Origin of the sequence: Pseudomonas moorei (assembly GCF_008801475.1) — a bacterium.
Classification (GTDB): Bacteria; Pseudomonadota; Gammaproteobacteria; order Pseudomonadales; family Pseudomonadaceae; genus Aquipseudomonas; species Aquipseudomonas moorei.
On the sequence record NZ_VZPP01000009.1, the window covers coordinates 167734 to 222579 of the forward strand.

Annotated in this window: 58 protein-coding genes and 1 tRNA gene (1 of these 59 only partly in view); 35 read left to right on the top strand and 24 right to left on the bottom strand. The window is 59.7% G+C overall.

What is annotated here, in order from left to right:
- On the top strand, nt 1-254 hold the final stretch of the coding sequence (gene ung / locus F7R06_RS18715; RefSeq protein ID WP_090317392.1) for a uracil-DNA glycosylase. The gene continues 448 nt to the left of window position 1, outside the view; the window shows 254 of its 702 coding nt (coding positions 449-702); its start codon lies off the left edge, out of view; it ends in the stop codon at nt 252-254.
- 49 nt (nt 255-303) lie between these two features.
- Here ung and F7R06_RS18720 read toward each other — a convergent pair whose 3' ends face one another.
- The 5 genes from F7R06_RS18720 to F7R06_RS18740 all read right to left on the bottom strand — a co-directional run bounded on the left by F7R06_RS18720 (nt 304) and on the right by F7R06_RS18740 (nt 5678).
- Complete coding sequence (locus tag F7R06_RS18720; protein ID WP_090317395.1) at nt 304-1338, bottom strand: AbrB family transcriptional regulator; 1035 nt, start codon at nt 1336-1338, stop codon at nt 304-306.
- Nucleotides 1331-2845, bottom strand: a complete 1515-nt coding sequence (locus F7R06_RS18725) for a tripartite tricarboxylate transporter permease (RefSeq protein WP_090317399.1) — start codon at nt 2843-2845, stop codon at nt 1331-1333. The genes F7R06_RS18720 and F7R06_RS18725 overlap by 8 nt, the downstream gene beginning before the upstream one ends.
- A gap of 1 nt (nt 2846) precedes the next feature.
- Nucleotides 2847-3305, bottom strand: a complete 459-nt coding sequence (locus F7R06_RS18730) for a tripartite tricarboxylate transporter TctB family protein (RefSeq protein ID WP_090317402.1) — start codon at nt 3303-3305, stop codon at nt 2847-2849.
- A 63-nt stretch (nt 3306-3368) separates the two neighbouring features.
- The gene (locus F7R06_RS18735; protein ID WP_090317405.1) at nt 3369-4349 is read right to left on the bottom strand and encodes a Bug family tripartite tricarboxylate transporter substrate binding protein; all 981 of its coding nucleotides are present in this window, start codon (nt 4347-4349) and stop codon (nt 3369-3371) included.
- Nucleotides 4350-4388: 39 nt separating this feature from the next.
- Complete coding sequence (locus F7R06_RS18740) at nt 4389-5678, bottom strand: OprD family porin (protein ID WP_090317408.1); 1290 nt, start codon at nt 5676-5678, stop codon at nt 4389-4391.
- Between the two features lie 238 nt (nt 5679-5916).
- On the opposite strand from F7R06_RS18740, the gene F7R06_RS18745 reads away from it, so the two are divergent.
- Together F7R06_RS18745 and F7R06_RS18750 are read left to right on the top strand one after the other, a co-directional pair.
- Entirely contained in the window at nt 5917-6588 is a 672-nt protein-coding gene (locus F7R06_RS18745) for a response regulator (RefSeq protein WP_007979804.1), read from the top strand.
- Nucleotides 6581-7969, top strand: a complete 1389-nt coding sequence (locus F7R06_RS18750; protein WP_090317414.1) for a sensor histidine kinase — start codon at nt 6581-6583, stop codon at nt 7967-7969. Before F7R06_RS18745 ends, F7R06_RS18750 begins: the two co-directional genes overlap by 8 nt.
- Nucleotides 7970-8025: 56 nt before the next feature.
- Here F7R06_RS18750 and F7R06_RS18755 read toward each other — a convergent pair whose 3' ends face one another.
- Both F7R06_RS18755 and ygfZ read right to left on the bottom strand, forming a co-directional pair.
- Nucleotides 8026-8847, bottom strand: coding sequence for an HDOD domain-containing protein (locus F7R06_RS18755; protein ID WP_090317417.1), 822 nt, complete (start codon nt 8845-8847; stop codon nt 8026-8028).
- Nucleotides 8848-8882: 35 nt separating this feature from the next.
- The gene (gene ygfZ, locus F7R06_RS18760; protein WP_090317419.1) at nt 8883-9824 is read right to left on the bottom strand and encodes a CAF17-like 4Fe-4S cluster assembly/insertion protein YgfZ; all 942 of its coding nucleotides are present in this window, start codon (nt 9822-9824) and stop codon (nt 8883-8885) included.
- Nucleotides 9825-9973: 149 nt separating this feature from the next.
- On the opposite strand from ygfZ, the gene F7R06_RS18765 reads away from it, so the two are divergent.
- Both F7R06_RS18765 and F7R06_RS18770 read left to right on the top strand, forming a co-directional pair.
- Complete coding sequence (locus F7R06_RS18765; RefSeq protein ID WP_007898624.1) at nt 9974-10228, top strand: FAD assembly factor SdhE; 255 nt, start codon at nt 9974-9976, stop codon at nt 10226-10228.
- Nucleotides 10212-10664, top strand: a complete 453-nt coding sequence (locus F7R06_RS18770) for a protein YgfX (RefSeq protein WP_090317424.1) — start codon at nt 10212-10214, stop codon at nt 10662-10664. Before F7R06_RS18765 ends, F7R06_RS18770 begins: the two co-directional genes overlap by 17 nt.
- Here the strand turns inward: F7R06_RS18770 and nadB are convergent.
- The gene (gene nadB / locus F7R06_RS18775) at nt 10633-12249 is read right to left on the bottom strand and encodes an L-aspartate oxidase (RefSeq protein ID WP_090317429.1); all 1617 of its coding nucleotides are present in this window, start codon (nt 12247-12249) and stop codon (nt 10633-10635) included. The two genes, F7R06_RS18770 and nadB, sit on opposite strands and share 32 nt — an antisense overlap.
- Before the next feature lie 558 nt (nt 12250-12807).
- Between nadB and rpoE the strand changes: the two genes are divergently transcribed.
- The 4 genes from rpoE (at nt 12808) to F7R06_RS18795 (ending at nt 16583) form a co-directional block, all read left to right on the top strand.
- Nucleotides 12808-13389 (top strand): RNA polymerase sigma factor RpoE/AlgU, encoded by a 582-nt coding sequence (gene rpoE, locus F7R06_RS18780; RefSeq protein WP_003172477.1) that lies wholly within the window; start codon nt 12808-12810, stop codon nt 13387-13389.
- 31 nt (nt 13390-13420) lie between these two features.
- On the top strand, nt 13421-14008 hold the full coding sequence (locus tag F7R06_RS18785) for a sigma-E factor negative regulatory protein (protein ID WP_090317432.1): 588 nt from the start codon (nt 13421-13423) through the stop codon (nt 14006-14008).
- An 8-nt stretch (nt 14009-14016) separates the two neighbouring features.
- Complete coding sequence (locus F7R06_RS18790) at nt 14017-14976, top strand: MucB/RseB C-terminal domain-containing protein (RefSeq protein ID WP_090317436.1); 960 nt, start codon at nt 14017-14019, stop codon at nt 14974-14976.
- A gap of 176 nt (nt 14977-15152) precedes the next feature.
- The gene (locus F7R06_RS18795) at nt 15153-16583 is read left to right on the top strand and encodes a DegQ family serine endoprotease (RefSeq protein WP_090317439.1); all 1431 of its coding nucleotides are present in this window, start codon (nt 15153-15155) and stop codon (nt 16581-16583) included.
- Between the two features lie 71 nt (nt 16584-16654).
- On the opposite strand, the gene F7R06_RS18800 is transcribed toward F7R06_RS18795, so the two are convergent.
- Complete coding sequence (locus F7R06_RS18800) at nt 16655-18088, bottom strand: M48 family metalloprotease (protein ID WP_090317441.1); 1434 nt, start codon at nt 18086-18088, stop codon at nt 16655-16657.
- Between the two features lie 98 nt (nt 18089-18186).
- Between F7R06_RS18800 and F7R06_RS18805 the strand changes: the two genes are divergently transcribed.
- Nucleotides 18187-18426, top strand: a complete 240-nt coding sequence (locus F7R06_RS18805; protein ID WP_090317445.1) for a sulfurtransferase TusA family protein — start codon at nt 18187-18189, stop codon at nt 18424-18426.
- Nucleotides 18427-18457: 31 nt separating this feature from the next.
- Complete coding sequence (locus F7R06_RS18810) at nt 18458-19528, top strand: AI-2E family transporter (RefSeq protein ID WP_090317448.1); 1071 nt, start codon at nt 18458-18460, stop codon at nt 19526-19528.
- A 137-nt stretch (nt 19529-19665) separates the two neighbouring features.
- Here F7R06_RS18810 and F7R06_RS18815 read toward each other — a convergent pair whose 3' ends face one another.
- Both F7R06_RS18815 and F7R06_RS18820 read right to left on the bottom strand, forming a co-directional pair.
- Nucleotides 19666-20139, bottom strand: a complete 474-nt coding sequence (locus F7R06_RS18815; protein WP_090317451.1) for a peroxiredoxin — start codon at nt 20137-20139, stop codon at nt 19666-19668.
- A 10-nt stretch (nt 20140-20149) separates the two neighbouring features.
- The gene (locus tag F7R06_RS18820) at nt 20150-20710 is read right to left on the bottom strand and encodes a glycine cleavage system transcriptional repressor (protein ID WP_090317454.1); all 561 of its coding nucleotides are present in this window, start codon (nt 20708-20710) and stop codon (nt 20150-20152) included.
- A 327-nt stretch (nt 20711-21037) separates the two neighbouring features.
- Between F7R06_RS18820 and dapA the strand changes: the two genes are divergently transcribed.
- The 9 genes from dapA (at nt 21038) to F7R06_RS18870 (ending at nt 29243) form a co-directional block, all read left to right on the top strand.
- On the top strand, nt 21038-21916 hold the full coding sequence (gene dapA / locus F7R06_RS18830) for a 4-hydroxy-tetrahydrodipicolinate synthase (protein WP_090317459.1): 879 nt from the start codon (nt 21038-21040) through the stop codon (nt 21914-21916).
- Between the two features lie 17 nt (nt 21917-21933).
- Nucleotides 21934-23049, top strand: coding sequence for an NlpB/DapX family lipoprotein (gene bamC, locus F7R06_RS18835; RefSeq protein ID WP_090317461.1), 1116 nt, complete (start codon nt 21934-21936; stop codon nt 23047-23049).
- 4 nt (nt 23050-23053) lie between these two features.
- A complete protein-coding gene (locus F7R06_RS18840) occupies nt 23054-23812 on the top strand; it encodes an MBL fold metallo-hydrolase (protein WP_090317464.1) in 759 nt (252 codons plus the stop codon).
- A gap of 28 nt (nt 23813-23840) precedes the next feature.
- A complete protein-coding gene (gene purC / locus F7R06_RS18845; RefSeq protein WP_007944067.1) occupies nt 23841-24554 on the top strand; it encodes a phosphoribosylaminoimidazolesuccinocarboxamide synthase in 714 nt (237 codons plus the stop codon).
- Between the two features lie 83 nt (nt 24555-24637).
- Nucleotides 24638-24727: transfer RNA gene (locus F7R06_RS18850), tRNA-Ser, on the top strand.
- A gap of 251 nt (nt 24728-24978) precedes the next feature.
- A complete protein-coding gene (locus tag F7R06_RS18855) occupies nt 24979-25989 on the top strand; it encodes an ABC transporter substrate-binding protein (protein WP_245706670.1) in 1011 nt (336 codons plus the stop codon).
- Complete coding sequence (locus tag F7R06_RS18860) at nt 25986-27710, top strand: diguanylate cyclase domain-containing protein (RefSeq protein ID WP_090317470.1); 1725 nt, start codon at nt 25986-25988, stop codon at nt 27708-27710. Before F7R06_RS18855 ends, F7R06_RS18860 begins: the two co-directional genes overlap by 4 nt.
- 183 nt (nt 27711-27893) lie before the next feature.
- Nucleotides 27894-28820 (top strand): LysR substrate-binding domain-containing protein, encoded by a 927-nt coding sequence (locus tag F7R06_RS18865; protein ID WP_090317473.1) that lies wholly within the window; start codon nt 27894-27896, stop codon nt 28818-28820.
- 57 nt (nt 28821-28877) lie between these two features.
- The gene (locus F7R06_RS18870; RefSeq protein WP_090317476.1) at nt 28878-29243 is read left to right on the top strand and encodes a 5-carboxymethyl-2-hydroxymuconate Delta-isomerase; all 366 of its coding nucleotides are present in this window, start codon (nt 28878-28880) and stop codon (nt 29241-29243) included.
- Nucleotides 29244-29246: 3 nt separating this feature from the next.
- On the opposite strand, the gene F7R06_RS18875 is transcribed toward F7R06_RS18870, so the two are convergent.
- Both F7R06_RS18875 and F7R06_RS18880 read right to left on the bottom strand, forming a co-directional pair.
- Nucleotides 29247-30182 carry a LysR family transcriptional regulator gene (locus F7R06_RS18875; RefSeq protein WP_090317479.1) on the bottom strand — a complete coding sequence of 312 codons (936 nt, stop codon included), beginning with the start codon at nt 30180-30182 and terminating at the stop codon, nt 29247-29249.
- A gap of 97 nt (nt 30183-30279) precedes the next feature.
- Entirely contained in the window at nt 30280-31197 is a 918-nt protein-coding gene (locus F7R06_RS18880) for a DMT family transporter (protein ID WP_090317481.1), read from the bottom strand.
- Between the two features lie 528 nt (nt 31198-31725).
- Between F7R06_RS18880 and F7R06_RS18885 the strand changes: the two genes are divergently transcribed.
- The 5 genes from F7R06_RS18885 to F7R06_RS18905 all read left to right on the top strand — a co-directional run bounded on the left by F7R06_RS18885 (nt 31726) and on the right by F7R06_RS18905 (nt 36706).
- A complete protein-coding gene (locus F7R06_RS18885) occupies nt 31726-33375 on the top strand; it encodes a phosphoethanolamine transferase (RefSeq protein ID WP_090317484.1) in 1650 nt (549 codons plus the stop codon).
- A 68-nt stretch (nt 33376-33443) separates the two neighbouring features.
- A complete protein-coding gene (locus F7R06_RS18890; RefSeq protein WP_090317487.1) occupies nt 33444-34106 on the top strand; it encodes a class I SAM-dependent methyltransferase in 663 nt (220 codons plus the stop codon).
- Between the two features lie 123 nt (nt 34107-34229).
- Entirely contained in the window at nt 34230-35363 is a 1134-nt protein-coding gene (rnd, locus tag F7R06_RS18895) for a ribonuclease D (protein WP_090317490.1), read from the top strand.
- On the top strand, nt 35360-35653 hold the full coding sequence (locus tag F7R06_RS18900) for a YcgL domain-containing protein (RefSeq protein ID WP_090317492.1): 294 nt from the start codon (nt 35360-35362) through the stop codon (nt 35651-35653). Before rnd ends, F7R06_RS18900 begins: the two co-directional genes overlap by 4 nt.
- 120 nt (nt 35654-35773) lie before the next feature.
- Nucleotides 35774-36706: a D-2-hydroxyacid dehydrogenase gene (locus F7R06_RS18905; protein ID WP_090317495.1), complete on the top strand. Its 933-nt coding sequence runs from the start codon at nt 35774-35776 to the stop codon at nt 36704-36706.
- 70 nt (nt 36707-36776) lie between these two features.
- Here F7R06_RS18905 and F7R06_RS18910 read toward each other — a convergent pair whose 3' ends face one another.
- Entirely contained in the window at nt 36777-37370 is a 594-nt protein-coding gene (locus F7R06_RS18910; RefSeq protein ID WP_090317499.1) for a nitroreductase family protein, read from the bottom strand.
- A gap of 165 nt (nt 37371-37535) precedes the next feature.
- On the opposite strand from F7R06_RS18910, the gene F7R06_RS18915 reads away from it, so the two are divergent.
- Nucleotides 37536-37985, top strand: a complete 450-nt coding sequence (locus F7R06_RS18915; protein ID WP_090317502.1) for a YcgN family cysteine cluster protein — start codon at nt 37536-37538, stop codon at nt 37983-37985.
- Between the two features lie 125 nt (nt 37986-38110).
- Nucleotides 38111-39343, top strand: coding sequence for a hypothetical protein (locus tag F7R06_RS18920; RefSeq protein ID WP_090317505.1), 1233 nt, complete (start codon nt 38111-38113; stop codon nt 39341-39343).
- 130 nt (nt 39344-39473) lie between these two features.
- Here the strand turns inward: F7R06_RS18920 and F7R06_RS18925 are convergent, their stop codons facing one another.
- The 5 genes from F7R06_RS18925 to F7R06_RS18945 form a co-directional block, all read right to left on the bottom strand.
- Nucleotides 39474-39851 (bottom strand): YgaP family membrane protein, encoded by a 378-nt coding sequence (locus F7R06_RS18925; protein WP_090317507.1) that lies wholly within the window; start codon nt 39849-39851, stop codon nt 39474-39476.
- Nucleotides 39852-39934: 83 nt separating this feature from the next.
- Nucleotides 39935-40405, bottom strand: coding sequence for an RNA methyltransferase (locus F7R06_RS18930; RefSeq protein WP_007911337.1), 471 nt, complete (start codon nt 40403-40405; stop codon nt 39935-39937).
- Between the two features lie 73 nt (nt 40406-40478).
- Nucleotides 40479-41342, bottom strand: coding sequence for a hypothetical protein (locus tag F7R06_RS18935; RefSeq protein ID WP_090317510.1), 864 nt, complete (start codon nt 41340-41342; stop codon nt 40479-40481).
- A gap of 267 nt (nt 41343-41609) precedes the next feature.
- On the bottom strand, nt 41610-41981 hold the full coding sequence (locus F7R06_RS18940; RefSeq protein ID WP_007898702.1) for a YajD family HNH nuclease: 372 nt from the start codon (nt 41979-41981) through the stop codon (nt 41610-41612).
- A 48-nt stretch (nt 41982-42029) separates the two neighbouring features.
- Nucleotides 42030-42716: a spermidine synthase gene (locus F7R06_RS18945; protein WP_090317513.1), complete on the bottom strand. Its 687-nt coding sequence runs from the start codon at nt 42714-42716 to the stop codon at nt 42030-42032.
- A gap of 94 nt (nt 42717-42810) precedes the next feature.
- On the opposite strand from F7R06_RS18945, the gene F7R06_RS18950 reads away from it, so the two are divergent.
- Nucleotides 42811-43101, top strand: coding sequence for a hypothetical protein (locus tag F7R06_RS18950; protein WP_090317516.1), 291 nt, complete (start codon nt 42811-42813; stop codon nt 43099-43101).
- Here F7R06_RS18950 and F7R06_RS18955 read toward each other — a convergent pair.
- Entirely contained in the window at nt 43098-43571 is a 474-nt protein-coding gene (locus F7R06_RS18955) for a cyclic nucleotide-binding domain-containing protein (protein ID WP_090317519.1), read from the bottom strand. The two genes, F7R06_RS18950 and F7R06_RS18955, sit on opposite strands and share 4 nt — an antisense overlap.
- 141 nt (nt 43572-43712) lie before the next feature.
- Complete coding sequence (locus tag F7R06_RS18960) at nt 43713-45767, bottom strand: S9 family peptidase (protein WP_090317522.1); 2055 nt, start codon at nt 45765-45767, stop codon at nt 43713-43715.
- Between the two features lie 226 nt (nt 45768-45993).
- Between F7R06_RS18960 and F7R06_RS18965 the strand changes: the two genes are divergently transcribed.
- From F7R06_RS18965 to F7R06_RS18975, 3 genes are read left to right on the top strand one after another with little or no spacing between them, the layout of a single operon-like run.
- Nucleotides 45994-46491: an MFS transporter gene (locus F7R06_RS18965; protein WP_090317524.1), complete on the top strand. Its 498-nt coding sequence runs from the start codon at nt 45994-45996 to the stop codon at nt 46489-46491.
- Between the two features lie 32 nt (nt 46492-46523).
- Nucleotides 46524-47300 (top strand): class II glutamine amidotransferase, encoded by a 777-nt coding sequence (locus tag F7R06_RS18970; RefSeq protein WP_090317527.1) that lies wholly within the window; start codon nt 46524-46526, stop codon nt 47298-47300.
- A gap of 12 nt (nt 47301-47312) precedes the next feature.
- Entirely contained in the window at nt 47313-47855 is a 543-nt protein-coding gene (locus F7R06_RS18975; RefSeq protein WP_090317530.1) for a DUF2937 family protein, read from the top strand.
- 47 nt (nt 47856-47902) lie between these two features.
- On the opposite strand, the gene F7R06_RS18980 is transcribed toward F7R06_RS18975, so the two are convergent.
- Nucleotides 47903-48817 carry a LysR family transcriptional regulator gene (locus F7R06_RS18980; RefSeq protein WP_090317533.1) on the bottom strand — a complete coding sequence of 305 codons (915 nt, stop codon included), beginning with the start codon at nt 48815-48817 and terminating at the stop codon, nt 47903-47905.
- A gap of 160 nt (nt 48818-48977) precedes the next feature.
- Between F7R06_RS18980 and F7R06_RS18985 the strand changes: the two genes are divergently transcribed.
- The 4 genes from F7R06_RS18985 (at nt 48978) to F7R06_RS19000 (ending at nt 52708) form a co-directional block, all read left to right on the top strand.
- Nucleotides 48978-50264 (top strand): MFS transporter, encoded by a 1287-nt coding sequence (locus F7R06_RS18985; RefSeq protein WP_090317536.1) that lies wholly within the window; start codon nt 48978-48980, stop codon nt 50262-50264.
- A gap of 73 nt (nt 50265-50337) precedes the next feature.
- The gene (locus F7R06_RS18990; RefSeq protein ID WP_090317540.1) at nt 50338-51090 is read left to right on the top strand and encodes a 5-oxoprolinase subunit PxpA; all 753 of its coding nucleotides are present in this window, start codon (nt 50338-50340) and stop codon (nt 51088-51090) included.
- On the top strand, nt 51087-51791 hold the full coding sequence (locus F7R06_RS18995; protein WP_090317543.1) for a 5-oxoprolinase subunit B family protein: 705 nt from the start codon (nt 51087-51089) through the stop codon (nt 51789-51791). Before F7R06_RS18990 ends, F7R06_RS18995 begins: the two co-directional genes overlap by 4 nt.
- Nucleotides 51788-52708, top strand: coding sequence for a 5-oxoprolinase subunit C family protein (locus F7R06_RS19000; protein ID WP_090317546.1), 921 nt, complete (start codon nt 51788-51790; stop codon nt 52706-52708). The genes F7R06_RS18995 and F7R06_RS19000 overlap by 4 nt, the downstream gene beginning before the upstream one ends.
- Before the next feature lie 43 nt (nt 52709-52751).
- On the opposite strand, the gene F7R06_RS19005 is transcribed toward F7R06_RS19000, so the two are convergent.
- Nucleotides 52752-53930 (bottom strand): vWA domain-containing protein, encoded by a 1179-nt coding sequence (locus F7R06_RS19005; protein WP_090317549.1) that lies wholly within the window; start codon nt 53928-53930, stop codon nt 52752-52754.
- An 18-nt stretch (nt 53931-53948) separates the two neighbouring features.
- Nucleotides 53949-54794, bottom strand: coding sequence for an AAA family ATPase (locus F7R06_RS19010; RefSeq protein WP_090317552.1), 846 nt, complete (start codon nt 54792-54794; stop codon nt 53949-53951).
- Nucleotides 54795-54846 lie beyond the last annotated feature (52 nt).

Genomic DNA, 54846 nt, shown 5'->3' on the forward strand with positions numbered 1-54846 from the left:
CCGACCGGATCATTGAAGTCGTCAGCCAGCAGCAACCGCATCTGGTGTTTATGCTGTGGGGCGCCCATGCCCAGAGCAAACAGAAGCTGATCGATGCGACCAAGCATTTGGTCCTGACCTCGGTACACCCTTCGCCGTTGTCGGCTTATCGTGGCTTCCTGGGTTGCGGGCACTTCAGCCGTACCAACAAGTTCCTGGAACAGAATGGCGAGACGCCGATCGAGTGGCGTTTGCCGCCGGTTCAGGCAGGCTGAGGGTTTGCGGTGGCGAGGGAGCAAGTTCCCTCGCCACAGTGACTCGATATCACTCGGGTTTGCGGTTCCAATACTGGAACAACGGCTCCGCCAGAAACAACACAAACAACAGCCGCATCACCTGCATCGCCGTCACCAGCGGCACCGACAGTTGCAGGGTTTCCGCCGTCAGGCTCATCTCGGCAATCCCGCCGGGCATCATGCCCAGGGTCAGCGAACGCAGATCCAGGTGGGTCAGCGCGCTCAAGCCCAATGCCGCCGCCGTGGCGATCAGCATGGTCAGCACGGTCCCGATCAGGGTGCGCCCCATGAACGAGGGCGCGCGTCGGAAAAACTGCCGGTTGAAGTGACAGCCCAGGCCGCTGCCGATCAGCCACTGGCCGATCTGGCTGCCGCCCTGGGGCAAACCGATGTGCAAATCCCAGCCAATGCTCACCGCCGCGCTCACCAGCAACGGGCCGAACAGCCACGGGTTGGGTTGACGCAAACGCTCCCAGATCCAGGCCGCCAGCGCGCCGGCCGGGAACAGCAGGGCCAGCCAGCGCCAGTCCACGGCGGTGGCATGGGAGACCGGCGCCCCGTCGCCCAACAAATACTTGAACGCCGCCGGTACACACAGCACGACGACCAGTACCCGCAGACTTTGCCCGGCGGCAACGCGGCTGAGCACCGCGTCATTGCGGGCGCCGAGGTTGACCATCTCCCCGGAGCCACCGGGCATGCTGGAGAAGAATGCGGTGGCGCGATCCTCGCCGGTGCGCCGCATCAACCAGACCCCGACCACGGCGGACAGGCTGGTGACCAATGCGCCAAAGAAAATCAGACCGAAATGACTCAGCACCTGCTCCATCACCACCGGGGTGAAGTGCAGGCCGATGCCGATACCGACGATCCACTGGCCGCACTTGCGGCCGCCAGGGATTTCCGCCAATTGCCAGGGGGTCAGGCAGCGCACCAGGATGATCGCCAGCAACGAGCCGACCATCCATGGCAGCGGCCAGCCGACCTGGCTGGCGAGGTAGCCGCCCATCAGGCCGACCAGCGGGGTTCCCCACCAGAGTTTGAAGGGTGACCGATCAGACATCGGCGATGGCGCGTTGCGCGGCCGAACGTTTACGCCAGATACGGATGATCGGCATCAGCAGCATGATCGCCGTCAGGATCCAGCAACCGAAGGTGATCGGGCTCGACCAGAGGATCTCCAGCGCTCCGTTGGAAATCGACAGGGCACGACGCAGGTTCTGCTCCATCAAGCCTCCGAGGATGAAGCCCAGCAGCAGGGGCGACAACGGGAAGTCCAGCTTGCGCAGGATGTAGCCGAAGATGCCGATGCCGATCATCAGGAACAGGTCGAACGTTGTCGCGTGCACCGCGTAGACGCCGATCCCGGTAATGATGGCGATCACCGGTACCAGTGCCCAGTTCGGCACGGCGAGGATGCGCGTGAAAATGCGGATCATCGGGATGTTGAGGATGACCAGCATGACGTTGGCGATGAACAACGAGGCAATCAGGCCCCAGACGATGTCGGGTTGCTGCTGGAACAACAGCGGTCCCGGCGTGATGTTGTACAGCGAGAGTGCGCCGATCATCACTGCCGTGGTGCCCGAGCCAGGCACACCCAGGGTCAGCATCGGCACCAGCGCACCGCAGGCCGCGCCGCCAATGGCGGTTTCCGGTGCGGCCAGGCCACGCATGTCACCCTGGCCGAACGTGCCCTTCGCACCGGCGATGCGTTTCTCGGTCATGTAGGCGACGGCACTGGCCAGGGTCGCACCGGCACCCGGCAACACACCCATGATGAAACCGAGTACGCCGCAACGAATGTTCACCACGAACACCGATGCCGCTTCCTTGACGTTGAACATCATCCGCCCGGTGGCTTTCACGGCTTCCTGACCGTGATGGGTTTTTTCCAGCAGCAGGAGGATTTCGCTGATGGAGAACAGGCCCAGCACCAGCACGACGAACTGAATGCCGTCGGTCAGGTGGATGTTATCGCCGGTAAAACGGTACACACCGCTGTTGGCGTCGATGCCGACGGTCGACAGGAACAGGCCGATCAGCGCCGCGATGAAGGTCTTGAGCGGACGATCACCGGCCATGCCGCCGAGACAGACAATGGCGAATACCATCAGCACGAAATATTCCGCCGGTCCGAAGGCAATCGCCCATTTCGCCAGCAGCGGGGCGAACAGCACCATGCCGCAAGTCGCGATGAAGGCGCCGATGAACGAGCTCCACGCCGAGAGCGACAAAGCCACGCCGGCCAGGCCTTTGCGGGCCATCGGATAGCCGTCGAGGGTGGTCATCACGGTGGAGGCTTCGCCAGGGATGTTCAGAAGGATCGAGCTGATCCGGCCGCCGTACTCGCAGCCCAGGTACACCGCCGCCAACAGGATCAGTGCCGACTCCGGTGGCAGGCCGAGGGCGAATGCGATCGGGATCAACAGCGCCACGCCATTGATCGGCCCCAGGCCTGGCAACAGGCCCACGACCGTGCCGATCAGGGTGCCGCAGAGGGCAGTCACCAGGTTGTACGGGCTCAGCGCAACGCCGAAACCCTGACCCAAATAGCCAAGAGTATCCATATCAGTTCTCCAGAACGTCGAGCACGCCAAGCGGCAGCGGCACGTCCATCAACTTGTCGAACAGCAGGTAGAGGCCGACGGCCATCAGGCTGATGATCACGACACTGGGCAACCAGCGGCCGCCATACAGGCGCGCCATCGGCACGCCGGTGAGGATGCTGGCGACGATGAAACCGAGGGGTTCGAAGGCGCCGGCGAACACCAGCAACAGCACCACGCAGAAGCCGATCTTGTTCAGGGTGGCACGGTCCAGTGGCGGTTCGTCAGCGCTGTGCTTGATCGGTGCCGGGCGAAAAACCATGTACAGCAGCGCCGCGCCCATCAGGCCGAGCATTAACAGCGGAAAGGCGCGAGGCCCTACCGGTTCGTAGGAAAAAGCCGCTTGATACGGCCATGCCATCAGCGCCAGGCCAATACAGGCCAGCAACAGCACCGATGCAAAAATGCGTTGTAAGAGCATGGGGAACTCCTGTGCCACGACCCCCGCAAACGGGAGCCGTAGCCGCTAGCTGGACGGAGGCGATCACTGAATCAGGCCGAACTCTCTGGCCAGCACTTTGTAGTCCGCCACCTGCTTCTTCACGTAGGTGTCCAGCTCGGGGCCGGTCATGGCGAACGGGAACAGTTCCCGCTGATCGCGCAACTTGGCGAAGTCTTCGGAAGCCAGCAGTTTGTCAAAGGCCGCTTTCCACCAGGCGTAATCTTCATCGCTGACTTTCGGGCCGAGGTAGAAACCGCGAACCACCGGCCAGACAATGTCGTAGCCTTGTTCCCTGGCGGTCGGGATGTCTTTCATTTCCGGCTCGTCAAGACGCTTGTCGGCGAACACCGCCAGCAAGCGCATGTCGCCGCTGAGGATGTGCGGCATGGAGTCGGAAATGTCAGTGCTGCCGACCTGGATGTGGCCGCCTAGCAGGGCCGTAGCGATTTCACCGCCACCCTCGAGGGCGACGTAACGCAGGTCGCGCGGGTTGATCCCGGCGGCCTTGGCGATCAGCGCGGTTTGCATCCAGTCCTGGCTGCCGACTGTGCCGCCGGAACCGATCACCACTTTGCTCGGATCTTTCTTCAACGCCTGCACCAGGTCGTCCAGGGTCTTGTAGGGCGAATCGCTTTTCACAGCGATGGCGCCGTAGCTGGTGCCAACGGCGGCGAGCCAGCGCACGTTGGTTTCATCGAAACGCCCGAACTTGCCCTGGGCCAGGTTCAATAGCGAACCGCTGGACCAGGCCACCAGGGTGCCGGCATCGGCCGGACGCTGGGCGACGACCGCGTTGTACGCGACCGCGCCGACGCCACCGGGCATGTAGGTCACGCGCATGGGTTTGGTCAGCAGCTTTTCGTTGACCAGCGCGCTTTGCGCCAGTTTGCAGGTCAGGTCGAAACCACCACCTGGCGAGGCCGGGGCGATGCATTCCGGTCGTTTGGGCTCGTCGGCAAGCGCTTGGCCGGTGAACAGCAGGACGCTGGCGGCGAGGGCAATTTTACGCATTGACAGGTTCATTCAAGTCTCCTTGGGAGTTGTTGTTATGGACGTACTGAATTACCAAAGGGCAACGCTATAGCTCACCAGCAGACGCACTTCATCGGCATCGCGAGCAGAGTAATTGGAGCGGTAGGTGGCATTGCGCAGGCGAACGGCGACGTCCTTGAGCGCGCCGCTTTGTACTACATATTTGATCTCGGAGTTGCGCTCCCACTCTTTGCCTTCGTCACCGTTCTTGAGCTTGATGTTGTCACCGCTCACGTAACGGCTCATGAAGCTCAGGCCAGGGATGCCGAGGGTGACAAAGTCGAAGTCATAACGCGCCTGCCAGGAGCGTTCTTCAGCGCCGGCAAAGTCGTTGATCTGCACGAAGTTGACCAGGTACGGATCGCTGCCATCTACATACGGGAACGCGCTGTCGCCGGACATGTGCTGGTAGCCGGCGCTGAACTTGTGCCCGCTCAAGGCGTAGCTCACCAGTCCGTTGAGGGACTTGTTGTCGATCTTGCCGCCACGGGCCTGGCCCTGGTCATCACTGATGGCAAACCGCAGGTCGCTGGCAAAGGTGCCGGGGCCCAGCGGCTGCGAAGCGACCAGCCCGAGAAAGTGCTGGTTGTAGACTTCATCGAGCTGCGCGAAGTGGTAGCTGCCGGTGATCTTGTCGGTGAACTTGTAGTCCAGGCCGCCAAAGTCGAAGTGTTTGCCGGCTACCGTTCCGGCGAAGCGGCCGTTCTTGTTGTTGAGGGCAATGTCCTCGAAGTCGGTGCTGTCGCGATCCTTGGCCTTGTCCAGGCGCCCGCCGGTGAAGGTCAGGTTCTTGATCTCCTTGGAGGTCAGCATGCCGCCTTCGAAGGTCTGCGGCAGGATGCGCCCGTCATTGGGCTTGAGGATCGGCAGTTCCGGAATCAGGGTGCCGACTTTCAGCTCGCTGGCGGAGATTTTCACCTTGCCGGTCAGGCCGAGCTTGGAGTATTCGTCGACGGCTCGCCCATCGTCGGTCGGCAACAGGCCGGTCCCCGTACGGTCCGGGCTTGAGTCGAGCTTGACCCCCATCATGCCCAGCGCATCGACACCGAACCCCACGGTGCCATCGGTGTAACCTGATTTCAGATTGAGCATGAAACCCTGGGCCCACTCGTCACGCTTGGACTGTTGGGCACTGGTACCGTCGCGAAAATCGCGGTTGAAGTACATGTTGCGGGTTTCGAAAGTGGCCGAGCTGTCTTCGATGAAGGCGGCCTGGCTCAACGGTGAAAAACTGGCAAGGGCGGCAGCGCTGGCAAGCGCAGTGTGGCTGAGACGGGAGAAGCGGGCAGGCGCAATAGCCTGGGTCTGCAAGGACTGCATGGATGACTGACTCCGTTTATTGTTCTTATTTGTCGAAAACGCTTCGAGGCGTTTTTCGTATCGCTGTATGGCAGCAGCGACGGCAGCCGAAACTGTCCGTGGCTGGACTGTAACGGGCTAACCTTTCGTTAACCTTTCAGCTGGCTTTCACGTTTTTTCGGGCTTCACAGTGGCGGATGCCGCTGTAAACTCCGCGCCAAAGAATGGCGTCGACCATCCCTGAACGAGGTAAAAATCCATGCGTGTCCTGCTCGTCGAAGACCATCTGCAGCTCGCCGAAAGTGTCGCCCAGGCGCTCAAGAGCACCGGCTTGACCGTGGATGTGCTGCACGACGGCGTGGCGGCCGACCTGGCACTGGGCAGCGAGGAATACGCAATGGCGATTCTCGATGTGGGCCTGCCGCGCATGGATGGTTTCGAGGTGTTGGCGCGTTTGCGCGCACGGGGCAAGAACCTGCCGGTGTTGATGCTGACTGCCCGCAGCGACGTCAAGGATCGGGTCCACGGCCTGAACCTCGGCGCCGATGATTACCTGGCCAAACCTTTCGAACTCACCGAACTCGAAGCCCGGGTCAAAGCCTTGCTGCGCCGCAGCGTGCTGGGCGGTGAACGCATCCAGCGTTGCGGGGTGCTGGCCTATGACCTGGAAACCCGGCGCTTCACCCTCGGCGAAGAATTGCTGACCCTGACCTCCCGTGAACAGGCTGTGCTCGAAGCCCTGATCGCCCGTCCCGGCCGGGTGATGAGCAAGGAGCAATTGGCGTCGCAAGTGTTCGGTCTCGACGAGGAGGCCAGCCCCGACGCCATCGAAATCTACGTGCACCGCCTGCGCAAGAAACTCGATGGCCAGCCGGTCGCCATCGTGACCTTCCGCGGCCTCGGTTACCTGCTGGAAAGTCGCGATGCATAAGCCCAGCAGTCTGCGCTGGCGGTTGCTGTGGAACCTGGCGCTGTTGCTGGTGGTGCTGATGCTGGCCAGTGGCTTGAGTGCTTACTGGAATGGTCGCGAAGCGGCCGACACCGCGTATGACCGCACCTTGCTCGCGTCGGCGCGGACCATTGCCGCCGGTGTTTCCCAGCGCGACGGAACGCTGAGTGCGGATGTGCCTTATGTGGCCCTCGATACGTTCGCCTACGACAGCGCCGGGCGGATTTTCTACCTGGTCAACGACATCAATCAGAAGCTGATCTCCGGCTACGAAAACCTGCCACCGCCACCCCCGGGGACGCCGCGCACCGATGACTATCCGGCGCTGGCACGCTTTTACAACGCGACCTATCGGGGGCAGAACGTGCGGGTGGTGAGCCTGCTCAAACCGGTCAGCGAACCGAACATGAATGGCATGGCGGAAATTCGCGTCGCCGAGACCGATGAGGCACGTGTCAGGATGGCCCGTAGCCTGGCGGCGGATACCCTGCTGCGCCTGGGCATGCTGGCGATCGGCGCGCTGCTGATTGTGTGGTTTGCGGTCAGTGCCGCACTGCGTCCGCTGGAGCGCTTGCGCTCGGCGGTGGAGGAGCGTCAGCCGGATGACCTGCGGCCATTGCCGTTGGTGGAAGTGCAGCATGAGTTGTGGCCACTGGTGCGTGCGCTCAATCACTTTACCGAGCGCCTGCGCGGTCAGTTCGAGCGTCAGGCGCAGTTCATCGCCGATGCCGCCCACGAACTGCGCACCCCCTTGGCGGCGCTGAAGGCACGGCTGGAACTGGGTCTGCGTTCAAGCGAACCGCAAACCTGGCGCAGTACCCTGGAAACCGCTGCCCAGGGCACCGATCGCTTGACCCATCTGGCCAATCAATTGCTCTCCCTGGCACGGGTCGAAAACGGCGCCCGGGCGATTGCCGAGGGTGGCGCGCAGTTGCTCGATCTCAGTCAACTGGCGCGTGACCTGGGCATGGCCATGGCGCCGCTGGCCCACAAGCGCGGTGTGGCGCTGGCGCTGGAAGCGGACGAACCGGTGTGGATGCGGGGTGAGCCGACCTTGCTCAACGAACTGTTGAGCAACCTGGTGGACAACGCGCTGGCTCATACGCCACCGGGCGGCAACGTGATTTTGCGTGTCTCGGCCCCTGCGGTGCTGGAGGTTGAGGATGACGGACCGGGTATTCCTCTGGATGAGCGCGATCGCGTGTTCGAACGTTTTTACCGACGCAACCAGCAGGTGGCCGGATCCGGGTTGGGCCTGGCGATTGTCGGCGAGATCTGCCGCGCGCACCTGGCGCAGATCAGCCTGCATGATGGCGAGCACGCGGGGTTGAAAGTGCGGGTCAGTTTTATTGCGGGGGAGTGAGTAGAGCATTTGTGGCGAGGGAGCTAGCTCCCTCGCCACAGGAATTGCATTCATGCTTAATAAAACATCGTCCGGGTTTCTTCCAGGTCGGCGCACATTGCCTTGTCCTCAGGGTCGATCCCGAGCTTGTTGAAGGCGGGCACGCTGAAGGGGTCGATGCGCGAGATCGGGTGATCTGTATCTTGGTGGCAATACAGACTGGCTACCTGCACCAGATCGACGTAATCGATTTGAGCCGACTGTCGCTTGAAGTTCAGGTACAGCCGCGGTACCTGCACCAGCATGTCCGGAAATTCCCAGACCCTGAGCAATTTATCGCCCAGCAGCGGATGGATATGGTCGATCACGTGGTTGAGGCTGACCGGGTCGGACAGCAGGTCATAGTGATCTTCGGCATAAGTCAGGATGGGCAGTACGCCGATCTGGTGTACCAGCCCGCCAAGGGCCGCCTGATCGGGTTTGAGCTGGGTGTAGTTGCGGCACAGTGCATAGCTGACACCGGCGATTTCCAGGCTTTTGCGCCAGACATCGCGCATTTTCTGTTCCACCACCTCGGAGCGGGCATGGAAAATCTGTTCCATGACCAGGCCGATGGCCAGGTTGCTGCTGTAGTTGATCCCCAGGCGAGTGACGGCCGTGTGCAACTCGGTGACTTCCTGGGTCGCGCGCAGCAGCGGGCTGTTGACCACTTTGATCAGCCGCGCCGACAGCGCCGCGTCGCGGCCGATCACTTTGCTCAGGGCGCTGATACTGACGTCAGGGTCTTCGGCTGCCTTGCGAATCTGCAGCGCCACTTCCGGCAATGTTGGCAGAACCAGGTCATCGTTATCGATGGCCTCAACCAAATCCTGTTGGACCTTTTCCGCCAGCTCACTCATTTCTGTTCTCTAGGTGTCGCCAAAAAGTACTGCTGTTAACGCTGGATTTCGCGGTCGCGGTCCAGTTCATAAGGCAGGTCGAGCAAGTGCAGGGCGGGGCCGTCGAGCGCACCGACGTGAATGTCGCCGGCCTCTGCCGCATCGGCTTGCAGCACCGCCAGCAGTTCAATCTGTTGTTCGCCCTGGGCGGCCAGTACCACTTCGCCGATTGAACTGCCATGGCTTGGGGAAAACAGCTGGGTGCCAGGCTCAGGCAGTTCGCTGGCGTCCAGGCTCAGGCGATACAGGCGGCGCTTGAGCTTGCCCAGATACTGCATCCGCGCAACGATCTCCTGGCCGGTGTAGCAACCTTTCTTGAAGCTCACGCCCCCGACCGCCTGCAGGTTGAGCATCTGCGGGATGAACAGCTCGCGGGTGCCCGGCATCACCTGGCCGATCCCGGCGCGGATCTGGCCCAGCAGCCATTGATTCAGTTCGCCTTCGGCGAGTAGGGCGGACAGCTTGCCCTTGACCGCGTCGGCTTGATCGGCACTGACCCAGAGTTCGGCGCGATCAGGGGACACGCGAAGGGCGATCAGGCCATCATTGCGCACGACCTGGTCGGTTTCAGCGGGCAGTTCGAGGCCGAGACTTTTGAGCGCGGCATCGCCATGATCGACGCCAAAGCGGACCCAGGCAGCGCTTTCGTCCGTCAGTTTGGACTTGGAAAAAACAGCGTATTTTTTCAGGTCTGCCAGTTGCGGTTCGAGCAACTCGCTGGCCATGGCCATGAGCACGCCGTCACCTTCGAGCAGGATGCGGAAGCTCGATTGCATCCGGCCTTTCTGCGTGCAGCGCGCACCGAGACTGGCCTGGGTATCGCTCAGGTAATTGAGGTTGCAGGTCAATTGGCCTTGCAGGAACTTGCCGGCGTCCGCGCCGCGGACCGCCAGAACACCTTCATGAGACAGCGTGCAGAAAAAAGCAGAATCGGCCATGGGTCATCGCAGGGTAAAGAGTCTGGCGGACATGATAAGGGGGCGCTCTTGAAATGGGTAGTTCACAAAGGATCGTCGGTGCCCGACCAAAGCCGACTGTTCGACCGGGCGCGGGGCTGTATACTTGCGGCCTATTTGAGGAGCGCTCCATGGTCGAAGATGTTGAACTGAATCGCCTCTACTGGCACAGCCGCCGCGGCATGCTTGAGCTTGACGTGTTGCTGGTGCCGTTTGTGAAAGAGGTTTATCCGCACCTCAACGAGGTTGATCGCGCCTGTTACGTCAGGTTGCTCGAATGCGAAGATCAGGACATGTTCGGCTGGTTCATGGAACGCGCCGAATCAGAAGACCCTGAGCTTCAGCGCATGGTTCGCATGATTCTGGACCGTGTTCAGCCCAAGTAATGGTTTCGAATGCCGCTGGCATGCCTCACGGCAGTTGCTGGCGGCATATCTGTTGGCCCAGCTGTTCGCGCTGGGTTCGCTATGGCTTCTCGCTATTCCGCTTTGGGCAGGCTTACTCGGCGCCTTTTGCTGTCTGCTGCACGCCGTTTGGGCATTGCCACGCCAGATTCTGCTGACCCACGCCCGGGCCTTCTGCGGCTTGCGTCGCGATGCCGATGGCTGGCAGTTATGGAGTCGGGCGGCGGGATGGCAAGCGGTGCAGCTTCGTCCGGACAGCATCGCGCTGCCGTTGGTGGTGCTGCTGCGGGTTCGTCTGCAGGGCGAGCGGCGTGTCCGCTCCGTTTGCGTGCCTCGGGATTCGCAGGCGGCGGATCTGCACCGACGCCTGCGGGTACGGCTCAAGTTCAGTCGACGTAGGTGGACGGCACCAGAATAGTGTCCAGCGCGACTGGCAGCATCTTCGGATAGTCGAGGGTGTAATGCAGGCCGCGACTTTCCTTGCGCTCCATGGCTGAGCGAATCATCAGTTCGGCCACCTGGGCCAGGTTGCGCAACTCGATCAAATCCCGGCTGACTTTGTAGTTGCTGTAGAACTCGTCGATCTCGTCCAGCAGCAGGCGCACCCGGTGCTGGGCCCGTTGCAGGCGTTTGTTGGTGCGCACGATGCCCACGTAGTCCCACATGAATCGCCGCAGTTCATCCCAGTTGTGCGCAATGATCACGTCTTCATCGGAGTCGGTCACCTGGCTCGCGTCCCAGATGGGCAGGGCGGTGGGCGCCGAAACGTTCGGCAGTTGTTCCAGGATGTCCGCCGCGGCTGAGCGCGCATACACAAAGCACTCCAGCAACGAATTGCTGGCCATTCGGTTGGCGCCATGCAGGCCCGTAAAGCTGGTTTCGCCAATCGCGTAGAGCCCCGGCACATCGGTGCGACCTTGCTGGTCGACCATCACGCCGCCGCAGGTGTAATGCGCCGCCGGAACGACCGGAATCGGTTGCTTGGTGATGTCGATGGAAAATTCGAGGCAGCGCTCGTACACGGTCGGGAAATGCGTTTTGATGAAGTCTTCGGACTTGTGGCTGATGTCCAGATAGACGCAGTCGATACCGAGTCGCTTCATCTCATGGTCGATGGCCCGGGCCACGATGTCCCTTGGGGCCAGTTCGGCACGAGGGTCGAAACGCTGCATGAAGCGTTCGCCGTTGGGCAGTTTCAGGTGTGCACCTTCGCCACGCAGTGCTTCGGTGATCAGGAAACTCTTGGCCTGTGGGTGATAAAGGCAAGTCGGGTGGAACTGATTGAATTCCAGATTCGCCACCCGGCATCCTGAACGCCAGGCCATAGCGATGCCGTCGCCGCAGGCACCATCAGGGTTGCTGGTATAGAGGTAAACCTTGGCCGCTCCGCCGGATGCAAGAATCACGAAGCGCGCGCCGTAGGTGTCGACTTCCCCGGTGGCGCGATTGAGCACATAGGCGCCCAGGCAGCGATCGCCTTCAAGACCCAGGCGTTTTTCCGTGATCAGATCGACGGCTACGCGTTGCTCGAGCAACTCGATGTTCGGTCGTTGCTTGGCCTGGGCGAGCAGCGTCCGGAAAATGGCAGCGCCCGTGGCATCGGCAGCATGGATGATGCGCCGGTGGCTGTGCCCGCCTTCGCGAGTCAGGTGAAATTCAAATCCGCCATCTTCTGTGCCGGACTGTTCATCACGGGTAAATGGCACGCCCTGGTCGATCAGCCATTGAATGGCTTCTTTACTGTGTTCGACGGTAAAGCGCACGGCGTCTTCGTGGCACAGGCCACCGCCAGCGTTCAGGGTGTCATCGACGTGGGATTCGATGGTGTCGGTGTCGTCGAGGACGGCAGCCACGCCGCCCTGCGCCCAGAATGTCGAGCCGTTGGCGAGGTCGCCTTTGCTCAGTACGGCGATGCGCAAATGACCGGGCAAGGTCAGCGCAAGGCTCAAACCGGCAGCACCGCTGCCAATTACCAGAACATCGTGTTGAAACTGTTGGCTCATTTCAGGATTCCGCTCAAAGCGACCCGGGTCGGGGTAGGCGCCAGACATCTGGACAGGTGAGTCAGGCAACCGCACAGCCCACTAGTATATAGAGGGGGGGAGCGGCACAATACCCGAGCCGATATGGCATTGTGAAACTACCGTGACAGAAAAGACCTGTCGCTTCGTCGGATGTTTTTTCTGACGATTCGCCAACATGTGGACTGTATCGTGGATTTAACAGTCTTTTTCTCTTCACGGTTGCACAATGTCGGTTTGGCACGGCTATAAATATTTGGAACTTTTGCCAAAGGCCCAATATCAATAGACGGTTGCCTGAATCAAGGGACAGTGTCGGCGTCCGCGCAGGGTCAGCAGTTGGATCCTTGCCAGCGAATCCGATGACAAGATTATTTGCGCAGCCGGGTCATCTCGCGCTGCGCTTTTCGTGCGTGCCGAATCAGTGCCCGCAGGAAACTTGCCTGGAGGGGGAGAACTTTTGCGAAAAGCCCGAGTCTATGTTTGCAAGTCCGGTCGTTTAGTTTTGCAAGCCTCCTCCAAGCTTATCGAGGAGTGTTCATGCTAACCCAGGAAGAGGATCAGCAGCTGGTCGAACGCGTTCAGCGCGGCGACAAGCGTGCATTCGATCTGTTAGTGCTGAAATACCAGCACAAAATTCTCGGGTTGATCGTGCGTTTTGTGCACGACACCCATGAAGCCCAGGATGTGGCACAGGAAGCCTTTATCAAGGCGTACCGTGCGCTTGGAAATTTTCGCGGAGACAGCGCGTTTTACACGTGGCTTTACCGCATCGCCATCAACACGGCGAAAAACTATCTGGTTTCACGCGGCCGTCGGCCGCCGGATAGCGATGTCAGTTCCGAGGATGCAGAGTTCTACGATGGCGATCATGGCCTCAAGGATCTCGAGTCGCCAGAACGAGCTTTGCTGCGGGATGAGATCGAAGGCACCGTCCATCGAACCATTCAGCAACTGCCAGAAGATTTGCGTACGGCGTTAACTTTACGTGAATTTGATGGTCTGAGTTACGAGGACATTGCGAGCGTCATGCAGTGTCCGGTAGGCACCGTGCGCTCCCGGATTTTCCGCGCTCGGGAGGCCATCGATAAAGCCCTGCAGCCTTTGTTGCAGGAAAACTAAAGACAGCGGCGACAGCCAAGAGAGGAACGCCATGAGTCGTGAAGCCCTGCAGGAATCGCTGTCCGCAGTGATGGATAACGAAGCGGACGAGCTGGAGTTACGTCGGGTATTGAATGCCTGTGACGATGTCGAAACCCGTGAAACCTGGGCTCGTTATCAGATCGCTCGGGCAGTGATGCACAAGGACCTGCTGCTTCCACGTCTGGACATCGCTGCGGCGGTATCTGCTGCTCTGGCTGACGAAGCCGTACCGGTAAAAGTCTCCCGTGGTCCATGGCGCAGCCTGGGTCGTCTGGCAGTAGCCGCTTCGGTGACCCTTGCCGTACTGGCGGGTGTTCGTCTTTACAATCAGGACGAGATCGCCGGGGTAGAACTCGCTCAGCAATCCAGCCAACAAAGCCTGGTTGCTCCGCAAGTAAAAGGCCCGGCTGTTTTGGCAGGCTACAATGAGAGTTCGGATGCCACCGGTCCCATGGCCAATGGCGTACTGCAAGGTCAGCCAGGCTGGCACGATCAACGTCTGCCGGGCTACTTGCGCCAACATGCTCAACAGGCTGCACTGAAAGGTACCGAGAGCGCTCTGCCTTACGCTCGTGCAGCGAGCCTGGAAAACCGTTAAGGAGGATCATGCGCGCCATACCTTTACTTACGCTTCTGCTGGGTGGCTGGTTCGTTGTTCCAGCCCATGCCGATGAAGCCCAGGACTGGTTGACCCGTCTTGGTCAGGCCGAGCAGCAGCAAAGCTTTCAAGGTACTTTTGTCTACGAGCGTAACGGTAGTTTTTCTACCCACAACATCTGGCACCGCGTCCAGGAGGGCAAGGTCCACGAGCGTCTGCTTCAGCTCGATGGCTCCGCGCAGGAGGTTGTGCGCGTTGACGGGCATACGCAATGCGTAAGCGGCACCCTGATCGCAGGGCTTGGGGATACCCCCAACTCCGCCGCCCGCGTAATCGATCCACAAAAGCTCAAGAATTGGTACGACCTTGCCGTTATCGGCAAATCGCGCGTGGCCGGGCGATCGGCCGTGATTGTTTCGCTGACGCCTCGCGATCAGCATCGCTACGGTTTTGAACTGCATCTGGACAAGGAAACCGGGCTGCCGCTCAAATCGTTGCTGCTCAATGACAAAGGGCAGTTGCTCGAGCGATTCCAGTTTACGCGACTCGATACCGCCACTGTCCCGTCAGAGAGTGACCTGCAGCCTGGCGCTGATTGCAAGGCGGTCAACCTCGAGAGTGACAAGTCCTCCGCGGTCAAGGCGGCTCAAACCTGGCATTCGGATTGGTTGCCACCCGGTTTTGAACTGACCAGCAGTTCGGCGCGCAAGGATCCTGAGACCAAGACACAGGTCAGCAGCCTGATGTATGACGATGGTCTGGCTCGCTTTTCGGTGTTTTTGGAGCCTTTGAATGGCGCTGTCGTCACCGACACCCGTATTCAGCTGGGGCCAACCGTTGCTGTGTCCCGACGTCTGACCACTGCACAAGGCGAGATGATGGTCACGGTAGTGGGCGAAATTCCGATAGGCACAGCTGAACGGATTGCGCTTTCCATGCGCGCTGACGCTGCCACAACCAAGCAGTAAGCTGAGATCGAAATGTTTCGTGAACATTTCAATTTGCAAAATCCAGTGAATTTTTCTTAAGTCAGAGCCCTCGGCTCTGGCCTTGTTTGTTGTTCCCGGAACAAAGATACCGGCGTATCTTTCTCGGTGTTCCTTGATCCATATCGCTTAACCATGCTCGTCGTAACGGGAGCCGTATGTCGATACCACGCTTGAAGTCTTACCTCTCCATTATTGCCACCGTGCTGGTGCTCGGTCAGGCGGTCGCCGCTCAAGCGGTCGAATTGCCTGATTTCACGCAACTGGTCGAACAGGCCTCGCCTGCGGTGGTCAACATCAGTACCACGCAAAAACTGCCGGACCGCAAAGTGTCGATCCAGGATATGCCTGACCTGGAAGGCTTGCCGCCGGCGCTTCGCGAGTTTTTCGAGCGAGGTATGCCGCAGCAGCCGCGTTCTCCGCGGGGCGATCGGCAGCGTGAAGCCCAATCCCTGGGTTCGGGTTTCATCATTTCGCCTGATGGCTACATCCTCACCAACAATCATGTGATCGCCGATGCTGACGAAATTGTCGTGCGTCTCGCCGATCGCAGCGAAATGAAGGCCAAACTGATCGGTACCGACCCACGTTCCGACGTGGCGCTGCTGAAAGTTGAAGGCAAGGATCTGCCGGTCTTGAAGCTGGGCAAATCCCAGGACTTGAAAGCCGGGCAGTGGGTCGTGGCAATCGGTTCGCCATTCGGCTTTGACCACACCGTGACCCAAGGCATCGTCAGTGCCGTCGGCCGTAGCCTGCCGAACGAAAATTATGTGCCATTCATTCAGACCGACGTGCCGATCAACCCGGGTAACTCCGGTGGTCCGCTGTTCAACCTCAATGGTGAAGTGGTCGGGATCAACTCGCAGATCTATACCCGCTCCGGTGGCTTCATGGGCGTTTCGTTCGCCATTCCCATCGATGTGGCCATGGATGTGTCCAATCAGCTGAAAAGCGGCGGCAAAGTCAGCCGCGGCTGGTTGGGTGTCGTGATTCAGGAAGTGAACAAGGATCTGGCCGAATCGTTCGGTCTGGAGAAGCCGGCCGGTGCGCTGGTTGCCCAGATCCAGGATGACGGCCCGGCTGCCAAGGGTGGCCTGCAAGTCGGCGACGTTATCCTGAGCATGAACGGTCAACCGATCGTCATGTCTGCCGATCTGCCGCACCTTGTGGGCGCGTTGAAAGCTGGCTCCAAGGCTAAGCTGGAGGTGATCCGCGACGGTAAGCGCCAGAACGTCGAGCTGACTGTCGGTGCCATTCCGGAGGAAGGCAAAGAGTTGGACAGCTTGTCTAAATCCGGCGTTGAGCGTAGCAGCAATCGCCTGGGTGTTTCTGTGGTCGAGCTGACCGATGAGCAGAAAAAAACCTACGACCTCAAAGGCGGTGTGGTGATCAAGGAAGTCCAGGACGGTCCTGCTTCGATGATCGGCTTGCAGCCAGGAGACGTCATTACTCACCTGAACAATCAGGCCATCGAATCGACCAAGCAATTCACGGAGATCGCCAAATCGTTGCCGAAGAACCGTTCGGTGTCGATGCGGGTTCTGCGTCAGGGGCGTGCCAGCTTCATCACCTTCAAACTGGCTGAATAATCCGGTTGTTGGCTGAATAAAAAACCGCCTCGAAAGAGGCGGTTTTTTTGTGTCCGACGTTTTTTGAGTCCTTAGCCCATCATGTCCTTGATCATGCGTTCCTGCTCCATCAGCTCGCGTTGACGTGCATCGATTCGTGACGACAGCGGGAAGTTGTTGCCAGCCTTGCGCTTGGCAAAATCCAGTTGCTGAATGGCTTGCCGATAGTCGCCCACCAGCGCGAAGTACTCGGCGCGCGCCTGGTGCAGGCCGATGATGTTGCCTGACAGGCCGCGCGTCTCGGCAACCTGATACCACACGTCTGGGTCGTTCGGGCGTGACTTGAGCAGGCCTTCGAGTGCCTTTTCGGCGTCGGCGGTACGGTTCTGCTTCAGTAGCAAGTCGACGCGCACCTGATTCAGCGGGTAATTGCCGGGGTACTGCGTCAGTAACCGGTCAACCCGTGCTTGCGCATCCGGCAATCGATTGTTGGTGATGTCCAGATCGATCTGAGCGAGGTTATAAATGATCTCGTTCGGCGACTTGGCCAACAGTGGTTTGAGATTTTCCCGGGCTTCGTTCAGCTGGCCACCCTTGATCTGGGCGATGGCCAGGCCGTAGCGAGCGACATCGCTTTTCGGGTTTTCATCCAGTTCGGCGCGGAATCGCTTGGCACCCAGGCCAGGGGTTTCTTCGTAGAACAACTGGACCCGTGCTCGAATCAGTTGATAGCGCAGGCTGTCTTCGATACCACCTTTCGGCGCCTGTTCGGCACGGTTGCGGGTGTCGGCGATCCGTGATTCGGTGACCGGGTGAGTCAGCAGGAATTCCGGTGGCTTGGCGTCATAACGGTACTGACGGCCCAAACGCTCGAACATGGTGGGCATCGAGCGTGGGTCGTAACCGGCTTTTTCAAGATTGAGGATGCCGATACGGTCGGCTTCCTGCTCGTTCTGGCGGGAGAACCGTCGCTGTTCCTGAATCGCGGCGGCCTGCGTACCTGCGATGGCCGCGATACCTGCGTCGCCGGCACCGGCCGCGGCAATCACGATACCTGCCAGCAGGGCGGCCATCATGGGAACTTGCATGCGTTGCTGGGCTTCAACACCACGGGCAAAGTGACGTTGCGACAAGTGAGCCAATTCGTGAGCCAGTACGGAGGCGTATTCACCTTCGGTCTGGGCGTTGAGGAACAGGCCGCCGTTCACCCCGACAATCCCGCCCGGGGCTGCGAAGGCGTTGAGCTGGGGGCTGTTGATCAGGATGAACTCCAGGCGCCGATCATTGACCTGGCTGGTCTCGACCAGTCGGTAGACGCTGGATTCGACGTAGTCCTTGAGCTGCGGGTCATTGAGCTGCGATACCTGGCTACGCAAAAGCGCCAGCCATGCACGACCCAACTGGTATTCCTGCTGTGGCGAGACAATGGCAGAGCTGGCATCACCGAGTGACGGCAGGTCGTCGGCGAAGCCTGGCGAGGCAAGCAGGCAAGCGAGCGTCAGCAGGGTAGGGCGCAAAAATGTCATGCACAAAGCCTTAGTCGACAAAGACCTTACTGTAGCCGGACACTGGCGCTGCGACCAGATATTCTAGGCGACTCAACTACCTGATCCGGAGTAACGCAATGACCGACGCTGTAGCCCATGACGTTGAACTGGACGCCAGTGGCTTGAATTGCCCGTTGCCGTTGCTCAAGGCCAAGATGGAGCTCAACCGGATGGCCAGCGGTGCCGTGCTCAAGGTGATTGCCACTGATGCGGGGTCACAGCGCGATTTCCGCACCTTTGCCCGATTGGCCGGTCATACGCTGCTCCGCGAAGAGGATGAAGCGGGCGTTTACCAGTACTGGTTGAAAAAAGCCTGAAACCTGCGGCGTTTGTTCTTAAGGATTATTAATGTTCAAGGTGTTACGCGACTGGATTCAGCGCTACTTCTCCGATGAAGAGGCCGTGGTTCTCGCCGTCCTGTTGTTCCTGGCGTTCACCGCCGTGCTCACATTGGGCGGCATGCTTGCGCCCGTGCTGGCCGGGATGGTGCTGGCGTATCTGATGCAGGGATTGGTGGTTACCCTCGAACGCCTGCGTATACCTGGCGGAGTCGCTGTGGGGTTGGTCTTTGCGTTGTTCATGGGAGTGTTGCTGGTATTTATCGTGGTCGTGGTGCCGTTGCTCTGGCATCAGTTGATCACGTTGTTCAACGAGCTGCCGGGAATGCTCGCGAAGTGGCAGTCGCTGTTGCTGCTGTTACCGGAACGCTATCCCCATCTGGTCTCAGACGAGCAGGTGCTGCAGGCCATCGACGTGGCGCGGGGCGAGATTGGCAAGTTCGGCCAGTGGGCGCTGACGTTCTCGCTGTCGAGTCTGCCGCTGTTGGTGAACATCATGATCTATCTGGTGCTGGTGCCGATTCTGGTGTTTTTCTTCCTCAAGGACCGCGAAATGATTGGTCGGTGGGTGCGCGGTTATTTGCCCCGTGAACGGGCGCTGATTACCCGCGTCGCGCATGTGATGAACCGACAGATCGCCAACTACATTCGCGGCAAGGTCATCGAGATCTTCATCTGCGGTGGCGCGACCTACATCGGTTTCGTCGTGTTGGGGCTCAACTACGCGGCGCTGCTGGCGCTGCTGGTGGGCATCTCGGTGGTGGTGCCCTACGTCGGTGCCGTGGTGGTGACCGTGCCGGTGCTGTTGATTGCGCTGTTCCAGTGGGGCTGGAGCGACCAGTTCATCTATCTGATGGCGGTTTACGGCATCATCCAGGTCCTGGACGGAAACGTGCTGGTGCCGTTGTTGTTCTCGGAAGCGGTCAACCTGCACCCGGTGGCGATCATTTGCGCGGTGTTGTTGTTCGGTGGCTTGTGGGGCTTTTGGGGGGTGTTTTTTGCGATACCACTGGCGACGCTGTTCAAGGCTGTGCTGGATGCCTGGCCGCGCAAGGAGCCCGAGGTGGCACCATTGTTATAACGCTCGGCCTTGATTCGGGGTTGATAAGCTCTTCGCGGGCATGCCCGCTCCTACAGTTGACCGAGTTGTAAAGGCTGACACAGTCTCATGTGGGAGCGGGCTCGCCCGCGAAGGCATCCGAACAGACGCGGGGGAAATCAGGCTTTGTTGAGGGCCTGAGCGGCAGCCAACACTGCATCAACATGCCCCGGCACCTTCACGCCACGCCATTCCTGACGCAGCACGCCGTCCTTATCGATCAGGAACGTGCTGCGATCCACGCCCATGTATTCCTTGCCGTAGAGCTTTTTCAGCTTGATCACGTCGAACTGCTGGCATAGCGCTTCTTCCTTGTCGCTGATCAGCTCGAAGGTGAATGCCTGCTTGGCCTTGAAGTTTTCGTGGGACTTCAGGCTGTCGCGCGATACGCCGAACACTTCGGTGTTGGCGGCTTTAAAGGCTTCGAGCTGATCGCGAAAGCCCTGACCCTGGGTAGTGCAGCCTGGCGTGCTGTCCTTCGGATAGAAGTAGATCACCACTTGCTTGCCTTTGAGCGCAGCGAGGCTGACGGTCTGCCCGCTGGTGGCGGGTGCTTCGAAATCGGCAACCGGTTGGTCGATAGCAACGGCCATGAAAGCTTCCTTACATTGGGTTTTGTGGGCGCCACGGTTCGATCAGGGCGTCCAGGTTCAGCGCGTCTGCAAAATCCAGGAACTGATCGCGTAGCCAACTGATTTGCACGCCGGCCGGCAAGGTCACGGTAAACGTGGCATTGAGCATGGTGCCGCCGGTCTGCGGAGCCTGATAGGTGTCGCAGGTCAGGTTCTCCAGCTCAACGTTGTGATCCATGAAGAACTGGCACAACTCGTTGACGATGTCCGAGCGATAGGCCGAACTGACGTAGGCGACGTAGGGCAGGGCCTGCGGACGATTCTCCAGGGCTGCGCTGCGCACAACATTGACGGTGAAGGCGTGCCGTTTGGCCAGCACGGGCAGGCTGCCTTCCAGGCGTGCCAGGGCGTCCCAGCTGCCGGAGACTTCAAGGACCAGCGCACTGCACTCGCCGTGGCGTGTCAGGCGAGAGGTGACCACGGCGCAGCGGTTTTCATGGCTGGCGCGGCACAGGACGTTAGTCAGCTCCATGGGGTTGGCGCCAAGGGCACTGATGACAAGGAATTGTTCGCGAACTGTGGGGGTGGACATGCAGCATTCCTAAAGCGATGAGCGGTCGATACTTCTGTCGGCTTGTTTTGTCGAGGCTAGCCTGCGCAGGCGTATTCGGAAAACCCGAGGCGCAGCTTGCAACGTGCTCCTCAATGGCAGGAGCGAGGGGCGGCGACGCTGGATCAGGGCTTGTGATGCCGAAAATCGAGGCAGAAACCCGACGTACGAGCTTGTCAGTATCGATCAAAGTCTGAAGGGTAGCGAAAAGCAGCGCCAAGGGGAATGGCGGCAGCGCAGTACTTCGCTTGTACAAGCATCTTGGCGCCAGTACCATTACCGCTCTCTTTTTCCGGCAGGAGCGGTTGCATGATTGCGGGCAGTATGGTGGCACTGGTCACACCCATGGATGCGCAGGGTCGTCTCGACTGGGACAGTCTGAGCAAACTGGTGGACTTTCACCTGCAAAACGGCACCCACGCCATCGTGGCGGTTGGCACAACAGGTGAATCGGCCACTCTTGATGTGAACGAACACATCGAAGTCATCCGTCGCGTAGTGAAGCAGGTCAATGGCCGCATTCCGGTGATCGCCGGTACCGGTGCCAACTCGACCCGCGAAGCCATCGAGCTGACCACCAATGCGAAGACCGCCGGCGCCGATGCCTGCCTGCTGGTCACGCCGTACTACAACAAGCCGACCCAGGAAGGCCTGTACCAGCACTTCAAGGCGATTGCCGAAGCCGTCGACATCCCGCAGATCCTCTATAACGTGCCGGGTCGCACCGCTTGCGACATGCAGGCTGAAACCGTGATCCGCCTGTCGACCGTCAAGAACATCATCGGCATCAAGGAAGCCACCGGCGACCTCAAGCGTGCCAAAGCCATCATCGACGGTGTCAGCAGCGATTTCCTGGTGATCTCCGGTGACGATGCCACCGCGGTCGAGCTGATCCTGCTGGGCGGCAAGGGCAATATTTCGGTGACCGCCAACGTCGCTCCGCGCGACATGGCCGACCTGTGCATCGCTGCTCTGAATGGTGAGGCCGAGAAAGCCCGGGCCATCCATGAAAAGCTGATGCCGCTCAATAAAACCCTGTTTATCGAATCCAACCCTATTCCCGTGAAATGGGCGCTGCATGAAATGGGCCTGATGCCGGACGGTATCCGTCTGCCGCTCACCTGGCTCAGCGCCGAATGTCACGAACCGCTGCGGCAGGCCATGCGCCAGTCCGGCGTCCTGGTTTAATTGAGGAAGTACAACGCATGAAGCGAATGGCCGGACTTTCCGCACTTGCCTTGATTATCTCCAGCACCAGTGGCTGCGGATGGGTCTGGGGCCCGGAAGGTTATTTCCGTGACCGTGGTAGCGATTACCTGGGCGCGCAACAGACTGCACCGATGCAAATGCCGCCGGATATCAGCACCGCCAAGCGCCTTGACCCGCTGTTGCCGATCCCGCGTAACGTGGCTGATGAAACCGTCAAGGGCGAGTACGTCGTTCCTCGTCCACAACCGCTATCGGTCGCTGCCGACGCCAGTGCCTACTCCCTGCAAAAGAGTGGTGACTCGCGCTGGATCCTCGCGCAAAACCAGCCGGCCGAAGCCTGGCCAGCGGCTGTGCAATTCTTCCAGGACAACGGTTTCCGCCTGGACGAGCAGCGTCCGCAAACCGGTGAGTTCACCACCACCTGGCAGCATTCCGACGAACTTTCCGCGGCCATGGCCAAGCGCCTGAATGCAGCCGGTGTCGCTTCTGACAGCGAAATCCGTGCCCGGGTACGGATCGAGCCGGGCGTACAGCGCAACACCAGTGAAGTCTATGTGGTAACCGCCGAGCGTCCTGCCGGCAGTGCCGCCGACGTCGCCTTCACCAACCGTTCGGTCAATACCGGTCTGGACGCGGCTTTGGTCGATGACATGCTCGCGAGCATGAGCCGCATCTCGGAGAAGGGTGGTTCGGTGTCCATGCTGGCCTCCCGTGACTTCGACGCACCTGGTCGTGTCAGCCTGAATGTGGACGGCAGCGGCAACCCTGTCCTGAACGTTGGTTCCGACCTGGATCGTGCCTGGTCAAGCGTCGGCCGCGCCTTGGAGCACGGCGAATGGCGCGTGGAAGACATCAACCGCAGCCTGGGCCTGTACTACATCAACCTGGCTGAAAAAGCCGAGAAGAAAGACGACAAGCCAGGGTTCTTCAGCGGACTGTTCGGCGGCAAGTCGAGCAAGGAAGAAGTTGAAGCCCGTGCCGAGCGTTATCAGGTTCGCCTAAGCAAGGTGGGTGAAAGCGTTCAGGTCACCGTCGAGAAAAACATCAACACCGTGGCGCCTGCTGATGTGGCGCGCAAAGTGTTGAGCGTGATTCAGGACAACTTGGGCTGATCACATGCGTTTTGCCGTTCTCGGCAGCGGTAGCCAGGGGAACGGCACGCTGGTAGCCAGTGCTGATACATACGTGCTGGTGGATTGTGGTTTCTCCCTGCGGGAAACCGAAAAACGCCTGCTGCGTCTGGGTGTGCACCCTGCGCAGCTGAGCGCGATACTCGTGACCCACGAACATGCCGACCACGTGCATGGCGTGGGTTTGCTGTCTCGGCGCTACAATCTGCCTGTCTACCTGAGTCGCGGGACCTTGCGCGGGATGCGCAAGCCGATTGAACCCGCGGGCTTTCTGGCGGGCGGCGAGCAACTGCAGATCGGCGACTTGAGCATTGGTGTCATTGCCGTGGCCCACGATGCACAGGAACCGACGCAGTACGTCTTCAGTGACGGTGAACGGCGATTCGGCCTGTTGACCGACCTGGGGTCATACTGCAACAGGGTGCTGGACGGTTATCGGGATCTCGATGCATTGATGATCGAGGCCAACCATTGCCGTGACATGCTGGCTCGCGGTCATTACCCGTACTTTCTGAAGCAGCGGGTGGGCGGCGAACTGGGACATTTGAACAACCATCAGGCGGCATTCCTGGTGGCCGAGTTGGGCTGGCAAGGCCTGCAACACCTGGTCCTGGCCCATCTGAGCAGCAAGAACAACCTGCCGCAGCTGGCCCGGCAATGTTTTGTCGACACCCTAGGGTGCGACCCGGACTGGCTGCAATTGGCCGATCAAGATTCAGGGCTCGACTGGCGACACATCGCCTAGCCCATCTACTTAGCAAGCGGAGCCCATCATGGAAAAACGTGAAGAACTCTACCGCGGCAAAGCCAAGTCGGTTTACAAGACCGACGACGCTAACCGTTTGATCCTGTTGTTTCGTAACGACACCTCGGCGTTCGACGGCAAGCGCATCGAACAGCTCGACCGCAAAGGCATGGTGAACAACAAGTTCAACGCCTTCATCATGCAGAAACTCGAAGCCGCCGGCGTGCCGACCCAGTTCGACAAGCTCCTGGGCGATAACGAGTGCCTGGTTAAGAAGCTGGACATGATCCCGGTCGAGTGCGTCGTGCGTAACTACGCCGCCGGCAGCCTGGTCAAGCGCCTGGGTGTCGAAGAAGGCATGAAGCTCAACCCTTACACCTTCGAACTGTTCCTGAAGGACGACGCCAAGGGCGACCCGTTCATCAACGAATCCCACGTCGTGGCATTCGGCTGGGGCACGGCCGAGCAACTGGTTCGCATGAAAGAACTGTCGCTCAAGGTCAACGAAGTCCTGAGCAAATTGTTTGATGACGCCGGCCTGCTGCTGGTCGACTTCAAACTCGAATTCGGCGTGTTCCACGACGGTTCCATCGTTCTGGGTGACGAATTCAGCCCGGACGGTTGCCGTCTGTGGGACAAGGCGACTGGCAAGAAAATGGACAAGGACCGCTTCCGTCAGGGCCTCGGTGACGTTATCGAAGCCTACGAAGAAGTCGCCAATCGTCTGGGCGTACCGCTTTAACCGACGCAAGCATCTGATAGCACGGAAAAATTTCGCTTAGGGGGTTCGCTTCCGGCAAAAGTGTTGTTATGATGCGCGCCGTTGGAGAGATGCCAGAGTGGCCGAATGGGACGGATTCGAAATCCGTTGTACCTTCACCGGTACCTAGGGTTCGAATCCCTATCTCTCCGCCATTATTGAACAAGATTAAGCCCCTGAAATGGTCAAACATTTCAGGGGCTTTTTCGTTTCTGACATTTCGTTCCGCAGACAGGCTGCGATCTCGTTTCAAGCTGATTGGACAGTCTTGATCAGCACAGCGTTTTCGACCGAAGGCGCTGCCTGCTCGAAAAGGTTGCCAAACACCGGCTCACTGCCCTATGTATAGTGGCAATATTGCATCCTGTGGGCAGTCTTCATGAGTTACCGGTGCCCGTTGTGGGTCATGCCTCTCATCTTTTTTCTATCACTGCCGGTGCAGGCCGACGAGCAAACTTTGCGTGTGCTCGCCTGGCCCGGGTATGCCGACAGTGACGTAGTCGCTGGCTTCGAGAAACGCTTCAACGTTAAAGTCGAAGTCACCATGGTCGGTAGCGATGAAGTGCTTCGAAGCAAGATGACGGAAAACCAGGGCGGTAATTTCGATGTGATCGCCGCCAATACGGCGGAAGTCCACTACTACGCCGATCAAGGGTTACTGCAGCCGCTTCGCCCCGAACGCATTGCCAACACTTCGCGTCAGCTCCCACGGTTTCGCGATTATTCAAGAATCCCCGATGTGGTGGTCGACGGTCGCATCTATGCCATTCCCTACGTCTGGTCGGACATGGGGCTGATCTATGATCGCAAGCAGTTCAGTCAGCCGCCCGAGTCCATCACCAGCATGTGGGACCCGAAATTTCGGGGCAGCGTGTTGGCGTTCAATACCAGCAACCATAATTTTTCCTTGGCCAGCCTGTCGTTGGGCGGCGATCCATTTCGGATAGAGGCAGCCGATTTTCCGCGTGTATCCGAGCAATTGATTGCACTGCGCCGTAACGTGTTGACGTTCTACTCGCTACCGGAGGAAGCCGCGGAGTTGTTTCGACGGCATAACGTGGCGCTTCTGTTTGCCAACTATGGACGCCAGCAACTCAAGCAGTTGCGGGACGCGGGAATCGACGTGGGTTATGTGATCCCCCGCGAAGGCGCGCTGGCATGGCTTGATTGCTGGGCAATCAGTCGTGGCGCGCGTGATCCGGTACTGGCCAACGTCTGGATCAATTACATGCTCGAGCCCGGGGTCAGTAACCTTCTAACTGAGCGTCAGGGGCTGCCTAACACGCTGCAAGAGCCGAATGAGGGTGGGCCGTCGAACCGTTTGATCTGGCTGCGCCCCGTTGAAGACGACAAACGCCGCACCGAACTTTGGCAACGTATCGTTTCCGGCGAGCGTCCGCCGTTGGTGCAGCAATGAGGTTCGGCATCGCCTTCAAACTGGGCTGCTTGATGGCCGTGTTTGGCATGTTGCCAACGGCTCTTGCGGGGTACTACATCTATAACAGCAGTCGCGAGTTACTGCTTCAGGCTGCCGAGCGCGATTTGCAAACCGCGGTTCAGGTGCTCGGGCGTAATCTGCAAAGCAGTTTGCGCAATATTTCTCTGGATGCCGCCGTGTTGACTAACGGTGCGCACGTACAGCAACTGGCAAATATCAACGACCCCGCGCAACGTAGTCATGTGCAGGATGATCTGGCCGCATTGTTCCGTGCGATGTTGCTGGCGCATCCCGACTACATGCAGATTCGCTTGATCAGCGCCTCTGACCATGGGCTGGAATGGGTTCGCCAGGATCGGGACGGCGATCGTATCGTCAGGGTCAGTGGCGCTGATCTGCAAGAGAAGGGGCATTTTGCCTATGTGTTCGAGGCGTTGAAGCTGGCTCCGGGCGATGTGCGCATTTCGCCGATTGTCATCAATCACGAGCAAGGTGCGCATTCCGGGCTGGGCAAGCCGACGCTGCACGTTTCAACGCCCGTGGCCGACGCTAACGGAAAAGTATTCGCGCTGCTGGTCATCAACGTCGATCTCGATCAGTTGTTCAGCCAACTGCAAAGCGATCTGCCGGATGAATATCAGGTTTATCTCAGTAATCGTTGGGGCGACTTGTTGATTCATCCAGATCATCGGCGGACCTTCGGTTTCGATCAGGGCCGCCGACTGTTTCTTCAAGATGAGTTTTCCGAGGTGTCCCGACTCCTCGATCCGAGCGGCCCGAACAGCTTGATCAGTCGCAGCGTCGAGCAAAATCAACAGGATGGTCTGGTCGCGGCTTTTGTGCGGCTTGCCAATAACTCCGAAACATCCGAGCCGTTTGTCATTCTTGGCCTTGGGCAGCTGCAAAGTCATGTGCTGGCGCAAGCATCGCGAGCCGGTGGCTATATTGCACAAATTGCAGTGTTCTTCAGCCTGTTGGCATTGCTGGTGGCGTTTATTGCGTCCCGCGCGCTGATTCGTCCCCTGCGCAACATGACCGAAGCGGTCGAGTTGTTTTCCCGGGAGCGGAAAATCAGCGAGCTGACACCTCGGCAAGACGAACTGGGCGTACTGGCACGCAGCTTTCGTGCGATGAAAGAGGAAATTCTGACCCAGCTCAAGGATCTCACCCACAGTCGTGCTGCGTTCGAACATCTGGCTCGCCACGATTCGCTGACTGGGCTGCCCAATCGACGGATGTGCTTCGAGCGACTGGAACAGGCCCTGATCAGCGCACGACAGAGCGGTCAGAAAATGGCTTTGCTGTTTGTCGATCTGGATCATTTCAAGGAGGTGAATGATCAGTGGGGCCACCGCTTTGGTGACCTGGTGCTGCAAGCGGTGGCCAAGCTGCTCAGTTCAGCCAGTGAGGCCCGCGATAACGTAGCCCGCCTGGGGGGCGATGAATTCGTGATGTTCTTTGAGGATGTGCAGGATCCTCGCAAAATAGTCGCTTTGCTGGAGAAACTGCATGTCTGTTTTCAGCTGCCGCTGTTGATCGACGGAAGAGGGGTGAACATCCATGCCAGCATGGGCGTGAGCATGTTTCCACGGGACGGCAACGACATTGGCGCTCTGATCCAGCATGCCGATCATGCGATGTATAAAGCAAAGAGTGCGGGTAGAAACCGGTACTCCTTTGAGGTGATGAGTGAGCACTGACCGGTGAGTCGGGGCATTTCTCCTCGGTCTTGAGACGTCTGAAAAGTTATCGAGCCCGATTGTTGTTACCCCCTGCGCATTTGCAATTAACGCAAAGTAGCCAGGTGATTCTCATCAGTCGCATAGACGCCGCTTACGACACCTCCCTAAACTGTCAACAGTGAATGGGCGCGGGGTCAATGGATGAATCGCAACGAACTACGCAAGGCCGACATCAACCTGATGGTGGTGTTCGAGGCGCTGATGATCGAGCGCAATGTCACCAAGGTGGCGAAGAAGTTGTTTCTCGGCCAGCCAACCATCAGTTCGGCGCTCAATCGCTTGCGTACGATGTTCAACGATCCGTTGTTCATTCGCGTCGGGCATCGCATGGAGCCGACGGCGCGAGCCGGAGAAATCTTTCGGCACTTGTCGCCGGCGCTTGATTCATTGTCGGTGGCGCTGAGCCTGACACACGATTTTGACCCCGGCAGCAGCACCATGACCTTTCGAATCGGCATGTCGGACGACGTCGAGTTCGGTCTGTTGCCGCCGCTGCTGCGTGCATTGCGCCAGGAAGCGCCGAATGTGGTGTTCGTGGTGCAGAATGTCGATTACTGGCGGATTCCCGACTTGCTGGCGTCCGGCGATGTCACGGTCGGCATCACCCAGACGCGTGATCTGCCGGCCAATGCCAAACGCAAGCTGCTGCGACACATCCAGCCTTGTGTGCTACGTGCCGATGCCTCCGATACGCCGCTGACCCTCGATGAATATTGCTCTCGCCCGCATGTGCTGGTGTCCCACATCGCCAACGTCAGCGGTTTCGCCGATGAGTGGCTGGCGCAGATTGGTCGTACGCGCCAAGTGGTGCTTTCGGTGCCGCAGTACAGTTCGTTGCCGGCGTTGCTTGCCGGGACCGATCTGATTGCCAGCCTGCCGGATTACGCCGCCGAGGCCATGGCCGCGACCGGGCAGTTGTTCAAGGAACCCTTTCCGTTCAAGACGCCGACCCTTGACCTGTCCATGGTCTGGCTCAGTCATGCCGACAGCGACCCTGCTGAACGCTGGTTGCGTTCCCGTCTGGAGTCGTTCATGGGGCAGCGCAATCTGCAATCGCTACCTCATTGAGCGGGACAGCTCTGTGTTATATGTATGATTTTTGCGCTAACTTACAGGAGTAACGCCATGCCTCACCTGCACCTGGAATACACCGCCAACCTCCCCGAGCTGAACGCCGATGTGGCATTGATACGGCTCAACAACACGCTGGTGGGTTCGGGTCAGTTTGCTGCCGAGTTCGACATCAAGAGTCGCGCGGTGAAGGTCGAGACATTCAAGGTCGGTACCGCAATGGCCGAGCGGGCGTTCGTGCATGTGAAGCTGGCGGTGCTGAGCGGGCGTTCGCCTCAGATCAAGCAGCAGTTGTCCGAAAGCCTGCTGGCGGTGGTGAAAGATTTATGTGAATGGCCGGCGGGCGTCGAAGTCCAGTTATGTGTGGAAATCCTCGACATCGACCGCGACTCCTACGCGAAAACTGCCATCGGCGTCTGAGTTTCAGACCCGTTGCGGATTGGTGCAGGCCATGAGCACTTGTTCGCGCAACCAGGTGTTGGCGCTGTCCTGATCGACCTTTTGACTCCAGTGCATGTCGAGCGTGAAGCCCGGCAGGCCCTCCGGCGCTTCACGGTGATTGAAGGCTGCTTCATCGGCCAGCAATCGCTGGATGCGCCGGGGCAACGTCAGGACGAAGTCGGTGCCGGTGATCATTTTCAGCGCCGCGCTGTAACTATTGGCCCGCGCCACAATGTGCCGTTGGCGCGCCTGCTGTGACAGCCAGCCGTCGACCATGTTGGTGGTCGAAGTCCATGGTGTCGGGAACACATGCCGGCGTTCGACGAAGGCTTGCAGGCTCAGGCGCGGCTCTGCCGGCGTAGCGCATTTATCGAAGACACAGACCAGATCGTCTTCCAGTAGCGTTCGCGTATTGAAGTCGCCGTGGTTGCGATGAAAGTTCGGGCCGAAACCCATCACCAGATCAAGGCTGCCGTCGCGCAGTGCCTCGGCTGGGATGTCGGTTTCGAGCTTGTGCATGTTGATCATCACCGCGAGGTCAGCGAAAGCGAAATTCTTCAGCAGATTCGGCAGGATCAACTGTTCGAAGTATTCCGGCGCGCAAATGTTGAAGGTCGCCGGATGCAAGGCTGGATTGAACGCGGGTGCCCCGGCGTGACACAGATTGATGCTTTCGAGAATCTTCAGCACGTGGGGGTACATGGTGCTGGCCTTGAATGTGGGGCGCATGCCGCTGCGGGTATTGATGAACAGCTCGTCGGTGAACCCGCTGCGCAGTTTCTTCAGGCAATAACTCACGGTGGACTGGCTGACGCACAATGCCTCGGAAACCCCGGTGACGCTGTTTTGCTCGTACACGGCAACGAACACCATGAGGTCCTGCATGTCGAGCTTTCTTAGCACGTTGCTGTTGAGCATTCCTTGCCTCTTGCGGCTCGTCTGGCACTGCTGGTGCGTAAACCTGTGCGAGCGATCCTAGCGCAATGAAGGTGCAAGGAGAATGTCCTGCAGGTATTCAACGGCCAACGCTCACAAGTGTCGCGCGTCGGCTGGACCTTAACAGCGCAAGCATGCCGGCCCCGACCATGACGGCGCCCAGTGCTTCCAGTGGCAACGGCGTCTGACGCCCCCAGAGCCAGTGGAACAGGGTGATGAACAGTGTGCTCAGGTAAATGTAGGAAATGACGGAGGACGGCGCGATCACCCCAATGGCCCGATGCAACAACCAGAATGTCGCCAGGGTGGCAAATAGTGCCAGGTACACGAGCCAGTAGACATCCGTCACTGTCAGCAATGACGTCGAACGCCAGCCGCCGCTGAACCCACAGAACGTCAACAGGAACGCTGCGCCGAACAGCATGTTCCAGAAGGTCATGGCCACGGGGCCACGTCCCTTTAGGCTACCGGTTTTGAGTCGCTGGCTGAGGGGCGAGTAGAGCGCCATTGCCAGGCAACCGACGCCGTATACCGACAGCGCGTACAGCGACGGCAGCTCATCGGGGCCCATGCCTTTCATCACCAGGAGCGCGGCTCCGGCAGCGGCGATCAGCATCGGCCATAGTCGTTGTTTCAGGTGGCTGTCGGGCATGAGCACCGCCTCGAACCCCAGGGTCAGCAGCGGCACCAGGGTGAACATCGTTCCGGTGTTGACGGCCGAGGTATAACGCAGCGCCTCGAACAGCGAACCGAAATACACAGCGAGCAGCAAGCCGAGTACGCCGTGACCAAGCAGCCCGCGGGCGGTCATGGCGCTATCGCCCTTGAACAGCAGCAAGGGGAAAAATACCAGCGCACAAAACAGCAGGCGCAAACCGGTGAGCAGGATAGGGTCTATGGTCTGGCTGACCTGCGCCGCAGCGGAAAACGACGCAGCGATCAATAATGCCCAAAGCAGCATGCCGGCGTGGGCGATAGCGAATCCGGTGCGATTCATGGGGGGCTCCAAGTCATTGAATGTGTCAACCGTCACGCAGAGGATTGAAGCGCCGGACCATCAACGGCGAGAGCCCGGCGATCAAATACCAAGTGTCTTGCACGAACGTAGTCTGGCCGCCGGCACCCTGATAGGGAGGGAAGGGAGGTTGAGCGAAGGTTTTCCCTGAGCAGGCCTTGATAAGCAACACGATGATTAGGCGCGAGTGAACAGCAGGCCGCAAATCAGAAAGTCCGGTGAGATATCTAAAAATCAAATAATGCTGAGCGGCCTTCGATGCCGACAGTTCATCGGCGCAACCGGCGAGGATGACAGGCGGTGGTGTTTGACCCAGGTCTGAACGCAGCTGAATAAAAGCTGAACGACTCTCAAATAAGTCAAGGGTTTCTGTCGGATACCTGAAGCCAACCGTTAATTAGCTTCATTTCACAAAAAATTGATGGATGACAGTCTAAGATTTACGCCGTCGCGGTGAATGGAAGATTTTCGCATTTGCCGAGGCCTTTCTTTCCAGGAACAGCCGACCCCATGTTGAAGATTAAAGCCGTGCGCCCTGAGTGGGTGACATTGATTGCCAGTGCCTTTTTATTAGTAGCCTTCAATTTTGTTTTGTGGCAACACCTGTTCGACATCACCGCAGCTGATGGCAAGGGCATCGTCATGCGCGTTGCCTTCGGGGCGATGATCCTCGCAGCCTTCAACATTGTCCTGACCCTGTTGGCTTTCCGCCCCGTCCTCAAACCGATTCTGACCCTGCTGTTCATGGTCAGTGCAGGCGTGGCTTATTTCATGAGTCAGTATGGCGTCCTGATCGATGCCGGCATGTTTCGTAATTTCGCCGAGACGAATGCCACGGAAGTGCGTGACTTACTGTCGATAAAATTGCTGGTTTACATCCTGCTGCTGGGTGTTTTGCCCTCGTTCCTCTTGTGGAAAACCCCTGTCAGCTACCGCCGCTGGCACCGCGAGCTTCTCAGTAAGGTGTTGGTGAGTGCGGCGTCGGTAGCGGTTATCGGCGGCGTTGCGCTGGTCAACTATCAAGGCCTGTCATCGTTGTTTCGCAACCACCATGAGTTGCGCCTGATGGTAGTGCCAAGCAACTACATTGGTGCTTCGTTCGGTTACATGCGTGAGCAGGTTGCGTCTGTCCAGCAACCCTTTGTCAAAATCGCTGAAGATGCCCAGCGAAATCCGGCCTGGCAAACCCATGACCGTAAATCGCTGACTGTGCTGGTGGTGGGCGAAAGTGCCCGGGCGGAAAACTTCGGCATTCTTGGTTATAACCGCGACACGACCCCCAAGCTCAACAAGGAGGCGGGTCTGATTGCATTTACCGATGTGCATTCCTGCGGCACTGAAACCGCTGTGTCGGTGCCTTGCATGTTCTCCAACATGGGGCGCGATAATTACAACGCCAGCAAGGCGAAGAACCAGGAAGGCCTGCTGGACGTGCTCAAGCGGGCGGGTCTGGATGTGATCTGGCGCGACAATCAGTCTGGCTGTAAGGGTACTTGCGATCGGGTCACGCTCGACGATGTGAGTGACCTGAAAGACCCGGTGCTGTGCGCCAACAGCGAATGTCGAGATGAAATCCTGTTGCAAGGCCTGCAGCACTTCATCGACACCTTGAGCAAAGACACGGTGTTGGTTTTGCACCAGATGGGTAGCCATGGTCCGGAATACTTCAAGCGTTACCCGAAAGAGTTCGAACGCTTCACGCCTGTCTGTGAAAGCAATGCGCTGAACAACTGCAGTCGCGAAAGTATCGTCAATGGCTATGACAACACGCTGGTGTATACCGACCATGTGTTGTCGACCTTGATCGATCTGTTGCGCAGCAACCAGCAGAAAGTGGATACCGCCATGCTTTATCTGTCGGACCACGGCGAATCCCTGGGCGAATACAACTTGTTCCTCCATGGCACGCCTTACATGTTGGCGCCGGAACAACAGAAACATGTCGCGATGCTGGCCTGGTTCTCCGATAGCTATCAGAAGTCGTTTTCGGTAGACACCCATTGCCTGCAACAGGGTCGTGATAAACCTCTGAGCCAGGACAACCTGTTCCATTCAATGTTGGGTCTGCTGCAGGTCAACAGCAAGACTTATGACCCGGATCTGGATATGTTTGCCGGATGCCGTGGCGCGGTGAAAGACGGCGTGTTGGCCAAAAAGTAGCAAGACCTTTTTTCATGCAGCGGCCGCTGAACAGTGGCCGGTAAAACCACGATCAAGAGCCATTGCAAATGTCCGCTCAGCCCCCAACCGCCATCGAACTCGAGTTCGCCCGGCGCTACGACCAGGAACACGCCCGCGCCTGTCTGCAGCCGCGGGCGCAGGGCTTGGCCGGGCGCCTGGGATTCTGGCGTGAAGAGCGACTGGTCCGCAATGCGCTCAAGGTCGCTGGCGAGCCTGGCCTGATCCTTGACGTGGCTTGCGGTGTCGGGCGCTTCTGGTCGGTGCTGGCCGAGCACGCGAATCGGGTGATCCTCGCCGCCGATCCGTCCCAGGACATTCTCGATCATGCCCGCACCCACCATCCGCAGAGCCTGCTGAAGCGGATAAGAACGTTTCAAAGTTCGGCGTTCAACATTGGCTTGCCGGAGAATGCGGTCGACTGCATTTGTTGCATGCATCTGTTTCAGCATATTGCCTGCTCCGAGCATCGTCTGGTGCTGTTGCGCGAGTTTCACCGGGTCGGGCGCGATACCGTGATTGTCGCCGTGCGGGTCAGTGGCCGCTTCAAGGGCCACCCTACAGACGAGGAGGGGCTTGCAGCCCGTCTGCTGGTCAGCAAGGCCGAAGTTGAAGCCGAGTTCAAGCAAGCGGGTTTTTGCATACTCAGTCATCAGGACTTCCTGCCAGGCTTCGCGCCGATGCGGGTTTATGTACTGCGCAAGGCCGGCTAGCCCACCTTTGTCGGACTATTCTTTCTATCCGGCAGGTATTTTCGCTAATGCTCTTGTTCAGTGGATGCGCGGAAATCGCCGGGGGCGATATATACTGCGCGCCATTCTTCAAGGGAGAGCCGTGTGGCCATCGATATTCACTGGATTCGCGACAACGATAGCCTCGGTCGGTTTTGCACCGAGTGGCAGCAGTTGCCATACGTTGCCCTCGACACCGAATTCATGCGGGTCGACACCTTCTATCCCATCGCGGGCCTGCTGCAGGTGGGCGATGGCGTACGCGCTTACCTGATAGATCCGCTGACCATCGATAACTGGCAGCCCCTGGCCGCACTGCTGGAGAACCCGGCGGTGCTCAAGGTCGTGCACGCCTGCAGTGAAGACCTCGAAGTCCTGCTGCGGCTGACCGGCAGCCTGCCGACGCCATTGTTCGATACCCAGCTGGCTGCCGCTTACCTGAACCTGGGTTTCTCCATGGGTTATTCGCGTTTGGTGCAGGAAGTGCTCGGCATCGACCTGCCCAAGGGCGAGACCCGTTCCGACTGGTTGCAACGTCCGCTTTCCGATACCCAGATCAGCTATGCCGCCGAAGACGCCGTGCACCTGGCCGAAGTGTTCGTGAAGCTTCGTCCGAAACTTTCCGACGACAAATACGCCTGGGTCCTGGAAGACGGTGCCGAACTGGTGGCCAACCTGCGCCGCGAGATCGATCCGTATGAGGTCTATCGCGACGCCAAACTGGCCTGGAAGCTGTCCCGCGCACAACTGGCCGTACTGCGTGAGCTCTGCGCCTGGCGCGAGAAAGAAGCCCGTGCCCGTGACCTGCCGCGCAACCGCATTATCCGCGAGCATTCGCTATGGCCGCTGGCGCGTACCCAGCCGGACAACCTCGGCGCGCTGGCAAAGATCGAAGACATGCACCCGCGTACCGTGCGTCAGGACGGCGAATTTCTGCTTGATCTGATCAAGCGCTCTGGCAGTGTGTCGCCAGATCAATGGCCGCCCGCCGTGCCGGAGCCGCTGCCAGTGGATGCCGCCGCGTTGCTCAAACAGATGAAAGCCATCGGCCAGGCCGAGGCCGAGCGCCTCGGCATCGCGCCGGAGCTGATGCTGCGCAAGAAAACCCTGGAAGCGCTGCTCAAGAGCGGCTTCCCCAATGGTCCCTACCAATTGCCTGATTCGCTGCGTGGCTGGCGCCGCGAATTGATGGGCCAGGCGCTGCTTGACAGCCTGGCCACCGCCGGAGAACAGCCTTGAAACGTATTTGCTCCATCTACCGCAGCTCGAAAAGAAACGAAATGTACCTGTATGTGCTCAAGAGCGATGCTCTGGAGCGCGTGCCCGAGCCGTTGATGATTGCCTTTGGCAAAGCCATCCACGCCTTCGACCTGGTGCTGACCCCGGAGCGCAAACTGTCGCGCGAGGACATCACCGTGGTGCTGGAAAACCTCGAAAAGCAGGGCTATCACCTGCAAATGCCGCCAGCCGAAGACGAGTACATCGAGCACTTGCCCGAAGAGTTGCTGCGCCGCAACGACCCAATTTAATCGGCAGACAGGCTCTGTTCAGAGCCTTTTGAAACACTGGAATGATTTTGGCGATGGCCGCGTCGACGCAGCGAAAACCTGTCGGCGGTCGTCGGCAGCGTTTTTTTGAAAGGTTGAAGCATGCGCGTTCTGATTGCTGAACACGACCACCCTGTGTACGCCCGACTGCTGCGCGAAGCGGCGCCCGATCTGGAAGTGATGACCAGCGGCGATTCCGCCGAACTGGCCCGCCAGGCTGCCGACTGTCCAGTCTGGCTCGGACAACCCGATCTGCTGGCGACGCTGCTGCGTCAAGGTCATCAGCCGCAATGGCTGCAATCGACCTGGGCGGGTATCACGCCGTTGTTGGCCGACGGCTTGCCTCGGCATTATCGCCTGACGCGTGCGGTGGGGATTTTCGGCCAGGTCATGGCTGAGTACGTGCTCACCTACATGCTCGGTCACGAGCGGGAGGTGCTGGCGCGATTGGTCAGTCAGGTCGAGCGTAAGTGGGACAGTCGCCATGGCCAAAGCCTGGCGGGACGCAAGGTGTTGATCGTCGGCACCGGTGATATCGGCCAGACCGTGGCGCAGTTCCTGCTGCCGTTTGGTGTCGAGCTGTACGGCATCGCCAGCTCAGCCCGCGAGCAGGCACCGTTTATCGAGGTCGGTTCGCTCGACGATTTGCCGCGTCTGGTCGGCGAAGTCGATTACGTGATCAACCTGCTGCCCAATACACCCAGTACCCACGATATTTACAACGCCGCGTTGTTCAAACAGTTCAAGCCGACCGGTTTGTTCATCAACGTCGGGCGTGGTGTAGCGGTGGTCGATGCGGACCTGGTGGAAGCGTTGAAAGAAGGGCATCTGGTGGGCGCCGTGATCGATGTCTGCCGTCAGGAGCCATTGCCACAGCGCCACCCATTCTGGACGGCCTGGGGCCTGTTGCTGACCGGCCACAGCTCGGCACCGACCTCGCCATCATTGATGGTGAAGCTGTTTGTCGAGAACTTGCGGGCTTATCAGGCCGGAGAGGCGTTGCGCGGGGAAGTGGATTTCAATCGCGGGTATTGAACCCGCCGCATACTTGAATATTGGCCAAAACCTGTGAGAGCGAGCTTGCTCCCACAGGGGGTTGCTGTTCTTAGAGGGTGAAATCACCTTCAGCCGCCAGCTCGCTCAAAGGACGGCGCGGGCTCGGCTCTTCGCGGGCTTGCAGGTAGTCCGCCAGTGTCGCCTTGTCCCCCAGCTTGCCAATCGCCACGGCCGCGTGCAGCGCGTAGCCTTCCGGAATGTTCAGCTCCTTGCGGGTCAGCGCCTGATCGAAACCGGCCATGCCGTGGGTATGCCAGCCGCTGATACTCGCTTGCAGCGCCAGGTGGCCCCAGGCCGAACCCGTGTCGAAGGTGTGCCACAGGGCGGGGGTTTCTTCGGTGGCGCCTGGCGCGGTGAAGGTGGTCTTCGATACCACGATCACCAGGGCCGAGGCGTGTTGCGCCCAACTGCGGTTGAACTCGTTGAGCAGGCCCAGGTAACGCTCCCAGTTCGGCGTATCGCGACGTGCGTAGAGAAAGCGCCAGGGTTGCGAGTTGTACGCCGACGGTGCCCAGCGCGCGGCTTCGAAAAAGCTCAGCAGCGTTTCTTCGGGAATGGCTTCGCCGGTGAAGGCGCGCGGCGACCAGCGATCGGTGAATTGAGGGTGGATGGCATAGTCGGCAACGCGTGGGTTGGCACTCATCAACAGATTCCTTGCTAAGTTTTAAAGTGTAAGGCGACGCAGAACCCTACTCGGCGGCGCAAAGACTGACAAGCGCGTTCTACCGACAGTCGCCAACGCTTGGCCGACGAGCCTCGCGGCACTAGACTGGCGGCCTTTTCATCACCTGATGTAGATGCTTGAGCCATGGCCGCCAAAGTCGAACCGTTCTGGATACGAAAAACCCTCGATCAACTGGATCAAGAGGAATGGGAATCGCTGTGCGACGGCTGTGGCCTGTGCTGCCTGCAAAAGCTCGAAGATGAAGACGACAACAGCGTCTATTACACGCGCATCGCCTGCAAACTGCTGGACCTGAAAACCTGCCAGTGCACCAACTATCCCAACCGTCGTGACTTCGTGCCGGACTGCATCCAGCTCACCCCGGGCAAGGCCGACGAGTTCAAATGGCTGCCGCCGACTTGCGGTTATCGCCTGGTCAGCGAGGGCAAGGATTTGCCGCTGTGGCATCACCTTGTTTGCGGGGACCGTGACGCGGTGCACCATGAACGCATTTCCCAGTCCGGACGCATGCTCGCCGAAGGCAGCGTGGCCGAGGATGATTGGGAAGATCATCTGATTTTTCGCGCGGGTTGATGGTGGCGAGGGAGCTTGCTCGCGCTTGAGTGCATAGTGCTCACAAAATTGACAGTGATTACAGAAAAACGGGGCTGTTTCGCAGCCCGGCGCGAGCAAGCTCGCTCGCCACACTAGGAGGGTGTATGGCTGTGGGATGGCGGCGGGCGTTGGTCATAGGGTTGCTGACCCTGAGTTCGCCCGCGTGGGCGGCGGGGAAGAAAGTCGATCTGGATTATCACGTGCGCCTGTTGCCGCAAAGTGATCAGGCCGAGGTACGGCTGACGCTGGCCCAGGGCTCGGCGGTACGCAGCCTGGACTTCGACCTCGGCGATGGCAGCCACTACAGCGATTTCAAGGCCGACGGCCAATGGCAGCTCACCCCTGGCAAACAGGCCCGTGGTGTCTGGCGCCCGGCCGCCGACAAGGCCAGCCTGACCTACCGCGTACGCATCAGCCATGGGCGTAAGAGTGGCAGCTTCGACACGCGCATGACCCCCACCTGGGCATTGATGCGTGGCGACGATCTGGTGCCTGCCGCCAAACTCGATCAGCAGGATGGCATCGAGCTGATTTCGCGCCTTGAATTCGAATTGCCCAGCGGCTGGAAAAGCGTTGAAACCGCCTGGCCGCGGATCGGCAAGAACAAGTTCCGCATCGACAACGTGTCGCGACTGTTTGACCGGCCGACCGGCTGGATGCTCGCCGGGCACCTTGGCAGTCGTCGCACCCGACTGGGTGAAACCGAAGTCACCGTGGCCTCGCCCCGGGGCCAGGGCATGCGCCGCATGGATGTGCTGACGCTGCTGACCTTTGTCTGGCCGCAAGTGCAAGCCGTGTTCCCTCGTCATCCCGCCAAACTGCTGATTGTCGGCGCCAACGATCCGATGTGGCGCGGCAGCCTGGCGGCGCACGAGTCGATCTACCTGAACAGCCGCCTGCCACTGGTCAGCGAAAGCGGCACCAGTGCCTTGGTGCGTGAGTTGGCCCAGGTCTTCGGACGGATCAACGATACGCAGCGCAGTGACTGGATCAGCGAAGGGTTTGCCGAGTATTACGCCATCGAGCTGATACGCCGTGCCGGTGGCATGAGTGACGAGCGGTATCAGAGCCTGCAGGAGCGGTTGAGCAAGAACAGTCAGAACGTCAGCACTTTGCGTGGTGAACAGCTCAGCCCGGCGCAGGTTTCAAAGGCGGTGGTGCTGCTACAGGAACTGGATCGCGAAATCCGCCTGAAGACACGCAACAAGCGTTCGCTGGATGATGTGTTGCGCGGGGCGATGCGCTTGCAGAGCGTTGACACCAAGGCGTTCGTGCAGCTCAGCGAGAGCGTGCTGGGCGAGTCTTCCAAAGTACTGGATACCGCGCTGATCCAGTAAATCCGCCATCGCTGGCAAGCCAGCTCCTGCATCGGATTCTTGTCAGTCACACCCCTTGTGAGCGAAACCGATCAACTGTTGGAGCTGGCTTGCCAGCGAAGCGGCCATAAGCCTCACCGCCTGTCTCGGATCAAACCCCGGTTTTCGGCGACTTCAAGGAGTCATTCCCGGTCACGGTCGCCGTTTTGGTCGCCGCTTCGGCATTCGCCTTCAGCCGACTCAAGTCCTCGCCAGCCCGCTGGATTTTTGCCCGTACGTTATCCATATCCTGACGGCTTTTTTCCAGCAGGCTTTTCGCCGAGCTATGGCCGGTGATGCCGCGAGCCAGGGCAACGCCGCCGATCGCCACTTGAATCAAACCGAAGATGCCGCCACGACGCAGGCCCTTGCCCACCATCACCACACCACCGGCCAGGGAACCGATGCGCTCCCAGCCCTGCACATTCTGCTCGGTGTTGGTCTGGAACGGGGTGGATTCGATACGCTCAACGCGTTTGAGTTCGCTCATGATCTGTCTCCAGGCAGGATCGGGAATGGATAGTTAAGCTGACTGCCGGGGCGGGCAGCTCGTTCCATCGGATGTACGACGATTCAGCGGAATTTTGGCCCCGAACGGGTGTTGAGCCCCTTGGCCATGCGGTCGTAGAGCACAACGTTGACCGTGGCGGCCAGGTTCATGCAACCGGTGGTCGGGATATAGACCACGTCTTCGCACCAGTCGCGAATCTCTTTATCCAGCGAGCCGTCTTCCGGACCGAAGATGTACAGCGCACGGTCCGGGTGCGTGTATTCGGGCAGCGGACGAGCGCCTTCCACCAATTCCACGGCGACGGGAACACAATTGAGGGGCAGGATTTTTTTCAGGTCGTCGATGCCGATCAGCGGGATGTCGTAGTGAACGCGCTTGGTATCGGTGACGAAGTCGGCGGCGCGCTCATAGCGCTTGCCGGTGTAGAACACCGACGCCACGCCATAACAGCCAGCGGCGCGCATCACCGAACCGACGTTCTCCGGTGATTTAGGGTTATACAAACCAATGCAGCTGTACCGTTTGTCTGCCACGAGCGAAGCGCCTTTCAGGAAAAAAGCGCGATTATACGGGGTTTGGCGGCAGGCCGCTGATTCGGCGACAGGCTCACTGCGTTGCCGGCATGAGCGCCTTGATCCTGTCCATCATGGCATTCCCGGCATTGTTGATCTGTTCGTACTGCGGGTTTTTGCTGGCTCCCGGGTCGGTATCGACGCCCGCCAGGATTTCGGCAAGATTATGGAAGTGACCGGTTTGTTTCCCCGTGTCTGTGGAGTCCTTGCTGCCATTGGCGTACTGATTCAATGCGTTCGCCAACGTTAGGTGTTGGGACAGCCACTGCGGCGTGTTCTTCTCTTCGGGGCTCATCTTATCGAGGAAGTTCAGCGCTGCCTTGGCCCGACCGACCGGGTCATTGGCGAAGGGGTCTTTCCAGTATTTCTTTTGATCGTCCGGGCCGCTGAAATAGCCTGACGCCAGTCGAGCCTGTTGCTGCATCAACGCTTTCGCTGCGTCCTGCTCGTCCTTCGAAAACTGTCCGCCCTGGTTCCTCGCGACGGCGTTGAGCGAGCGTCGATCCAGATCGCCCATCAGTGCATTGCGGTCTTCGGCGCTGCCGGTGTAGGGCATGTCGCCGGTCTTCATCTGCGCGTATTTCTGATCCATCCGTTTGCGAGCATCGATGGCCACTTCGTCAAAGGTTTTACCGGTTGAGCTGGAAACCGCGCCCGGCTGGGTGACACCCAGTACCAGGGCATCCGCATTCATGCCTGGGCGCACCGGAAAAAACGGCGCGTTGCCGGCAATCGAACCGCTGTAGTCGGCGGCTGTTTTAGAGAGGCTGAGCGAATCGTCGTTTTTGCTTTTACCGGCCGCCTGCTCGCTGTCACGGGCGATGGATCCGGCCTTCGCCTCGGTCGTGTTGTTGTAGGCCAGGATGGCGGTGCTATTGAAGGTAGAGGTCACATTCATAAAACGGGTCTGTCCATGTATGACGCGGTTCAGAGGCGACATGAGCAGTGCTCAATGTATTGAGGCTGATACATCGCAAGAACAGTGCCATCAGCGGATGATGGCCATGGAGAGGGCGGTTTGTAACGGTTTGGACACGTTACAGCCTGAGAGACGGGCAGGATGTTTTTGCCGGTAGCGGCAGATTGTCGCCGGCAGTTGGCAGGTTTTGCCGGGTTGTTGACACGATCCCGGCAGGAGCAAGCGATTCGCTCCTGCCGGTGATTTTCAATCTTCTTTTTTCATCAGGCCCGCCAGAGCGGCAAACGGGTTATGCGTGGCCTTGGCGATTTTCGGCGTGCTCAGCGAGCCTTCGTCGAAATACTGTTGGTCGGTGTAGCGCGAATGTTCGTTATCGTGGCAATACAGGCACAACAATTCCCAGTTCGAACCGTCCTGAGGGTTGTTGTCGTGGTTATGGTCGCGGTGGTGCACGGTCAGTTCGCTCAAGCGCTTGCCGGAGAATTCACGGGCGCAGCGGCCGCAGACGTGCGGGTACATCTTCAGGGCCTTGTCGCGGTAACCCATTTCCTTGTCGCGCTGGTTGTCGGCGAGGATGCGATCCAGCTTCGAGGTATTGGTCGGTGTGGACGAACTCATGGGTTCACCTTTGTAAAAGACTAATGACGGTTATGCAGCCAGTTTAGCTCAGCCCTTGAGCTTTTCGGCAATCCAGATGGTGTGCCGGGTGCCCTTGTTGCCATGGGCGAAGACTTGCACTTCCTCGGCCTTGAACCCGGCTTTTTTCAGTTTGTCGGAAAACTGCCGATCCGCGCTGGCCGACCAGACCGCCAGCACGCCTTTGGGCCGCAGAGCCTTGGCGCAGGCACTCAGGCCGCCGGCGGAGTACAGCCAGCTGTTGGCTTTCTGGGTCAGGCCTTCGGGACCATTATCGACATCGAGCATGATCGCATCGAAGCCCTGCGGTTCGGCTTGCAGCACTTTGGCCACGTCTTCCATGCGGATGACCGTGCGCGGGTCGAGCAGCGGGTTGCCGGACTTTTCGCCCAACGGCCCGCGATTCCACTCGACCACGCCGGGCACCAGTTCCGCGACCACCACTTCAGCGGTCTTGCCCAGATGCTTGAGCGCCGAGGCCAGGGTAAAACCCATGCCCAGGCCACCGATCAGCACCCGTGAATTCGGGCGTCCGGCGACCTTGCGGCAGGGGATTTCGGCCAGCGCATCCTCGGAGCCGTGCATGCGCGTGTTCATGAGTTGCCCGCCGTCACCCCCCTGGATCTTGATGACGAAATCCTCGCCGTACTCGAACAGGCACAGGGCTCCGCCATTTTCAGGGATTGGCGCGGTGTCGAGCAGAACGAAACGTTTCATGGGGCTCTCTTGAGAAGAATTGGCAAGACGGGGAGGGCAAACGGGCGCAGTTGGGAGTAGCCTGCACAGGACAACAAGGCCAACGGAGCCATTGATGAAGCGCACCATTCTAACGGTCATTGCCCTGGCCGCGCTCTCGATTACTGCAGTGCAGGCCCAACAGCAGCAAACCACTCCCGTCACGCCCGCGCCGCAGCCCGGCTCGCCGGGGACCGCGACGCCCACGCCCTATCCGCAAATCAGCCCCGCGCCCGTGCCGAAAGTCGGCCCCGGCAGCAGTGGTCCGCCTTTGGTGCCGATCGAGATGCCCAGCCCGCCGACCAAGGATCAGCCGGTGCCGGGGATTGAGCCCAACCCGCCGAAAGCCAAATCGCCCGGAGGTTAGACCTGCTGTAGAAGCAGTTGCCCGTCGGCCATGCGCAAGCGTTTGGAGAGCGAAACGGCGAGGGCGCGGATGATCTTGGCGGCGATTTTCGGCGCGTCGTTGAGCATCTTTTCCAGAGAGTCCTTGCCCAGGTTGAGCAACTGGCAGTTGCTCGCGGCCACGCAGCTGGCCGAGCGACGTTCGCCATCGAGCACGGCCATTTCGCCGAAGGAGCGGCCGCTGCGCAGGGTGGCGATGGTCACCCGTTGCCCGTCGCTGGTGGTTTTCTGTACCGCCACTTGTCCGGTATGGATGATGCACATGAAGCTGCCGGCGTCGCCTTCATGGAAAATTTCTTCGCCCTGGGCAATGGTGCTGATGCTGAAGTAGCCCGAGGCCGCGGCAAAGTCCGCTGGCAGCAGTTGGTTGAACAGGCCGCAATCCATCAGCCAGTCGCGGATTTCGTTGTTGAGCAAGGTCGGTTCTGACATGTCGTGCGGTCTTTTTTGTTGTGTCCAGGTTCGGATTTCCCCAATCTCCTGTGGCAGCGAGCAAGCTCGCTCCCACAGGGATCTATCGTTGTATCGGGCACGATGTGCTGGTCTTAAGACCGGTTCGTCGGGCCAGGTTCCTCAGGCAATCCCCAGAACCTTGAACAAAAATGCGTATTCGAGCGCTGCGTCACGCAATCCCTGGTATCGACCACTCATCCCGCCATGCCCGGCGCCCAGTTCGGTCTTGAGCAGCAGGGGGTTGGTGTCGGTTTTGGTCGCGCGCAACTTGGCCACCCACTTGGCCGCTTCCCAGTACTGCACACGGCTGTCGTTGTAGCCGGCGATCACCAGGGTCGCCGGATAGGCTTGCGCAGAGACGTTTTCGTACGGGGCGTAGGCCTTGATCCGATCATAGACGTCCGGTTCCTCAGGATTGCCCCATTCATCGTATTCAGTGACGGTCAGCGGCAGGTCCGGGTCGAGCATGGTGTTGAGCACGTCGACGAACGGCACTTCGGCAATCGCCGCGCCGAACAATTCCGGTCGCTGGTTGAGCACCGCACCGATCAGCAGGCCACCGGCGCTGCCACCGCTGATCGCCAGTTGCGCAGCGCTGGTGAAGCCATTGGCGATCAAATGTTCGGCGCAGGCGATGAAGTCGCTGAACGTGTTGTGTTTATGTTCCTGCTTGCCGGCGCGATACCAGGCTTCACCCAGTTCGCCACCGCCGCGCACGTGAGCGATGGCAAACGCCATGCCGCGATCGAGCAGGCTCAGGCGTGCGTGGGAGAACCACGGGTCGAGACTTTCGCCATAGGCACCGTAGCCGTACAAATACAGCGGCACCGGTTTGCCGAGCGCTTCGCGTTTGACCACCAGGCTGATCGGCACCTGCGTACCGTCCGGCGCGGTGGCCCACAGGCGTTGGCTGACATAGGCGTCGGCGTCGAACGGGCCGAGCACCGGGGTTTGCTTGAGGACTTTTTGATCGCCTGTGTTCAGTTCCAACTGGCGGATTTGCGCCGGACGGTTCAACGCTTCGTAGCGCAGCCGAATCCGCTCGCTGACGAACTCCAGGCTGTTTTGCACATGCAGGCTGTAGGCCGCGTCCGGCAGTTGCACCCGGTAGCTCGGCAGGTCTTGCGGGTGAACTTCGATGATCGGCAAGCCGCCTTCACGCAGGCTGAGCGTCATGGCCCCGGCATTCAGGCTCATGCCGTCGATCATCACGGTGTCGCTATGGGGAATCAGTATCTGCCAATCGGCTTCGTTCGGCGCCACACCACGGTCAATCGCCGTATACAACGCGAAGTTGATGCCATCGCGGTTGCTGCGGATGAACCAGGTCCATTGGCCATTGCGCGCGCCGTGGTCGACATCGTACTCGTGATCCTCGACCCGTGGCGCGATGCAGCTGAAGGCTTGTTGCGGCTGGTTGGCGTCCAGTACCCAGACTTCGCTGGTGGTCTTGCTGCCCAGGGACAGCAGCAATTGCTGCTCGGAACTCGAGCGGTAGCAATGCATGAAGAACCGGCCGTCCGGCTCATGAAACACTTCTTCGGCCGCCGTGCCGTCGAGGCGATAGCGGTACAGTTTGTGCGGACGATGGGTGTCGTCCAGTTCGCCGAAAAACAGGGTCAGGCTGTCGTTGGCCCAGGTCATGCTGCCGTCGCAGTTCTGGAACTCCAGTTCGCTGACGCGTCCGTCGGATAATTCCTTCACGAACAGCGTGTAAATCTCATCGCCTGTCGAGTCGATGCTGTAGGCCAGGCGCTGGTGGTCCGGGCTGATGCTGAACGCACCCAGGGAGAAAAAGCCGCCATTGGCCAACAAGTTCGGGTCAAGCAGCAGTTGTTCCCGGCTTTCATCGAGTTGCAGGCTGTCGTCGGCCGGTCGCGGGCAGCGATAGTGGCGGGCGTACTCGTCACCCGCCGTGGTGCGCGTGTAATACAGGTAAGGTCCCCACGGGGAGGGCAGGGACAGGTCGGTCTCGAGAATCCGGCCCTTGATCTCTTCGAACAGGGTTTCACGCAGCCCGGCCTGGTCGGCGGTTTGCGCCTCCTGATAGCTGTTTTCAGCCTTGAGGTAGTCGAGCACTGCATCGGTATCGCGCTCTTGCAGCCAGGCATACGGGTCGGAACCTTCGGCCTTGTGGGCAACCGGAGCGTCGTAAAGGGTGGCGGATAGCGGCATGGAGGGCTCTCGAACTGTATACGGAATGGGGTTTTGAACCTGTGGGGGCGAGTTTGCTCCGGGCGGCGTTCCGACGATAGCGTTCTGACAGTCAGTATGGATGCTGAATGTGCTGGCCTCATCGCGAGCAAGCTCGCACACAGGTACTGTCTCCCGAGCGGCTGCCATTGATGCAGCCTGACGGACGAAAAGTCGTTATCATAAGCGCCTCTTTGCCTGCCTTGCCATGGACACCATGACCGAGAACGACTATCTGATCGCTTGGGGCCTCTACGCCTTTGCCGCTTTGGGCTGCCTGTTGGTGTGGATGCGCATCACCCGCTGGATGTGGCGTTGGCTGCGTGAGCCGCTACGGCTGCTGGTGGCGGTGCTGCTGTTTTCCCCGACCATCATCGACCCTGTAAAGGAAAAGGTCGCCCCGGCCATCGCCATTACGGCCCTTGATCTGTTGTTCAAGGTCGGCAACAACGCGTGGCGGGCGATTTCCGATCTGTTCATGTACGGCATGATCGCGTTCGGCATTTACCTGGTGTTCGTGGCGATCCGCTTCCCGATCGAGCGTGCCTCCAATGCACGCAAGGAAAAGGCCGAAGCCGCCAAAGCCGCGGCGCTTGCCGAGGAGCCGGAAGAAGAACGCGCCTTCGGCGGCGCCGGCGACGATCGCTATGGGCGTCCCCCTGTGCCGAGCAATCCCCAGCGGATGCGGGTCGAACCCCGTCTGTAACGTCGCCCCTGGCCTGAAGCGAGAGTCCGAGCATGTGTGAGTTATTGGGCATGAGCGCCAATGTGCCGACCGATATCGTGTTCAGCTTTACCGGGCTGATGCAGCGTGGCGGCCGTACCGGTCCGCATCGCGACGGCTGGGGCATCGCCTTCTATGAAGGCCGGGGCTTGCGCTTGTTCCAGGACCCGGCGGCGAGCTGCGAATCGGAAGTCGCGAACCTGGTTCAGCGCTATCCGATCAAGAGCGAGGTGGTGATCGGGCACATCCGCCAGGCCAACGTCGGCAAGGTCTGCCTCTCCAATACCCATCCTTTCGTGCGCGAGCTGTGGGGCCGTAACTGGTGTTTTGCCCATAACGGCCAACTGGCGGACTTTCAACCGGGCGCCAGTTTCTATCGTCCGGTGGGCGATACCGACAGCGAAGCGGCGTTCTGCGATTTGCTCAACCGTGTTCGGGCGGCGTTCCCCGAGCCGGTCGAGGTCGAGGAACTGCTGCCCGACCTGGTGGCCGCGTGTGCCGAATACCGCAGCAAAGGCGTGTTCAACTGCCTGCTCAGCGACGGCGATTGGCTGTTCTGCTATTGCTCGACCAAATTGGCGCAGATCACCCGTCGTGCCCCGTTCGGCCCGGCGCGCCTGAAGGACGTCGACGTCATCGTCGACTTCCAGGCCGAAACCACCCCCAACGACGTGGTGACGGTGATCGCCACCGAACCCTTGACCGAAAACGAAACCTGGACCCGCTACGAACCGGGCCAATGGAGCCTGTGGCGACGCGGCGAATGCGTCAGCCAGGGCAGGACCGAATAAGGATTCTTCCCCATGTTGCTCAGTTATCTACGGCTGGTGTTGTTCGCGGCAGGCCTGTTGATCGGTGTCCAGGTGCCGGGGTTCATCAATGATTACGCCAAGCGGGTGGAGGCCCATCTGATTGAAGCTCAGGCCAGCCTGAGCGGCTTTCAGGGCACGGCCAATCAGTTCTTCAAGGGCGATATGCAGGCCCTGGTGGCCCATTATCGTGCCAGCGAAGACCCGATTTTCCGCAGCGACGCCGACAGCCTGAGCAACCTGCTGACCCGTCAGCTGGCGTTGGACAAGCAGTTCCAGGCGATGCAGGGCCCCTGGTACATCCGGTTCCTGCAAGTGGTACTGGCCGCCGATCCGGATATTCGCAAGGAAACCTGGAATGGCTACGGCTACCAGATCCTGTTGACGCCGGAAGCGATGATCTGGGGCATGAGCGGCGCGATGTTGCTGTCGTTCGGCCTGGAATGCCTGTTCCGACTGATTGACTGGGTGGTGCTGGGCGGCAAGCGCCTGCGCCAGAGTCGGCCGATCGAGGAACGGGATTTGCGCGGGTTGTAAACACGGCCTTTGTGGCGGGGAAGCAAGCGACCTCGCCACAAGATTTGTTAGACCGCCAATACGATGTAGCTTTCTCCCACCCTGCGCGCATACCCCTCCAGCACCTGCTGACACAACGCCACAATCTCTTCGACCCACTCCACCCCGACCCGCCACGACACCACCACCTGCAGGTTCGGCGGGCGCTGGTCGATGGCCAGCAAGGTCAATTCCCCGCGCGCCAGTTCCTCGGCCACCAGCACTGGCGGCAATGCACCAATCCCGAAACCATCGCGCAACAATCGGGTAATCGCCGATACCGAGTTAACGCAGTTGAGCCGTGGCGCCATGACGCCATTGGCCTGCATCAGCGCGAGCACTTCCTGGTGCGGATGAGAGTTTTTCGAGTAGGTGATGATCCGTTCATTCGCCAGATCGGCGACGCCTGAATACTCACGGTTATAGAGGGAATTACTGGCGACGATCCAGCCCATGGGATGGCTGGCCAGTTCCAGGCTGCGGACGCTTTCCTGGCGCAACAGGTCGGTTTGCAGGATCACATCGAGAAAGCCTGTTTGCAGCTGATCGCAGAGGTTCAGCGAGGTATCGGCCACCAGCTCGATCTCCACCAGTGGATAGTGATCGGTCATTTGGGCCACCAACGGGCTGAGCCAGGTGTGGATGACCGTGTCCATCACACCGATGCGCACGCGTCCGGCCTTGCTCGAACGGTTCTCGATCGACTGCCGCAACGCCTGCATGGTGTCCATCATCTGCTCGGCATAATCGAGCACCTTCAAGCCTTCCGGCGTCAGGCTCACGCCACGGGAATCTCGCAGAAACAGCTTTACCCCAAGCTCGCCTTCGAGCACGGCGATGCGGCTGGAGATTGACGCCTGGGTGGTGAAGAGTTTGTCGGCGGTCAGGCGAAAGCTCTTGAGTCGGGCGACCCAGACGAAGGTCTCGAGAAACTTCAGGTTCATGGGATTGGCTCGGGGGGATAAAGATTTCTTATGTCTAGGGCGGGTTTTTATTAGTTGGACGCCACAGGGCAAGCAGCCCAAAAATCGACGCATCCGGTTCCCACGATAGGCGTCGTCGGGGCTCAGAACAATACCAATAAAATCAGCGCGGAGATTTGCCATGAGTGCGCCAGACACCCCCTTCATCGCGAAAGCCACGGCGCGTCCGGGACCTTTCGATTGGTATCGCAACATCAATCAGCAAGAACGTCGCACCTTCTGGAGCTGCAAGATCGGCTATGGCCTGGACGGCATGGACACCCAGATGCTCAGCTTCGTGGTGCCGACCCTGATTGCCATGTGGGGCATCACCACCGGGCAGGCCGGGCTGATTCACACCAGCACCTTGATCGCTTCGGCCATCGGTGGATGGGTGGCCGGCATTCTCTCCGACCGCATCGGCCGCGTGCGTACCTTGCAATTGACGGTGTTGTGGTTTGCCTTCTTTACCTTCCTCTGCGGTTTTGCCCAGAACTACGAACAGCTGTTGATTGCTCGCACCCTGATGGGCTTCGGTTTCGGTGGTGAGTGGACGGCTGGCGCGGTCCTGATGGGTGAGGTCATCCGCGCCCAGGATCGCGGCAAGGCCGTCGGCATGGTGCAATCCGGCTGGGCGCTGGGTTGGGGGCTGACGGCAATCCTCTATGCGCTGCTGTTCTCGGTGTTGCCTGCCGAAGATGCCTGGCGTGCGCTGTTCATTCTTGGCATCGTGCCGGCGATTTTCGTGATCTTCGTCCGTCGTCTGGTCAAGGACCCGGAAATCTACCGCGAAGCCAAAGCCAGGCAGGAGCCGAGCAATCCGTCGAAGTTTTACGAGATCTTCGCTCCCGGCATGCTCTTCACCACGATTCGCGCTTCACTGCTGACCACCGGGGCGTTGGGTGGCTACTACGCGATCACGTCCTGGTTGCCGACCTTTCTAAAGAACGAACGCGGTTTGAGCGTACTCAATACGAGCGGTTATCTGGCGATGGTGATCGTCGGGTCCTACGTGGGGTACGTCATCAGTGCCTACTTGACCGACATCCTCGGCCGCAAAAAGAATTTCATCCTGTTCGCGGTCGGCTCCTTCACCATTGTGTTGCTCTACACCCAACTGCCGGTCAGCAACGGTGTGATGCTCTGGCTGGGCTTCCCGCTGGGTTTCTTTGCCTCAGGCATCTTCAGCGGCATGGGCGCGTTCCTGACCGAATTGTTCCCGACGCGGATTCGCGGTTCAGGCCAGGGCTTTTGCTACAACATCGGCCGGGCGCTGGCGGCGTTGTTCCCGCTGCTGATCGGTTTGCTCAGCCAGAAAGTGCCGCTGAGTGTGGGAATCGGCGCCTTCGCGGCGGTTTCCTACGGCGTGGTGATCCTCGCGGCCCTGAGTTTGCCGGAAACCCGTGGCAAGCAACTCGACGCCCGGTAACTGATAATCTGCGGGCCTGTCTTACAGATTTGTCCCGCAGCTAAAAAGAATAATGCCTACAGGAGTGTTCACCGTGAGCCGCCTGCTATTGAACTGCGACATCGGCGAGAGTTTCGGCAACTGGACCATGGGTCTGGACGCCGAGGTCATGCCCTTTATCGATTGCGCCAACATCGCCTGCGGCTTCCATGCCGGCGACCCGAGCATCATGCGCAAGACCGTCAGCCTGGCCCTCAGCCATGGCGTACAGATTGGCGCCCATCCCGCCTATCAGGACCTGGTGGGCTTCGGCCGCCGCTCCATGGCCTACGCTGCTCAGGAACTCCAGGACATCCTGCATTACCAGATCGGCGCCCTCGACGGCATTTGCCGGGCGCAGGGTGGTCGGGTCAGTTACGTCAAACCCCACGGCGCGATGTACAACGACATGATGGCCAACCCGGCGCAATTGCGTGCGGTGTTGCAGACCGTGGCCGCTTATGACCGCAGCTTGCCGTTGATGTTGATGGCCACCCGCGACAACAGCGCCGCGCAGCGGATGGGCGATGAATACGGCGTGACCCTGTGGTTCGAAGCCTTTGCCGATCGCGCTTACGACAGCGCCGGCATGTTGGTATCACGGCAACTGCCGGGCGCGGTGCACCACGATCCGGAGAAGATCATCGAACAGGCGTTGATCATTGCCTGCGGCGATCCCCTCACCGCCAGCGACGGCAGCGCCTTGCATTTGCAAGCCAACACCCTGTGCGTGCACGGCGACAACGCCAGTTCGGTGGCCGCCGTGCAGCGCATTCGCGAGGCCTTGAATCAGCAGAGCGCGTCATGAAACTGCGGGTGGAAGTGGTCGCGCTGGATTGTTTGATGGTGCGTTTGTTCGATGAAATCGCCGAAGCCAACATGCCGTGGATGCTCGCTGCCAGCGAAGGTCTGCGCCGCGCTTTCGGTGAACATCTGATCGATCTGGTGCCGTCGTACACCACGTTGATGGTGCATTACGACCTTGTCGCGATGAGTCCGGCCCAGGCACGGGAGTTGATTGCCGAGGCCTTGATCGATCTGTCGCCCAACGCGCGAACCCACGGCACCTGTCATGTCCTGCCCGTCTGGTACGACTTGAGCGTCGGCCCGGAGCTGAGCCTGTTGTCACAGCGCAGCGGGTTGACAGTGGCAGAGGTGATCCGTCGGCACAGCGAGCGTGAATATCAGGTGTTCGCCCTGGGTTTCGCACCGGGCTTCGCCTTCATGGGACTGGTGGAGGAGGTGCTGGCCGCGCCACGTCTGAACACACCACGCAAAAAGGTCGCCGCTGGCAGTGTTGGCATCGCTGAACGGCAAACGGCGGCCTATCCGGTGGTGTCGCCAGGGGGCTGGAACCTGATCGGTCGCACGCCGGCCAAGCTGTTCGACCGTCACCGCGACGGCTACAGCCTGATGCAGCCGGGCGACACCGTGCGTTTCGAAGCGGTGGGGCACGCCGAGTTCATCAACCTGGGCGGTGATGACACGCCACTGGAGGGCCAGGCATGAGCCGTCTGAAGATTGAAGCCAGTACGCCGCTGTGCCTGTTGCAGGATGCCGGGCGCTTTGGCGTGCGACACCTGGGCGTGACCCAGGGCGGCGGGCTGGATTGGCGTTCGCTGTCCTGGGCCAATTGGCTGCTGGGCAACAGGCTGGATGCACCGGTGATCGAAATCACCCTCGGCGGGTTCACAGTGGTGGCCGAGGATGATTGCGTGCTGGCGCTGGCGGGTGCCGATCTTGGCGCGCAGCTGGACGGTGAGGCGCTGGCGCCGTGGCGCAGCTTCAGGCTGCACAAAGGTCAACGACTGCAATTCACCCAGCCGTTGCTCGGTGCCCGGGCCTATCTGGCCGCGCCGGGCGGGTTTGATGCGCCGAAGGTGTTGGGCAGCAGCGCGACGGTGGTGCGCGAAGCGCTCGGTGGACTGGATGGCATGGGCCGGCCGTTGGGCAAGGGTCAGTCGCTGAGCTATTCGGGAAACTCGGTGATGCTGCTGCGGGAGTTGTCGGCGGATCAGCGTCCGGATCTGCAGCTGGATGCGCCGCTGGACCTGGTGCTGGGGGCGCAAATCGGCGAGTTCAGTGGCCAGAGCCTGTTCGATGCGTTCAACAACCCATGGCACCTCGACAGTCGCGCCGACCGGATGGGCATTCGCCTGTTGGGCACGCCGTTGCAGTATCAGGGCAAGCCAATGATTTCCGAAGGCATCCCGCTGGGCGCCGTTCAGGTGCCACCGGACGGGCAGCCGATCGTGCTGCTCAATGATCGGCAGACCATTGGCGGCTATCCACGATTGGGGGCGTTGACGCCATTGGCACTGGCGCGGCTGGCACAGTGTCTGCCGGGGGCGAAGGTGCGGTTGCGGCCGGTGGTGCAGGACGTGGCGCATCGCGAGCAGGTCGAGTATTTGAGCCGGTTCAGTTGACCCTTGCAGGAGCTGGCAAGCCAGCTCCTGCAGAACAACCGGATTACTTGGACAGAAACCGCATCCCTTCCTCCAACCCGCGAAGGGTCAGGGGATACATCTGGTCCTCGATCAAGTCCCGCACAATGTTGGTCGAGGAGGTGTAGCCCCAGGTGTCTTTCGGATACGGGTTGATCCAGATGAGCTTCTTGAACTTCTCCTTGAACCGCTGCATCCACACGTAGCCGGCTTCTTCGTTCCAGTGCTCGACACTGCCGCCGGGCTGGGTGATTTCGTAGGGCGCCATGGCAGCGTCACCGATGAAGATTACTTTGTAGTCGGCGCCGTACTTGTGCAGCACGTCCTGGGTCGAAGTGCGCTCGGAAGTGCGGCGCATGTTGTTCTTCCACACCGATTCATAAATGAAGTTGTGGAAGTAGTAGTACTCCAGATGCTTGAACTCGGTCTTGCAGGCCGAGAACAGCTCCTCGCAGACTTTCACATGGGCGTCCATCGAACCGCCGATGTCGAACAGCAGCAACAACTTCACTGTATTGCGCCGCTCTGGACGCATCTGGATGTTCAGCAGGCCGGCGTCCTTGGCGGTGTGATCGATGGTGCCATCGATGTCCAGTTCTTCCGCTGCACCCTGACGGGCGAACTTGCGCAGGCGGCGCAGGGCGACCTTGATGTTGCGCGTGCCCAGTTCCACCGAATCGTCGAGGTTCTTGTATTCGCGTTGATCCCAGACCTTGACCGCCTTGCCCTGGCGCTTGCCGGCATCGCCGACCCGGATCCCTTCCGGGTTGAACCCGCCTGAGCCGAACGGGCTGGTGCCGCCAGTGCCGATCCACTTGTTGCCGCCGGCATGGCGTTCCTTCTGTTCTTCCAGGCGCTTCTTGAATTCTTCGATCAGCTTGTCCAGACCGCCGAGGGACTGAATCGCCGCCCGCTCTTCATCGGTCAGCGATCGTTCGAATTCCTTGCGTAGCCAGTCTTCGGGGATCAGGGCCTGCAAATGGTCGTCGAGTTTTTCCAGGCCGTTGAAGTACGCCCCGAAGGCCCGGTCGAACTTGTCGAAATGCTTTTCGTCCTTCACCAGGATCGCCCGGGACAAGTAATAGAACTCGTCCATGTCGGCGAAGGTCACGCGCTGTTTCAGCGCGTTGATCAGGTCCAGCAGTTCGCGCACCGAGACCGGGACCTTGGCTGCGCGCATTTCATTGAACAGATTGAGCAGCATGGCATTTGCCCCAGATGATCAACGACTGCCGCGACGGCTCATGAACGCCAGGCGCTCAAGCAGTTGCACGTCCTGTTCGTTTTTCACCAAGGCACCGGCCAGCGGCGGGATGGCCTTGGTCGGATCGCGTTCACGCAGCACGGCTTCACCGATATTGTCGGCCATCAGCAGTTTCAGCCAATCCACCAGTTCGGAGGTCGATGGCTTCTTCTTCAGGCCTGGCACCTTGCGCACGTCGAAGAACACGTCGAGCGCTTCGCTGACCAGGTCTTTCTTGATGTCCGGGTAGTGCACATCAACGATTTTCTGCAGCGTGACGCGGTCAGGGAAGGCGATGTAGTGGAAGAAGCAGCGGCGCAGGAAGGCGTCCGGCAGTTCTTTTTCGTTGTTGGAGGTAATGATGATGATCGGGCGTTTCTTGGCCTTGATCGTCTCGTCGATCTCGTAAACGTAGAACTCCATCTTGTCGAGTTCTTGCAGCAGGTCGTTAGGGAACTCGATGTCGGCCTTGTCGATTTCGTCGATCAGCAGGATCACCCGCTCTTCGGATTCGAAGGCTTCCCAGAGCTTGCCCTTTTTCAGGTAGTTGCGCACGTCGTGGACCTTGTCTACGCCCAGTTGCGAATCACGCAGGCGGCTGACCGCGTCGTACTCGTAGAGGCCCTGATGAGCCTTGGTGGTGGACTTGATGTGCCAGGTAATCAGCTTGGCGCCAAAGGATTCGGCCAATTGTTCGGCGAGCATGGTCTTGCCGGTGCCCGGTTCGCCCTTGACCAGCAACGGCCGCTCCAGGGTGATGGCGGCATTGACCGCCAGCTTCAGGTCATCGGTGGCGACGTAGGCCTGGGTGCCTTCGAACTTCATCTGCTAATCCTCGAACGGTAACGCCGACCTGAACGAGGCAGGGCGGGGCGCA

Excerpts from the sequence above, each read along its gene's own strand:
- F7R06_RS18720 (WP_090317395.1), bottom strand. The coding sequence starts at position 1,338 with ATGTCTGATCGGTCACCCTTCAAACTCTGGTGGGGAACCCCGCTGGTC.
- F7R06_RS18725 (WP_090317399.1), bottom strand. The coding sequence starts at position 2,845 with ATGGATACTCTTGGCTATTTGGGTCAGGGTTTCGGCGTTGCGCTGAGC.
- F7R06_RS18730 (WP_090317402.1), bottom strand. The coding sequence starts at position 3,305 with ATGCTCTTACAACGCATTTTTGCATCGGTGCTGTTGCTGGCCTGTATT.
- F7R06_RS18735 (WP_090317405.1), bottom strand. The coding sequence starts at position 4,349 with ATGAACCTGTCAATGCGTAAAATTGCCCTCGCCGCCAGCGTCCTGCTG.
- F7R06_RS18740 (WP_090317408.1), bottom strand. The coding sequence starts at position 5,678 with ATGCAGTCCTTGCAGACCCAGGCTATTGCGCCTGCCCGCTTCTCCCGT.
- F7R06_RS18745 (WP_007979804.1), top strand. The coding sequence starts at position 5,917 with ATGCGTGTCCTGCTCGTCGAAGACCATCTGCAGCTCGCCGAAAGTGTC.
- F7R06_RS18750 (WP_090317414.1), top strand. The coding sequence starts at position 6,581 with ATGCATAAGCCCAGCAGTCTGCGCTGGCGGTTGCTGTGGAACCTGGCG.
- F7R06_RS18755 (WP_090317417.1), bottom strand. The coding sequence starts at position 8,847 with ATGAGTGAGCTGGCGGAAAAGGTCCAACAGGATTTGGTTGAGGCCATC.
- ygfZ (WP_090317419.1), bottom strand. The coding sequence starts at position 9,824 with ATGGCCGATTCTGCTTTTTTCTGCACGCTGTCTCATGAAGGTGTTCTG.
- F7R06_RS18765 (WP_007898624.1), top strand. The coding sequence starts at position 9,974 with ATGGTCGAAGATGTTGAACTGAATCGCCTCTACTGGCACAGCCGCCGC.
- nadB (WP_090317429.1), bottom strand. The coding sequence starts at position 12,249 with ATGAGCCAACAGTTTCAACACGATGTTCTGGTAATTGGCAGCGGTGCT.
- rpoE (WP_003172477.1), top strand. The coding sequence starts at position 12,808 with ATGCTAACCCAGGAAGAGGATCAGCAGCTGGTCGAACGCGTTCAGCGC.
- F7R06_RS18785 (WP_090317432.1), top strand. The coding sequence starts at position 13,421 with ATGAGTCGTGAAGCCCTGCAGGAATCGCTGTCCGCAGTGATGGATAAC.
- F7R06_RS18790 (WP_090317436.1), top strand. The coding sequence starts at position 14,017 with ATGCGCGCCATACCTTTACTTACGCTTCTGCTGGGTGGCTGGTTCGTT.
- F7R06_RS18795 (WP_090317439.1), top strand. The coding sequence starts at position 15,153 with ATGTCGATACCACGCTTGAAGTCTTACCTCTCCATTATTGCCACCGTG.
- F7R06_RS18800 (WP_090317441.1), bottom strand. The coding sequence starts at position 18,088 with ATGACATTTTTGCGCCCTACCCTGCTGACGCTCGCTTGCCTGCTTGCC.
- F7R06_RS18805 (WP_090317445.1), top strand. The coding sequence starts at position 18,187 with ATGACCGACGCTGTAGCCCATGACGTTGAACTGGACGCCAGTGGCTTG.
- F7R06_RS18810 (WP_090317448.1), top strand. The coding sequence starts at position 18,458 with ATGTTCAAGGTGTTACGCGACTGGATTCAGCGCTACTTCTCCGATGAA.
- F7R06_RS18815 (WP_090317451.1), bottom strand. The coding sequence starts at position 20,139 with ATGGCCGTTGCTATCGACCAACCGGTTGCCGATTTCGAAGCACCCGCC.
- F7R06_RS18820 (WP_090317454.1), bottom strand. The coding sequence starts at position 20,710 with ATGTCCACCCCCACAGTTCGCGAACAATTCCTTGTCATCAGTGCCCTT.
- dapA (WP_090317459.1), top strand. The coding sequence starts at position 21,038 with ATGATTGCGGGCAGTATGGTGGCACTGGTCACACCCATGGATGCGCAG.
- bamC (WP_090317461.1), top strand. The coding sequence starts at position 21,934 with ATGAAGCGAATGGCCGGACTTTCCGCACTTGCCTTGATTATCTCCAGC.
- F7R06_RS18840 (WP_090317464.1), top strand. The coding sequence starts at position 23,054 with ATGCGTTTTGCCGTTCTCGGCAGCGGTAGCCAGGGGAACGGCACGCTG.
- purC (WP_007944067.1), top strand. The coding sequence starts at position 23,841 with ATGGAAAAACGTGAAGAACTCTACCGCGGCAAAGCCAAGTCGGTTTAC.
- F7R06_RS18855 (WP_245706670.1), top strand. The coding sequence starts at position 24,979 with ATGCCTCTCATCTTTTTTCTATCACTGCCGGTGCAGGCCGACGAGCAA.
- F7R06_RS18860 (WP_090317470.1), top strand. The coding sequence starts at position 25,986 with ATGAGGTTCGGCATCGCCTTCAAACTGGGCTGCTTGATGGCCGTGTTT.
- F7R06_RS18865 (WP_090317473.1), top strand. The coding sequence starts at position 27,894 with ATGAATCGCAACGAACTACGCAAGGCCGACATCAACCTGATGGTGGTG.
- F7R06_RS18870 (WP_090317476.1), top strand. The coding sequence starts at position 28,878 with ATGCCTCACCTGCACCTGGAATACACCGCCAACCTCCCCGAGCTGAAC.
- F7R06_RS18875 (WP_090317479.1), bottom strand. The coding sequence starts at position 30,182 with ATGCTCAACAGCAACGTGCTAAGAAAGCTCGACATGCAGGACCTCATG.
- F7R06_RS18880 (WP_090317481.1), bottom strand. The coding sequence starts at position 31,197 with ATGAATCGCACCGGATTCGCTATCGCCCACGCCGGCATGCTGCTTTGG.
- F7R06_RS18885 (WP_090317484.1), top strand. The coding sequence starts at position 31,726 with ATGTTGAAGATTAAAGCCGTGCGCCCTGAGTGGGTGACATTGATTGCC.
- F7R06_RS18890 (WP_090317487.1), top strand. The coding sequence starts at position 33,444 with ATGTCCGCTCAGCCCCCAACCGCCATCGAACTCGAGTTCGCCCGGCGC.
- F7R06_RS18905 (WP_090317495.1), top strand. The coding sequence starts at position 35,774 with ATGCGCGTTCTGATTGCTGAACACGACCACCCTGTGTACGCCCGACTG.
- F7R06_RS18910 (WP_090317499.1), bottom strand. The coding sequence starts at position 37,370 with ATGAGTGCCAACCCACGCGTTGCCGACTATGCCATCCACCCTCAATTC.
- F7R06_RS18915 (WP_090317502.1), top strand. The coding sequence starts at position 37,536 with ATGGCCGCCAAAGTCGAACCGTTCTGGATACGAAAAACCCTCGATCAA.
- F7R06_RS18920 (WP_090317505.1), top strand. The coding sequence starts at position 38,111 with ATGGCTGTGGGATGGCGGCGGGCGTTGGTCATAGGGTTGCTGACCCTG.
- F7R06_RS18925 (WP_090317507.1), bottom strand. The coding sequence starts at position 39,851 with ATGAGCGAACTCAAACGCGTTGAGCGTATCGAATCCACCCCGTTCCAG.
- F7R06_RS18935 (WP_090317510.1), bottom strand. The coding sequence starts at position 41,342 with ATGAATGTGACCTCTACCTTCAATAGCACCGCCATCCTGGCCTACAAC.
- F7R06_RS18940 (WP_007898702.1), bottom strand. The coding sequence starts at position 41,981 with ATGAGTTCGTCCACACCGACCAATACCTCGAAGCTGGATCGCATCCTC.
- F7R06_RS18945 (WP_090317513.1), bottom strand. The coding sequence starts at position 42,716 with ATGAAACGTTTCGTTCTGCTCGACACCGCGCCAATCCCTGAAAATGGC.
- F7R06_RS18950 (WP_090317516.1), top strand. The coding sequence starts at position 42,811 with ATGAAGCGCACCATTCTAACGGTCATTGCCCTGGCCGCGCTCTCGATT.
- F7R06_RS18955 (WP_090317519.1), bottom strand. The coding sequence starts at position 43,571 with ATGTCAGAACCGACCTTGCTCAACAACGAAATCCGCGACTGGCTGATG.
- F7R06_RS18960 (WP_090317522.1), bottom strand. The coding sequence starts at position 45,767 with ATGCCGCTATCCGCCACCCTTTACGACGCTCCGGTTGCCCACAAGGCC.
- F7R06_RS18965 (WP_090317524.1), top strand. The coding sequence starts at position 45,994 with ATGGACACCATGACCGAGAACGACTATCTGATCGCTTGGGGCCTCTAC.
- F7R06_RS18970 (WP_090317527.1), top strand. The coding sequence starts at position 46,524 with ATGTGTGAGTTATTGGGCATGAGCGCCAATGTGCCGACCGATATCGTG.
- F7R06_RS18975 (WP_090317530.1), top strand. The coding sequence starts at position 47,313 with ATGTTGCTCAGTTATCTACGGCTGGTGTTGTTCGCGGCAGGCCTGTTG.
- F7R06_RS18980 (WP_090317533.1), bottom strand. The coding sequence starts at position 48,817 with ATGAACCTGAAGTTTCTCGAGACCTTCGTCTGGGTCGCCCGACTCAAG.
- F7R06_RS18985 (WP_090317536.1), top strand. The coding sequence starts at position 48,978 with ATGAGTGCGCCAGACACCCCCTTCATCGCGAAAGCCACGGCGCGTCCG.
- F7R06_RS18995 (WP_090317543.1), top strand. The coding sequence starts at position 51,087 with ATGAAACTGCGGGTGGAAGTGGTCGCGCTGGATTGTTTGATGGTGCGT.
- F7R06_RS19000 (WP_090317546.1), top strand. The coding sequence starts at position 51,788 with ATGAGCCGTCTGAAGATTGAAGCCAGTACGCCGCTGTGCCTGTTGCAG.
- F7R06_RS19005 (WP_090317549.1), bottom strand. The coding sequence starts at position 53,930 with ATGCTGCTCAATCTGTTCAATGAAATGCGCGCAGCCAAGGTCCCGGTC.
- F7R06_RS19010 (WP_090317552.1), bottom strand. The coding sequence starts at position 54,794 with ATGAAGTTCGAAGGCACCCAGGCCTACGTCGCCACCGATGACCTGAAG.